Source organism: Clostridium gasigenes (assembly GCF_017348895.1).
In the GTDB taxonomy this organism is placed as follows: domain Bacteria; phylum Bacillota; class Clostridia; order Clostridiales; family Clostridiaceae; genus Clostridium; species Clostridium gasigenes.
In genome coordinates, this window is sequence record NZ_CP071376.1 from 1,090,172 (window position 1) to 1,147,842 (window position 57,671).

Consider the following 57,671-nt stretch of genomic DNA (forward strand, 5'->3'; position numbering starts at 1 on the left):
ACGGTGAATTAATATGAATAATTCCACTACTTTGAGCTAACACCTTAAATTCTTCTTTGTTTTTTTCTAAGGCTACTTTTTGTGCTTCTAGTTTTACTACTTCTAAGTCATATTGCTTTCTTTCATTTGTAAAAGCTGATATTGTTTTATAATATTGTTCATTAGCTTTGTTTTTTTGAGTTTTTATATGCTCATTAATTTGCTTTTCTTCAGCTCCTTGATCTTTTAAAGCTTGTATATTTACATCAAATTCTTTTCTTGCAACGTATGCCTCAGATAATTTATTATAAAATTCCACCTCTACAGCATCATTTTTATCAAACTTGTTAGTTCCATTAGTTGCATTTTTTTCAGCAGCTTTTAACCATTCAATTCTATTATTAAAATTATTAATTTGAGCTATTACTTGTTGCAATTGAAGTTCTGCTTCTATACCATTTGTTGTGAATAGAACATCTCCAGCTTTTACTTCTTTGCCTTCTTCTATAAAAACTTCTTTTATTTCTCCTGGTGCTTTTGCCATAACATATGATTTCTTTTCAGAGGCCACTATTCCCTGGCCCTTTATTATAAAAGTTTTCACATTTTTATTAGCCCATATTATGGCTACTCCTATTAACACTGTTACTATTAAAACTAAATAATTCATAAACTTTGGTGGTCTTTTATCATAAAGCACTTTACTATCTGTTATTTCATTTAAATTATAAACTTTCAAGTAGCTCCCCACCTTTCAAAGTTTCCATAAATACATCCGCTACAAATTCATTTTCTTCCTGCTTTACAAATACAGTATAAGAATCTCCTTTAAGCTTTATATTATTTTCAAAGGCATATACTCCTAATTTTTGATATGCAAATTGAAGGTTTTCTTCTTTTTCATTAAATCTTGCAAATAAACAATTACTAATTCTAATTTGTGATTTAATGTCATAAGGTAAATCAACTTTATTTATAAAAGTTTTAAGCTGAATCATTAATTTTATAATTATGTTAGGTTGTCCACTTTCATCTATTTCTACAGTTGAATAATTTATCATTGGTCCAAGAGTAGAAGTTCCTTTTGACTTTATATAGCTATCCATCATATAAGCTATTTTATCAATATCTATAAGTTCATTTTGACTAATTTCTCTTACTAACACATTATTTAATTTCAAAACCTTATTTTCTCTTATTACTATTTTCTCAACTGTACTCATACTCTTCCCCCTCAAATAAAACTACTTCATTCTCATCAATATTTTTTATTACTAAAACTTCTTTTGAATCATCTTCATTTTCAGATTTTGAATTATCTATTTCACCAACTTGACTTACATATAATTTATAGTAATACCCCTTCTTACTTAAAAGTGTTTCATGATTTCCTTCTTCAACAACTTTTCCTTTATCTAAAACGTAGATAATATCACAATTTCTAATGGTAGATAATCTATGAGCAATTATAAGCATAGTAATATCTTTACCTTTTACAAATAAGGTGTTGTATATTTTAGCTTCACTTATAAAATCTAAATTGCTTGTTGCTTCGTCTAAAATCAAGAACTTTGGCTTTTTAATAAAGGCTCTCGCAAGTGCAAGTCTTTGTCTTTCTCCACCAGAAAGCCCTCCCCCAGCTTCTTCTAAATAAGTATCGTATTTACCTGGTAACTTTTCTATAAACTCTTTGCAACCTGCATTTTCACAAGCTACTTTTACTTCTTCATAACTTGCATTTCCACAACCTAAAGTTATATTTTCTCTTATACTTCCTGAGAAAAGCTCTATGTTTTGTGGTACATAAGATAAGCTCCTTCTTAAGCTATATAAGTCTAATTCTTCAATATTATAGTCATTTATATTTATTTCTCCTTCTTCAGGAGTGTAGTATTTTAGAAGAAGTTTTGAGATAGTAGTTTTTCCACTACCAGATTGTCCAACTAATGCTACTTTTTTACCCTTAGGTATATTTATAGATATATCATTTAACACAGGCTTTCTGCTTCCATATCTAAATGTTACATTCTTTAAACTAACATCTCCATGAACAGAATCAATTGCTATTTTGTCTATTTCTTCATCTTGTTCCTTTTCTATTTCATAAATTTCAGATATTCTTTTTAAAGAAATACCAGCTTCTTGAATACTCAATTGTAGGCTTATTAACCTTCCTATTGGATCCATAAAATATCCTGAAAGAGTTGTAAATGCCATTAAACTACCTAATGTAATATCTCCATTCATTATCATTCTTGCACCTATATACATAAGTACTAAATTACCTATAGTTGATACTCCACCAGATATAGACCCTTGTATATTTGATAAAACTCCCTCTTTAAAGGCAATTCTTAAAGTTCTTATATAATCACCTTCAAGTTTTTCTATGGTTTTTTCTTCTGCAGCATGTATTTTTATAGTTTCTATCCCTTTTAAACTTTCTATAATTTGGCTATTTAATTTTGCCCCAGCTTCCATTTGCTCTATGTTTATCTTTTTATATGGATGCTTAAATATATAGATTAATGCTGCACTTACTAATGTTAAAATCAAAACTATTATAAATAATGTGCTGTTCATAACATATAAAATTCCTGCTGAAACTACTGCAAGTACTATATCCATAACTAAAGATAATGAAACAGAAGTTAAAATATTTTTTATAGTAAATGCATCACTAAATCTTGTTAGTATATCTCCTACCTTTCTGCTTGCAAAAAAACTCATAGGTAGTTTGTATACATGTTTGAAATATCCAAGCAATAAAGGAATATCTATTTTTTGTGAAAGATATAGTAACATATGTTGCCTTATGGCACCTAATGATATTTGCGTAAACCCCAAAAGTAAAAAACCTATAATAAATGCATTTAATTGATTTTTAAGCTGATATGGTAATATTTCATCCATTAAAATTTTATTGAAAAAGGCTGATGCTATTCCAAGCATAGTCAATAATGCTGAAGCTAAAATTGAATATATAAACAGCTTTTTCTGTGGTGTTAACAAGCTTATAAACTTAGGTAACATTCCAGTTCCCTTTATTTTCCCTGGATTAAATTCATTATTAGGTACAAGTACCACAATTACTCCATCAAAGGTTTCAAAAAATTTATCTATACTAACCTTTTCTTTATCCTTTGCTGGGTCTAATACTGTGACTACTCCGCCTTTTATTTTATGTATTATTACAAAATGACTTAAACCTTCTTTAGTAATTACATGTGCTATAGCTGGCAAGGTAAATTTTGTTTGAAAACCTTCCTTATCAATTCTTATAGCTCTTGTATCAAAACCTAATTTCTTCCCTCCATCTTCTAGCCCTAGAAGTGTTGTTCCTTTTATGTCAGTTCCCAATATATCCCTAAGCTTTGTAATAGTAATTTCTTTTTTGTAGTACATACACACTGTAGCTAAACAAGCTGCTGCACAATCTGTAATATCATGTTGTTTTACTAAATAGCTTTTATTCCACATTTTATCCCCCTAAAATTTTCAATACTTCATACTAATCTTTAATTGCATTGTAATACATTTTTCTCTTTTTATGTTTAAATTGTATCCAAACGCCTATTTTCGATATCAAATTTCCTAACATATCTCTATTCCCTTCTTTTCAACATCAAAATTTGTTGTTTTAAAATAAAAAACCACTACAAAATATCTTAAATATTTTGTAGTGGTTTCTTTTTAATAGCTACTATAATTTCTCTAAGATTTTCTAACTTCTATTATCTACCTCTTTACGCGCTAATAAACTTAGCACATTATTTTTATATGTATATCCAAGCTTTGCTTCTTCACTGTAATCATGAAAATTTATACTCCACAGCTTCTCATAATCTTTTATAATAGCATTTATATGATTTATATTTATCACATAAGATTTATGAGATTGCACTAAATCTCTAGAATCCATTTCAGTAACTAAACTACTTAATGACTTTCCCTTTATTTTGTATATATTCTTTTTAGTATGTACTTTGCACCTATTTAAACAATATTCTATAAAAATAATATCTCTATGATACAGTTTAATCATTATATCCTTATCCAAGTTTAAAAAAGTATAATTATCGTCTATATCATCATTTTTAATTTCTCTATTGTGGTTTAAAAACACATTTATTATTCTACTTATTTCATCTTCATTATAAGGCTTTACTAGATAATCATAACAATGTATATCCTTGAAAGCATTAAGTAAATGCATAATTTCTGATGTAATAAATACTACCCCTGTTAATTCATATCTATTATATTCTCTTATTTTTTTTGCAAGATCTATTCCTGATTCACCCTCTAGGTTTATGTCTAATATAAATAGATTAATATTTTTTTCTTCTAAAATCTTTATTGCAGTAGTAGCATTTTCTGCTGAATAAATATTAACATCCTCAAATCTTGCCTTTATTATTTGTACTAATGCCCTTCTTTGCACGTCAATATCTTCTACAATTAATATATTCATAGATTCACCCCATCTTACCCCTTTAATATTTAAATCACCTTCAAAAATAGATACTCACAATACTCTAGTCTATTTTATAATGTTTTTAAACTTGCTTTTATATAATTATATTAACAACTACCCACTCATCTTCTAATACTATGTTTACTTCTCCGTAATATTTTCTAACTATTTTCTTTACATTGTATAACCCATATCCTCTGTTTTTACCCTTTTTAGAAAATCCTCTTTTTAAGAAGCTACCTATCTCTGATATATCTATATTGTCTACAGTATTTTTTATTATTATATGTTTTCTTTCATTAATATCTATTTCAAGTTGAACTTTTTTTTGTATTGATTTTTCTGCTGCTTCAATTGCATTATTTAATACATTGCTTAGTATTACTGTTAAATCGGAACTTTCAATATTCAATTTTTTAATATCACCCTTTATATTAAAAATGAATTCTATGCCTTTCTCTTCACATTCTAATATTTTACTATATATTATTGCTTTTATTATCATATTATCTATTGATAATACTTTATTAAAATCGACTTCCTGGCTTATAATTTCCATATATTTGTTAACTTCTTTTTTAGCTTCTATTATATCTGTACTTAAATATATAATAGAAGTAATTGTATTAAGATGATTTTTATACTCATGCTGATTACCCTTTATATGTTCAATCAACTCATTTACCACTTTATTATATCTATAAGAGGTTTCTATTTTTTCTTTTTCTATTTTTATTTTAGAAAAGGATTTATAGTAATACATATTTGAAAATACTATTAAGAATATCAGCATAAAAATTTCTATTAATATTATTTCATAATCTATATTAATAACATTAATAAGATTTATTATTATTAAAAAAAACAAGATATTAATAATTACATTTCCACATATAGAATATTCAGTAACTAATTCATCTACATTAATTTTTTCCTTTTTCAATATGATTTTCATCACTACAATACTAACCACGCAAGCAATAGCGAACCTAATAATATCTATTCTATTATCCATATTATATTGATTATTAGCAAAAAATAATCCCTTAACTATAAAAATAATTGTTTTACATATCATTAACCTTTCTAAACTTATATTTAATTTCTTTTTAAGCACATAACTAAGTACTCCTACCTCAATCAATGTTATTAAAATAAAACTTTGCCAATGTGAACCAATAAATCTATTAATAACAAGAGCTACCACTAATATTAAAGATATAATTTTAAATATATCTTTAATATTTACTTTAAATAGTTCTTTATAAAGTATCATAATAAATATAATTGTTAATGAATTTACTATATCTCTCATATCCTTAGTTTATCCCCCATCGCCCTTTTCTCTACTTCATTAATAGTTCTTTTATTAATAATCGCCCCTTACCAATACCTTGTTTTAACAATTGCACTATTTGCACTATTTTAGCACATTATACACAATAGTGGAAATTTTTAATATATATTGCCTATTAATTCATCAAAAATCTACTACTTTTTATTCTTTTACTTTTATTTTATCATTATACTTTTCTATAACGCCCTTTGTTCTATTGTAAGATTCCACAACTCTTTTCTTTCCTTCCTCGGTAAGATATCCTGCGTCATTTATAGTTGCAGGTACAACTTCATAGAATAGCTTGTCCTTCTTCTCGTACCAGTTAACCCATGTTGGTATATAAGTTGGTGTTTCTACTACAATTTCATTACTTTCCAAATTTTTAGTTATGTTAACTGACACTATTACCCCATCTTCTGTATATGGATTTTGTATTCTTTCAGTTCTTTGACTTGATAAAAAGTTTCCCATTGAATAAATTACAGGAGTTTCACTTTTTCCATCTGAAGACTTTAATATATCTATTGGTTGAAGCGAATGAGGATGTGTCCCAAATATTATATCTACTTTTTCATCAGCTAAAAATTGTGCTATTTTCACTTGCATAGCATTTGGCTCTAACTCATATTCATCTCCCCAATGCATATAAAATACAATAACCTCTGCTCCATCAGCTTTCATATTTGCTATTTGCTCTTTCATGTTTTCTAAATCCCAATTTAAATTATCAGGATGAAAACTATTCATTAACGGTAATATTTCCTGGGGTATAACAATTCCATTTAAGCCTCTTTTATTATCTTCCCCTGTCATTGTGTATCCATAAGATGTTATTCCCATCTTAATTCCTTTTACATCTTTTATTACATACCTTTTATCTTTATCCGTTGCTCTTGTTCCTATTACATCAAAACCTTTATCTACTAGTGTTTGTCTTGTTCTTTTATATCCTTTAACATCTCTATCTAAAGCATGGTTATTCATATTAGCAACAACATCAATACCCGCGATTTTCATTGCATCAGCTAAAGAATCTGGTGAATTAAAAGAGGGATATCCTGAGTATCCATAATTTTCTTTTCCTGCTAAAGTTGTTTCTAAATTTGATATTGTTAAATCTGCATTTTCTAAGTAGCTTTTTATATATTGAAAATTATTGTTAAAATCATAGCTATCTTTTGTAGCGTCATATTGAGTATCTAAAATCTCTTTATGAATCAACACATCACCGGTGGCAACTATTTCTATAGTTTTTGTTTTTTCCAGTTCAGGTTCCTCAATGTTTTTTATAACAGCTTTATCCTCTTGTTGGTTTTTATCTTCCTTAGGCTTATTTCCAAGTACCTTATCAACATTACCTACACTAAGTCCTAATAGTACAACTAACATAAGTCCCATTATTGCTGATAGAAGTTTTTTATTTTTCATTTCAACACCCTTCTTTCAATTTATTTAATTTATCTTAATTATATCAAATATATATATTATTACCCATAATTATTTTGTAAAAATTTACAATTTAAATAAAAATAAAAAAATTCAACTAATTATTTTTATAATTAGTTGAATTTTAACTTTCTAAGGAATTCTCTTTGCAGATAATTTTTTCTTTTTTTACCCCTACGAGGTCTTTTCTTGCCTTTAAATATCTTCTTAAAAAAACTATATATTAAATCAGTTAATGTATGTAACCCTGATCCTAAAAACAAAGCTACTATTATATTAAATGATAACTGTTTATTCTCTTCCATAAATAAAGCAGTAGCCTTTATCAGTTGTGAAGTTGATAAGTTTATAACATCCAAAGCATAAAGCAATGCACATATTATTAAGTATATTCCATAAACATATAAAATTCTTATTGCAGGTCCTAATATAAACCCATGTGTGAATATACTTCTGTGACTAAATAGCCTTTGATACAAACGCCATATAACTTTTAAAGGTCCCCATCTATTAAATTCTACGCTCTCTATGTCAACATCTCCTGAAAACATATATCCACCAAATATATAAACAGCCACTCCTAAAATAGTAAAAGCAATTATATTGCCAATATCTTTAGACTTTGAAAAGTTAATTAAAAAGAATATTCCTGCTGCAAAGGGAGACATTATAACTGTTATTTTATCGTGAGTCTTCCCAGATGCCATTTTCTTTAGTGCTCCTTTGATCTCTATCTTTTGTTAATGATTTTAAATTAAATCTTTATTTATCAAGTATATCACCTTTATATATTTAGGTATATAAAAAACCTCTAGGCTAACGCCTATCGTATAAGTGGATAGGTTAGTTACACCATCATTCTCTGTTTTAAATACTAAAAATAAAGGAAAGCAAATAATCGCTTTCCTTTAACTTAGTCATAATAAAATAAATAATCTATTTATTTTGTGATTTTACATAGTTAAGTCTTCCACCAGCTCTAATTACAGCTATTTCTTTTTCTGTTAATTGAACCAAAGCATTAAACTCTGTTTCTTTAGTAACATTTTTAACTTTAACTACTCCATTGTCTAATGCACTTTGAATATTTTCCATAACTAGTTTATCTAAATTATCTAGCGCATCATAATTTGTTTCATTTTCAAATTCCAATGGTATTATCCCATTGTTTATTAAGTTAGCTTTATGGATTCGTGCAAATGATTTAGCTATAACAGCTTTTATTCCTAAATGAAGAGGTGCAAGTGCTGCATGCTCTCTACTTGATCCTTGCCCATAATTGTTTCCAGCTATTATAACTCCACCATTGTTTTCCTTAGCTCTTTTTGGAAAATCTGAATCTACTGTATTAAAACAGAAATCTGCAAGATAAGGAATGTTAGATCTAAATGGTAAAAGTTTTGAATTTGAAGGCATAATATGATCTGTTGTTATATTATCTTCAACTTTAATTAAAACTTTACCCTCTACAACTTCACCTAATTTATCGTTCACTGGGAATGGTTTAATATTAGGACCTCGCAGAACTTCTACTTTTGTTCCAACTGGAGCTGGTGCTAATATCATAGAATCATCTATTAAGAATTCCTTTGGCATTTCAACAGTTATGTCTATATTAATTTCTGTTGGATCAGTTAAAACCCCCGCTATTGCTGAAACTGCCGCCGTTTCTGGGCTAACTAAATACACATTAGCTGATAATGTTCCAGATCTTCCATAAAAATTTCTATTAAATGTTCTAAGCGATACCCCATTAGTTCCAGGCGCTTGCCCCATACCAATACATGGACCACAAGAATTTTCAAGGACTCTTGCTCCAGAACTAATAATCTCTGCAAGTGCTCCGTTTCTAGCCATCATCTCCATAACTTGTCTTGAACCTGGAGCTATAACTAAACTAACATCTGGATGAACCTTTTTACCTTTTAATATTTTTGAAACTTTCATTAAATCTTCATAAGAAGAATTTGTACAACTACCAATTGCAACTTGATCTACTTTTATCTTTCCAATAGTTGAAATTTCTTCAATATTATCTGGGCTATGAGGTTTTGCTGCTAGTGGTCTAAGCTCATCTAAGTTTACAATTACTTCTTCATCATATACTGCATCTAAATCTGGCATAAATTCTATCCAATCTTCTTCTCTACCTTGAGCCTTGAAAAATTCTAAAGTTCTTTCATCACTTGGGAACATTGAAGTAGTTGCTCCAAGTTCTGCTCCCATATTAGTAATAGTTGCTCTTTGTGGAACTGATAAAGTTTTTACCCCCATGCCTGCATATTCAAATACTCTATTTACTCCACCTTTAACAGTAAGTTTTCTAAGTACTTCTAATATAATATCCTTTGCTGCAACCATTGGTTTTAATTTGCCCACTAAGTTAATTTTACAAACTTTAGGTGTATTTATATAATAAGATCCACCACCCATAGCTAATGCAACATCCAATCCTCCTGCCCCCATAGCAAGCATTCCAACGCCACCAGCCGTTGGAGTGTGGCTATCTGACCCAGTTAAAGTTTCTCCTGGAGTAGAAAATCTCTCTAAAAATACTTGATGGCATATACCATTACCTGGTTTTGAAAAATGTACCCCATACTTTGATGCTACTGTTTGAATAAATTTATGATCATCTGCATTTTCAAACCCTTGTTGTAACATATTGTGATCTATAAATGCTACAGATCTTTTAGTTTTTACTCTGTCTATTCCCATAGCTTCTAATTGAAGATACGCCATAGTTCCTGTTGAATCTTGAGTTAATGTTTGATCTATTCTTATCCCTATTGGTTCACCTATTTTTAATTCACCCTCTACTAGATGGCTTTTAAGTATTTTAGTAACTAAATTATCTCCCATTGTTTTTTCCCCCTTATAAATTGCTTATTGCTTATTTCTTATTTCTTATTGTTATTAAAATAGCTAGCCCACCTGATCCTCTATTTTACCAACCCGACTGTTATTTTTTTAATATCTAATTAATTTTTATTTTAATAGCCTTTTATATTCTTTATATATTTCAACTAATTCCTTATCAAAAAGAGTTCTCTTAACTCTTACTGAAGATTCTCTAACCATTTCTAATATAACTTGTGAAGATTCACTATCTAATTCAACTCCATATTCTTTAAATTTATTTATAATTCCTGCTCTACCAGAGTGCTTTCCAATAACTATTTGTCTTTGAGCTCCAACAATATCTGGGTCAAAAGCTTCATAGTTTTTAGGATTTTTTATAGCTCCATCTGCATGTATTCCTGATTCATGGGCAAACATATTGTCTCCAACTATAGCCTTCCACACTGGTAAAATTCTACCCGATGCTCTTGAAACATATTCAGATACTTCCCTAAACATCTTTGTATCTATATCACCTTTATAATCATAAACAAACATTAATGCCATTAATACTTCTTCAAGTGCTGCATTTCCAGCTCTTTCTCCAAGCCCATTTACAGTAACTCCAACATGAGTTGCTCCACCCATTATCCCACCTATTGCATTAGCTGTTGCCATTCCAAAGTCATTATGAGTATGCATTTCTATATCAAAACCTGTTTTTTCAAACAAGTAATTAATATCTTCTCTAATTTTGAAAGGTTGCATTATACCAACAGTATCACAATATCTAAACCTGTCCGCCCCAGCAGCTTTAGCTATATTAATAAATTCAACTAAAAAATCCCTATCAGCTCTTGATGCATCTTCCCCATTAACCGATACATAAAGACCATTTTTCTTTGCATATTCTACAGCAGTAACCATACTTTCAAGAACCCAAGCTCTTGAAGTTTTAAGTTTATGCTTAATGTGAATATCAGATACAGAAATTGAAATAGCTACAGCATCTACACCACAATCTATTGATTGCTCAATATCTTTAATTACAGCTCTGTTCCAAGCCATTATGCTACTCTTTTTATTTCTTTTTACAATTTCCTTTATTGCTTCTTTTTCATCCCCACCCATAGCAGGAATTCCTACTTCAAGTTGATCAACCCCAACATCGCTTAACATTGAAGCAATTGTTACCTTTTCTTGGTTTGCAAAAACTACCCCAGCTGTTTGCTCCCCATCTCTTAATGTAGTATCTACAATGTATATTTTTTTACCATTTTCTAAATTTTTAACAGACATTTAAAATCCCCCTTTTACACTTATTGCTTATTGCTTTGCATTTCTATTTTAAATACTTATATCCTATTTAAATAAAATATTTCCGAATATTAATTTTCTATCTGTATGAATATTCAAATAATTCCATGTAAAAATAAGATATTTAAGGCCCCTTTTATTGTATCAACTATAATTCCCTATTTATTATTTTATCATAATTTTTTTTTATTAACAATCAAATTATCATGCATTTTATAAATAATTGCAAGTTTTATTTTATTTTATTCATTTTAATTGTTTTAAAAACAATTTTGCTTTGTTTTAATCCTAATAATGCAATGTTTTTATTTTATCTTGCATTATTATTTAGCTACTTTTTTGCTATTTAAAAGTTAAAGTCACTTTATTGTATCTAAAATTATTCTCATTAATAGAGATAAAAGCATATACATAGTTGTTACAACTCATATTGAATAGTAATAACTACAGCATCGCTCATTGCAAATAAATGTATTTACTTGTTTAAATTTTTCATTTTAAAAAGCTATTTAAAATAACAATTATATTTATATATTTATTTTATAAATAGCATTATAATTAACATATTAGAATAAAAATGTATATTTATATACATTTTTGATATTTTACATAATATGTTTCTTGAATTTACAAAAGGGAGGCTCCTAAACATATGAGTATTAAATCTAAACTAATTATTAGTTACTTAATATTAATTCTATTTTCAGTAACTTTTTTAGGATATTTAATAGGAAAAAAAACAAAAGATGCAGTCTTTAATGAAGTTAAAGAAAAAAATCAACGCATAACCGAATTGATTAATACTACTACAAGCATAAGAAATAATTTGCTTGCTGATAAAAACTACAGTGATTTAAACTCTGCAGAAACTTTATTAAATAATTTAGGTGATTTAAATGTAGATGATACTCAAACTATAAAAGTTGAGAATTATGATTTACCAATTTTATATGCTGGAAAACAAAGATTATCATTAGATCCTACAGTTATTGATAATATAAAGTCATCTACAGGTGCAATAGCTAGTATATATTTGTTAAATGATAATAAGCTAATACGAGTGTCTACAACTCTTATTAAAGATAACAAAAAGGCTATAGGAACATACCTCTCTAGTGATTCAGATATCTATAATAAAATAATTAACAATGAAGATTATAGTGGTAGAGTGACATTTGAAGGCGAAAGTTATATGTCAAAATTCAAACCATTATTGGATAAAAACAAAAAAGTTATAGGGGCACTAGGCTTAGGTAATAAGATGCTTAATGATTATTTAGAACAAACATTAAATGATATTAAAATTGGGAAAACAGGTTACGTATATATAATGGATTCAACAGGAACTGAACTTGTCCACCCTAAAAATAAAGGTCAAAATATAGGAGAGCTTGATTTTGCTAAAGAAATAATCTCAAATAAAAATGGAACAATTGAATACACATATAAAGGAATACATAAATTAGCTTATTATAATTATTTCGAACCTTGGGATTGGTATATTGTTACGACAGCTAATTATAATGATTTAAATTCTTCATCTATATCAATTTTATATACAATATTATTTAGTGGATTAATAATATTTTTATTAGGTACCCTTATAGCTTTATTTATGGCCAAGTCTTTAGTTAATCCTATTAACAAATTAAAATCATGTATGGAAATAGCCGGCAAAGGTGATTTGACTATACGTTCTGATATAAATAGCATGGATGAAATAGGAATATTATCTAATAGCTTTAATAATATGATGGATGAAAACAAGCGGTTATTAGACGACGTAGTTAACTATGATAGATTAAAAACTGAATTTATTGCTAATATGTCTCATGAATTGAAGACTCCATTAAATATCATTTTTTCTACAGCTCAATTATTTTCTTTATATCTAAACAAATATGAAAATTCAGATAATGTTGATAAATTAAACAAATACACAAATAGTATAAAACAAAATTGTTATAGGTTATTAAGACTAGTAAATAATTTAATAGACATTACTAAACTTGAGTCTGGATTTATGGAGTTAAATTTAAAAAATCAAAATATAGTAGAAGTTATTGAGGGAATAACACTGTCAACTGTTGATTATATAAAAAGTATGTCAAGAACCATTATTTTTGATACAGATATAGAAGAAAAAATTATGGCTTTTGATGAAGAAAATATTGAAAGAATTTTACTTAATTTAATTTCTAATGCTACTAAATTCACTAAGGCAGGGGCCACTATCGAGGTTTCTGTATATGATAAAAATGATTATGTTATAATTTCTGTAAAGGACAATGGTAGAGGAATTCCAGAAGATAAGTTACAACAAATTTTCCAAAGGTTTAAACAAGTGGATCCTTTATTAAGTAGAAATCATGAAGGTAGCGGTATAGGATTATCTATAGTTAAATCTTTAGTTGAAATGCATGACGGTAAAATTGATGTAAAAAGTAAGTATAACGAAGGTACTGAATTTATAATAAGCCTACCTGTTAAGATTGTTTCTAATAATGAGGATTCAAAAAAAGATTTTACAATTCAAACAAATGTTGAAAAAATACAGATTGAATTTTCCGATATATATAATTGATAGAAATATACGTCTCTAACCCATTTGTAAGCTATGAATTTTAAAAAATTCATAGCTTTTACTTTAGCGCGCTGAGAGAAAACAACTAAATTTCCACAAAAAAACAGGGTGATTCATGTTAATCAACACGAATCACCCTGCTAGGTATATATTTTATAAAACTTGATAATTGTTTTTATCAGTTCCTGTATGTGATCTTCTATCTTGTCTTTCATGATATTTACCTGGTCCAAATCTTTCATCCAAGCTTAAATATCCTGTTACTCTTGAAATACCTTGAATATCTGTACTGCTACATTTTGTACATTTATTTTCATTACTTTGAAGGTATGTTCCACAATCTTTACAATATCTTATGTGGAAGTTGATACCTAAGTAACTAATATTAGTATTCTTATATGCATAGTTAAGTATATCCATAATAGCTTCACCTGATGGGCAATCATCTACTTCTAAGTAACTAATATGACCAGCATTACACATCTTATGGTATGGAGCTTCAATATCTATTTTACGCTTAATTGATATTGAGTAATAAACAGGAACATGATAACTATTTGTATAGTAATCTTTATCTGTTACTCCTTTTATAATACCAAATGCTTTCTTATCTTGTTTAATGAACTTTCCTGATAAACCTTCTGCTGGTGTTGCATAACAACTCCAGTTCAATGAAGTTTCTTCTGTTACTCTATCAGTATATTCTCTCATGAATGTTACTATTTTTTCACCAAGGTTTCTTGTTTCTTCATCTTCACCATGATGTTTACCTGTTAAAGCTATTAAAGTTTCTGCAAGTCCTATAAATCCAATTCCCCAAGTACCTTGCTTCAAGATTGGTTCTATAGAATCGTCTGGACCTAAATCTTCTGAACCCTTCATTAAATTTTGACCTGCAACAAATGGAAGATCCTTAACTTTAAGGTTCTTTAATACGCCGTATCTATGAAGTAGTGAATCCTTTGCCATATCTAATCTTGCTTTTAATATTTCAAAGAATTTATCTATATCTTTATTAGCTTGTATTCCCACTCTTGGTAGGTTAATTGTTGTTGGAGCAATGTTTCCTCTTCCTTTACAACCTGGCTCACCATTTACATTCTTCATTAAGTATGTTCTACACCCCATAGTTGCAGGCATATATCCCATATCGTAATATTCTTTATTAAAATCAGCATCTATATTCATAAAAGTTGGGTTCATTCTTTTAGCTGCTACCTTGCAAGCTAATTTATAAAGATAATGGTACTCATCTTCTGATTCTCTATTTACCCCTTCTTTAACTCTAAAAATAATGTTAGGGAAAATTGGTTGTTCGCCTTTTCCTAAACCTTTTTCATACTCTTGCAAGAATACTTCACAAACTAATGCAGCATCTTTAGAATCTGGAATTCCAAGATTTAAAGAACTAAAAGGAACTTGTGAACCAGCTCTTGAATGCATAGTATTAAGATTATATACAACGCCTTGCATAGCTTGATGCACTCTAGTTCTTACTTTCTCTTCAACTAACTTCTCTAACTTATCTCCTTCAATTCCATAACCCTTAAGTTCTGCTCTAACTTCTTGTCTTGTAGGCTCAACAAAAATACCCATATCATTATCAAAATCTGGATGGGATTGCCCACCAAACATATCGTTTTGGGTTGATTGAAGTAATATACATGATAGTTCTGCAGCTGTTTCTATTCTTCTTGGTGCATTAATTGTTCCATACCCAGTATTAAATCCACTAAGTAGCATTTCTTTAGTTGGTATATGCAAGCAATTTGTTGTTAAGTTGTAACTATCTAAATCATGATAATATAAATCTCCATTTTCATGACCTTTTGCTAAATTCTTTGGCATTGATGCTAGAGTATGCCATTTATTAGATTCTGATGCAATTCTTAATAACTTAGAACTAAAGTTATTTCCTACATTTGCATTATCTCTATCTGTCTCTACTCCAATTTGTTCTATAGCTTTCATTAAGTCAGATTTCTTTTCTCTAACTTGAGTTCTTTGTTTTCTATATTTATCATAAGCCTTAGCTATTATTTCGTAATTTCTATCAAATAATGCTTTCTCCACTAAATTTTGAATTTCTTCTACAGTTACCTTATCCTTTCCAGATACCTCTATATAACTAATTACTTTTTGCACAGTATCTAGGACCTGACTCTCTTTAAGCTTTTGTCCTACCTCAATCCCAGCACCTCTAATAGCTATCGCTATCTTCTCTGCATTGAATTTTACTTCTCTTCCGTCTCTTTTCACTACATGTAGCATTAATTCGACCCCCGTTACACAATATATAGTATTTTACTATTATACTCTATATATTTTTTCTAATCAAAGATGATAAAAGTAACATACTATTCATTAACCTCAAACTACATCCCTCTATCTTCATTTTTTAACCTTTTTTATATAAATATAAATTTTTAATTGTAGACATATTTTTCTTATGACTTGTAATATATTGTTAATAATATATATTTTTATTAAATTCTTTTATCTATTATAAAATAAAGGAGAATAACTATGAAGTCAAAATTTTCACTACTTTCTATAATAATAATTATAAGTTTAATTGGGTGTTCCCCTAAAGAAGATTCTAGCCTTAAAACCTCTACTAATATGGATGGCATGGTTCCTTCATTTTATACAGGTGAGAACATTAAAGAATCTACTAATTCTAATACACCATTTATGGTTATGATTGAAAACTCTACTTCTTCACGACCTCAAAGTGGACTTGGATCTGCAGATGTTATTTATGAAACATCTGCAGAAGGCGGAATTCCTAGGTTTATGGCTCTTTTTCATAAAGATAGTGCTGATATAATTGGACCTGTACGAAGCATTAGACCTTATTTTTTAGAGCTAGCTTTAGAAAATAATTTATCTTTTGCTCACTGCGGAGGATCTGTGGATGCTCTAACTAGTATTTCTAAAGATAGCTCTATTATGAGTATAAATGAACTATCTAACGGATCATATTTTTGGAGAGATCCCAAAAGAAAGTCACCTCACAACTTATACACCTCTTCTAAAAATATATTAGATTCCATTATTGATAAAAAATTTTTATCAATTCCAAAACCATTTGCAGAATTTAATAAAGCTTACTACTCAAATGAAGTTTTAACTTCTATATCAAATATAAGATTGAATTTGAACAAAAGTTACGATACCTCATATTTATATGAAGATAATGTATATAAAAAATCAATGGATGGCAAAATAGCTTTAGACGCTTCTACTAATAAACAGCTTAGCTTTGCTAATGTAGTTATTCAAAAAACTACAATATCTCTTCAAGATGATAATTTGCATTTAGATATAGATCTTATAGGTGAAGGAGATGGCTATGTATTTTCAAATGGTAGATATGTAAATGTACTCTGGAAAAAGTCAGATGAAAATGATAAAACTATACTTTATGATATTAATGGAGATATAGTTCCCCTATCACCCGGCAAAACTATTTGGCATATTGTAAATAACAATACAGACATTTCTTTTAATTAAGGGATTTTTTTTTAAAATTTGGTTAAACTATATCAATAGTGATAATTATCTTATCTTATCACTATTGATATGCATATAAAATTTATGATATAATATTTGCATAGAATTAAATGTAACAAAGGAGTTAATATTATGCAAAAAATTGCTTTAATAACTGATAGTAGTTGTGATTTATCATTAGAAACATTAAAAGAGAATAATATAAATATGCTTCCTCTTAATATTATTTACTCTTATGGAGAATTTGAAGATAGAGTATCTATTACTCCAGAGGAAGTCTATGAAAAATTAGGGATCGAGATTCCTTCAACATCACTTCCTAGTACTAAAAAAATAAATTCTGTCTTAACTAAATTAGAAGAAGAAGGATATACTCATGTAATTGCCATTACTATATCAAGTGGATTATCTGGAACTTTTAATGCCGTAAGATTAGCTTTAGAAGATCATCCAAAATTGATTTCTCATGTTTATGATACAAAGATGCTAGCATATGGCGAAGGTATGATTGTATTAGAAGCTGCTAAAGCTATTAAAGAAGGTCAATCATTCGAAAATATAATATCCAATCTTCCTAAACTTAGAGGAAGAATATCAGCATACTTTACTTTAAATACTCTTGAGTATTTAAAGATAGGTGGAAGAATAGGTAAAGTTGCTGGTACTATTGGCGAATTACTTAATTTAAAGCCTGTTATAGGTGTTGATGATAATGGTGTTTACTATACAGCTTGTAAAGCTAGAGGTAGAAAACAAGCTCTTTCAAAACTTACTGATATCTTAAAAGAAGCTTTAAGCAAAGGTAAATGTAAAATTCAAGTGCTACAAGGTGGAGCCCTTGAAGAAGGAAAAGCTTACTTAGAAAGCATTAAAAACTTAGAGAATATAGTAGAAATTGGTATAGCTTCAATTAGTCCTGCATTAGGTGTCCACGTTGGTCCGGGATTAATAGGATTAGCTATTCACAAAATTTATTAAAATAAATTTGCATATTAAGCGGTAATATTTGTTAAATAATTTTTAAAAAATAACAAGTAAATGTTAAATATATATTTGCTTGTTATTTTTTTTAATATGACTAACATTATCACTATTGATATAGTTTTATTTTATGCTATAATCTAGACATATTTATTAAATTTTAAGGAGGCAACTTTTATGCAAAAGATTGCAATAGTAACTGATAGTGCATGCGATTTAACTTTAGAAACTATGAAAGAAAACGATATCCATCTTTCGCCGCTAAGAATAATCTACTCACATGGTGAATTTGAAGATAAAATAAATATAACTTCTGAAGAGGTTTATAATTCTTTAGAAACTGAAATTCCAACAACTTCACTACCAAGCCCAAAAACTTGTGAAAGGGTTCTTAGTCAAATAGAGGCAGCTGGTTACACTCATGTAATTGCTATTAGTGTATCTAAAGCACTATCAGGAACATTTAATGCTTTCAGGCTTGCATTAGAAGGACACCCTAATTTAACATCTACTATTTTTGATAGTAAAATAATAGGCTATTGTCAAGGAGTTATTGTATTAGAAGCTTCCAAAATGGTACAAGCGGGTAAATCTTATGAAGAAATATTAGAATATCTTCCTAAAGCACGTGAAAATGTAGTCGGATACTATACTTTAAATACATTAGAATACTTAATAAAAGGTGGAAGAATAGGAAAACTCGCTGGTGCTATAGGACAATTCCTACATTTAAAACCTATTATTACAATGGATAAGACAGGAGTTTATTGTTCTATTGCCAAAGTTAGAGGTAGAAAACAATCTCTTTCAAAACTTCATGAAATAATTAAAGAACATCTTACGGAAGGAAAGTGTAAACTTTGGGTACTTCAAGGTGATGCTTTAGAAGAAGGCACTAAGTTCATGGAAAACCTAAGAAACTTACATAATGTAGTATCAGTCGAATTAACATTAGTTGGCGCTATGTCTGCAGCTCATTCAGGAAGAGGAATGATAGGTATAGCTATACAAAGGGTTGACTAGCTATGCAAAACTTTAGCTTTAATAACATATCTGATATTAAAGCAGAGGAAAAAAGGCTTCATGATGAGTATATGCAAAAATTATCTGAATTAAAGGCTCTGCAAAAAAGTAAAGAGTCTTCAGGTCAAATCTTTACTAAGGGTTTATTACCCATTTACGTGCTCCACATATTAACAAAAGGTCATGCCAATGGCAATGATATTTCTCAAAAAATAGGTCACCGTACAAATGGTCTTTGGGTGCCTAGTACCGGTGGAATTTATCCATTATTAAAGAAGCTTGAAAAAGAAGGATTTGTTATGGGTATTTGGGATGATCCAAAGAAAAAATTTCAAAAGTTTTATTCACTAACGCCTAAAGGACAAAATGAATATATTATTAGGAAAGATTTAATGAAACCGAGAATAGAAGAAGCTCTCAAGGTTTTTAAGATTATATATAAAGATATATACTTATAAGTATATATCTTTTTTTTGTATTTCTTTTCTATATTTGCACAAACTAATCATAAGGCACTTGAAAAAAATAATACTTAGGTGGTGTATTTATGAAAGGTAAAATTATTGATTTAAATAATTCCGAAGCTTTTGTTTCATTAGAAGATGATACTATAATAACTATACCGTTAACTAACTTTAATGCTTCCATCTCTATAGGTTCATCTATTGATATGGCTTCACTTTCTGGAAGCTATGGTCTTTATAATAATCATAGAGCAGAAATTGCTCAAAATAAACTAATTGACTTTTTCTAGTAATAACTGTAAAATTATTTTATATTTACAATGTGCTAGGGGTGCCTTAAGGCTGAGAGATGATTTACTATCATTAACCCTTTAAACCTGATCTTGGTTAATACCAGCGTAGGGAAGCCATATACGATGCGTGATAAAGTTATACTCACGCCCATGGTATCTCCTAGCATATTTTTTAGGAGGTATTTTTTTATGGAAAACTTTATATCAACCCTAAAAGAGAGTTATACAACTCTTTTAGGCAACCCTTTATCAATTTTAACCGTGGTAGGTGGCGTCTTACTCCTTTTGGCAATTATAAAATTCAAAAAGATAAAGTTAGATGCTAAATTAATGGCCAGAATAGGTATAGCATTAGCCCTTGCTACTATTTTAAATATGATTAAGATTTACTCATTACCAAATGGTGGTGGAAGTATTTCTCTTGGTAGCATGATTCCACTATTACTTATTGCATTTATGTATGGTCCTGAAATTGGATTATTAACTGGATTCTTATTTGGTATTATAAGCTTAATAATAAACCCTTATATAATTCATCCTATTCAAGTATTATTTGATTATCCTTTACCTTTTATGGCTATAGGTTTTGCAGGATACTTCAAAAACAATATGCCTTTAGGAACTACTATAGGAATGACACTTAGATTTGTATGTCACTTTATTTCAGGCTATGCTTTCTTTGGCGAATTTGCTCCTGAAGGTTGGTCACCAGCAGTTTACTCTTTAGCTGTTAACGGCGTTGCTGTTGGAGGAGAACTTATAATATGCTTAATTATTATGTCATTATTACCTATTAATAGAATTATAAAAGGAACCGACACCGTTTTTTAATATTAATATAGTTTTAAAAAAGCTACCCGAAAATGGGTAGCTTTTTTATATGTATTATTCTATTGAAATTGCATTAACCGGACAGCTTGATTCTGCATCTTTAGCTTCTTCTTCTTTTCCTTCTGGAACATCAGCTTTAGCTATTGCCTTTCCATCATCATCCATTTCAAATACATCTGGGCAGATTGATGGACATAATCCACAACCTATACATGTATCCTTATCAACACTTGCATTCATAAATATTCTCCTTTCTTTATAAGTGATTTTTAAAGAAATATCAAAAATTTAATATTTCTTTAAATTCACTTCAATTAGTATTACATTGATATTATTGCCTTATTATACGTTTATTATGTATATCCCTAATATAAGCCTTCAAATATTAATGAGTATAGATCATTATCTCTAACATATTCTTCTGCAATCCCAGCTTCTAAAGCTTCAGTTAAATCTAAATTTATTGGTAGTTCTCCAAGTAAATTTAACCCTAAATATTCTGCATGCTCTTCTGATGACTTTTTACTAAATACTTTCATTTTTGTATTGCAACCAGGGCAGCTAATATAAGCCATATTCTCAATTACCCCTCTTACCTTAACATTCATCTTGTTTGCCATAACAACAGCTTTTTTAACTATCATAGACACCATATCTTGTGGTGTTGCAACAACAACCATCTCACTTATAGGAAAACTTTGCATTATTGTTAATGTTACATCCGATGTTCCTGGAGGCATATCAATTAATAAATAATCTAATTCTCCCCAATTTGTATCAGTAAACATTTGTGTTAATACACTTGTTACTACAGGACCTCTCCATATTACCGGTTCATCCTCTATAGGAATTAAAAGATTCATTGACATTATTTTAATTCCACTTTTAGTTGAAACTGGCATATATTCAACTCCATCTTCTCCTACTTTTCTCATTTTAGCTCTTTCTTTATTTATCCCAAAAAACCTAGGCATAGATGGACCTGTTATATCTGCATCTAAAACTCCAACCTTATACCCTTTTTTTCTTAATATACTAGCTAATATTCCTGTAACCGTAGATTTACCCACTCCGCCTTTACCACTAATTACTCCTATTATATTTTTTACATCTCCGTAGTTTGGAATTACTTTTCCACAACTTTCTACCTTATTAGTCTCCTTTGAAGAACATGAATCCTTACTAGGACAACTTGAACAATCACTCATTTTTTACTCCTCCTCATACCATTCATTTGGTTTTGATATATTAGCTTCGCTAGTTACTATATTCCATTCCCTAAATTCATTTTTAGCTTTTATATAGTAATCTTCTTGTATTTTATCTTTTTTATTATCTACTGATATTTTAGACTTATATGTAGAACTATCATATCCTTTATTCTTAACTGTTAACACAACATCAAATTCACTTGCATTGTTATTTACTAATTCTATATCTGGTATTGTTTTTCTTGCTTTTTTCAAAAATGCTTCAATATCAGTTGAAAATACATACTTTAAACAATCTACATCCCCTTGAATATCTATTCCAACTTTATGAGGGGTTTCAGTAAATTCTTTTTTCTTTAAATTTAATACATTTGATATTGAATTATAATATATATATTCAAAATCTCTAGGTTTTCTAATAAATGATAAATTTTTCATTATACCCTCATCTACTCTACTAGATACCGTAAAGATGTTAGTATCATTATAAAAATTTCCTTCATGAGCTCCAACTATATAATTAAACTTTTCAACTTTATCGCCCATATTAAATTCAAAAATATAATCCGGACTTAATTCAGTTTTATTTTCACTCTCCTTAGAACTATAAAGCAATTTATACATATCTTCTATAGCCTTTGACTCTGTAACTATAAATTTGAAAGCAGGGTCACGTACACTTTGGATACTTATTTGATCTATATTTTGAGTTTGAAATTTTTCAAAGTACTCATTTTTAAAACCTAATTTTTTCTGCAAATTATCAATAGTATTACAACCTACAAAATTCAAGGAAATTAATATAGTAGCAACTACCGCCACTGCTTTTTTTGTTTTTTTCAATTATACCAGTCTCCTTTATGTAACTTAATTTCTTATAAATAATTAGGAGAAGCAATTTAGCTTCTCCTAATTACAAGTAAATTATAATACTTTAATTCTTCAATGGCAAATTTTATTCCATATACTATCTAAAGTTGTCAACTATCTCTTCAAAAACAACTTCAATACTAGGTTTAGATTTGCTATCATCATATTTAAAGTTAATCAAGATAACTTTTCCTTCAGAGTCTTCTCTAAAATAGCATTTGTTCCTGAAATTATTACTATTTTCTTTGACTTCATAATTTATTACATTCCAGGATACTCCATTGCTTTTATATTCATAATATTTTTTATTATTTATATTCTGAAATATCCTTATATCTACTTTATTTATGCTATCAAGATTATTTAGTATAGTTATATTTCCCTCAATTTTATCACTATTAAATCTAATCTCTAACTCCGTCTCATCTACATTCTCCATTCCCTCTTCTACTATCCATTCCCCAGGCAATAACACCTTGTATTCTCCTTCATTCAACTTATATTCAGAGAACTTATTAACGCCATTATTTCTCAGTGCCACTTTTTTTATATCTTCCGAGAAAAACTGTTGCATGCATACAAGAATAAACATTAGTGATAATAGTAATGATAAAATATAGATTTGCTTCTTATTCATACTAATCTGCTCATTAGGAATTATAAGTACTTCCTATATCCTATTAAATCTCATGTTATTGCATTGGCACAACAACAGTTGAGTTTTTAAAATCATAGAACATTAGCCAACATCCCATACCATTTCTATCTTTATCATCATCACTAATCCATGTTACGAAACCAGTCTTTCCTTCATATGGTTGTTCATCTTTTTCTCTCTTTCCTGGAACTCCATAAATGATATATTTAAGATTTCCTTCCTTGTCACATTTATATCCAAGCATAAATTTCCCATATTTTTTAATATACGGATAGTAATTTAACATTGGATAATATGCAACTGTATACTTATTGTAATTTGACATATTACACATTTCATATAAATCATTTACTTTCACTTTATACCATTTACAATATTTAATCTCTTGATATTTATCCCTACAATTTTCGAAGCCTCTTGCAATACCTTCAAAATACTCACCCACACTACCTCTTACTTCGAATATATCTGGAGCCTTATATTCCTTTTTTTCCTCAGTTTGAATACTTTCTTCATCATCTTCAAACTTTCCTCTTGGATCTACCTTTTCTATTGGCTCTGCTGGTTCTAACTTTGCCCCCTCAGTTTGAATACTGCCTTCATACTCTTCAAACTTTCCCCTTGGATCTACCGTTTCTATTGTTTCTACATTTCCTACTGTCTCTACCTTTTCTATTGTCTCTACCTTTTCTATTGGATCTGTAACTATTTCATTATCTCTATCACATTCATCATCATGCTTTTTGTGATCTTTATCTTTGCATTTACATTTGTCTTTATCCTTGTCTTTGTCCTTGTCTTTTTTCTTATCATATTTTTTATCCCAGTCTTTTTTAGCCATTTCAACCTTAGGTTTATGGCTTTCCTCAACGGCTTTAACAACCTTATAATTTTTCCAATTATCTGATGGCTGATCCCCATTAATAAATCCACACATTATAAATATAGGGATTCCATCTTTCATTTTAACTATTGCAGCCCCACATATTTTATCAAAGGCTACATCTAACCCTGCTATGTTATCAGCAAAGTATTCTTTTGTACATTCCCCTTTACCCCCATCTCCTACATCAATTTTACCAAGATTTATAAGTTGTTTTGAATCTCGCTTATTACAAATAAGCATAACATTATAATCATCAATATCTTTTCTTAAGTTTTGGGCATAAAACGATACCTTACATCTTTCTCCTTTTGCTTCTATCTTTGAATATCCTGATAATGTCTTATCACTAGTACTTGAATGACCTCGTTCGTCTTCTTGTAGTATTATAAAGTTTCTATACAATTTATTTATTTGTGACAAAACTTAAATTCCTCCATTTACATTAATTCAATATATTATATGCTTACTATACTAGAATATGTTAAAAAATAAACCTCTAAGGCTATCTGCTACTAAAACAGTACTCTTAGAGGTTTTTTTTATTTATATACTAGCCTAATATTAGCTATATTCAAAAATAACAAGCCAATATGCTAAAATAATTCATTTACTTTATTTGATAATTTTCCAAACTCCTGAATGCTTAACGTTTCCCCTCTTCTCTTTGGATCTATTCCAGCATTATCAAAGGCTAATTGTAAATTTTCCTTATCAAGGCCTATGCTCTTTAACCCATTCCATAAAGTTTTTCTTCTCATATTGAAAGAACTTCTTATTATATCAAAGAATAATTTTTCATTATCAAGTTGAACCTTTGGTTCTTCTAATCTATCTAATCTTATTACTATTGAATCAACCTTAGGTCTTGGTATAAATGATTCTGGTGGTACAGCTCTTACTATTGAAGTATTGCAGTAATATTGAACTAATAATGAAAGTGCTCCATAAGTTTTTGACCCTGGATCTGCATTCATTCTTTCTGCAACTTCTTTTTGAATCATTATTGTTAATGATTTAAATTTATAACCTTCTTTTAAAAGTTTAACAACTATTGGAGTTGTTACATAGTAAGGTAAATTTGCAACTAACTTAACGCTTTTTTCTTCTCCAATAATTTCGTTAAAGTCAACTTTAAGAGCATCATTATGTATTAACATAAGTTTTTGGTTATCACCAATCTCAGTTTGTAGTATAGATATTAAAGTACTATCTAATTCGATAGCTACAACTCTTTTAGCTTTTTTTAATAATTGTGTAGTTAAAGTTCCAACACCTGGTCCAATTTCTATAACCAAATCCTCTTCTGTTACTTCTGCACCTAAAACTATGTCTTCAGTTACAGTTTCATCTATCAAAAAGTTTTGACCTAAACTTTTTGTAAATCTAAAATTATATTTCTTTACAAGTTCTGCTGTTTTCATATCTTGTGTATCCATATTATTTACTCACTTCCAATTCTTTTTCTATTTTGTTTATAGCTTCTGTAAACTCTTCTTTTGTTATTCCATAATTATTTAATCTTGATAACATTTGATTTGCATTTCCATACCCTATTCCTATAATTTTTCCAAGCATCACTCTTCTCTTTCTAGAATCCTCTTTACCTGTTAATTTAAAATAGAACATATCTTGCGCCGTATAGAATTCTATTCTATCCTCTTCAGAGCTCTTTGCCCTGTTTAAAGCCTCTATTATCACTTCTGGAGTTGCATTCTCTACTCCTATGTTATTTCCCTTCATACCATCTTCTTGAGCTATATATGCATGTTTTATCCCTTTAACTCTTTTAGATATTATGCTTCTAATTTTTTCGCCTGCAAAATCAGGATCAGTGAATACAATAACACCTTTTCTTTTTTGTGCTTCTTTTATTCTGTCTATTACTTTTGCATTTATTCCAAAACCACCTACCGCTATCAATTCAGCATCTACTGCTTGTTTAACCGCAGTTATGTCATCTCGTCCTTCTACAACTATAACCTCTTTAATCAAATTCTTACTTCCTTTCAACTTTCCCCGTATTAGTTATTTTTTCAAGTTACCTTACTCTTTTAATTCATATGTCTTGTTTCTATATATTAATTTATCCTTATCTACTTATTATGTCAAACAATTTAGGTCTTTAGGCATATTTTTTTAATATATCGTATGCCCTAAAGCTTTCAGCTCCCTAACTTTTCAAATAAAAAAGGTGCTCATTTGAGCACCTTTTATTTTACCATTCACCGGGATATGCAATTATGCTAACGGCAATGCCGTATCTTCTTCCCCAGTTCATTGCTTCATCATGTGAATCTACATAAATATCTATTATATTACCTTTAATTGCTCCACCAGTATCAGAAGCTATTGCTTCACCATAACCTTCAACATATACTAGCGATCCTAGTGGTATTACCCTTGGATCAACTGCTATAGTTCCTCTACCGCCACGAGCGCTTGTTGGTGTGGTCCCTGTAGCAGTAATCCCATCGCCATAATAGGCTGTGGATTCGCAATATAGTGTATTCCCATAAGATTGTGAACCTCTACTTACACCGCTACTTACATCTATACTTGCACTTGCAAGTTCTACTTTTGTTCCAACTACAGTAATTTCTGTAACTGGAGCTGAAATAACTTTAGTTGCTTTTGCAGTTCTTAATACCTCTTTGCCATTTTTAAAAACTACTTCATAAACTACTTCTTTTTCTCCTAAAACCCCTTCTTGTCTTACCTCTTTTACACTACTATCTAATTCTGAATCAGTTTCTTCACCAGTATCATAATGTAAAACCTCTTTTGCTGTCTCTTGTTTTATATCAACTTTAACTAGTTGTATATTCATGTCTTTTTCAATTTTAGCATCTAAAGCTGGCGTTATTTCATCTAAACCTTCTTTAAATTCTATTCCTTGATTCTTTAGTTCAGCATCTTCTGCTTTAATCATATCTGCTACAGTAGCCTCTGCTGTGTCAATAGATAATTCTTTATCATTAACTGTAAGCTTAACTTCTATTGCTTTTATAACATCTATTGTATCTTTTTCGGATACGCTATTGTTTAAAGCAGGTTTTACTTTATCCTTAGGCGTAAGTTCTACCCCCTTAGATTCTAGTACATCTTTAACAGTCCCTTTATATGTGACAAACGTCTCTTTCTTTCCGTCTATGCTAATCTCAATTGTCTTTCTCTTATTTATAAATGTCACAGCTATGATACTTGCTATTGCAAGACCAATAATTATTTTTGCCTTCGGACTGTTAGAAAAATTGTTTTTCAGGTATTTTTTACATTTTTCTATCATCTACTTTACCTCCCTTGGCAAGATTGTCTTTTAACATTATATAGTAAAATATAATGTATTGTCAAACTGACAACTTCTTGCATTACTTGAACTGCTTTTCTAATACACATTGTGTATAATTAAAATTATTAAATATTAAATAAATAATAGCGAATTTTATCGCAGTTCTTTTTGAGTTATTTTAGATCAATATTCAATTGTACGTAATTGCCTTTATAAGTATATTTTACTTATATGTACTTTAATGTAAATATCTGTACTCCTATTGTACTTTATATTTTTTTATCAATCAACCTGGTAAAATTATCATTTACTGTTATATTTACTTCTTTAGAGCTGATTTCCTTTATTTGCGCAATCTGTTCTATTATATGGCTTATATAGTCTGATTTATTACGTTTTCCTCGGTTTGGCACCGGAGTCATATATGGACAATCTGTTTCTACCAGTAATTTTTCAAGTGGTATAGCTTTTACTACCTCTGCTATTTTATTAGCATTTTTAAAAGTAACTACACCTGTTATTCCTATATAATATCCAAGTTTAATACATTCTTTAGCAAACTCTACGCTCCCTGAAAAGCAATGTACTATCCCTTTAACTGAAGGAAACTCTTTCATTATTTCAAGGGTATCTCCATGAGCATCTCTATCATGAATTACCACTGGAAGATTTAATTCTTTAGCCAAATTCATTTGTGTTCTAAATACATCTTTTTGTACTTCCTTTAAAGGATTGCCATCATAGTGGTAATCTAATCCAATTTCTCCAATGGCTAGTATCTTTTTATTTTCTTTTACATATTCAATTATTTCTGATTTAACATCATTATTAAAATCATTTGCCTCACTTGGATGGATTCCTAGTGCTCCATATATAAAATCATATTTCTTAGTTAAGTTATTAGTTTTTTCAATACTCTCATAATCCGATGAACAATTTAATACAAAAGCTACACCATTTTCTTGTATTTGCTTTAAAACCTCATCTCGATCTTCATTAAACGCATCTGAATCATAATGAGCGTGTGTATCAAAAATCACATATTTATTTTCCATGTTTTTTCCTCCTATTTTTACATTAATATATTACATATTATATATTATAGACAAAAAAGGTATTAATTAAGCCTCTTAACATACCACTGGTTATTTAGTTATGTAATATTTTCTTAATTTTTTTGACACTTAAATGACATATAATTGAGTTATATTTATACTTGTAGAGTAGTTAAAACATTATTATTTACCCCTAAACATTTTAATTGTATAATCCCTAGAGCTCAATCGTCCCCCAAAATGATATAGCTCTAGGGTATTTTTTTCTAGAATTTTTTCTCTTTTAACCTTTTAAGTTCTTCTATTGATTTCTTTTTATCTATTCTTTCAAATAAAACTTCTACTTCTCCAATTAATCCTTCTTTCTTTTCTACAAAACTCCAAATTGGTTCTTCTAGTTTTAAAAATTCTGCAATCTTTTCACAAGTGAAAGGCATAAACGGATATAGTAAGTTTGTTAAATTAACTATTATTTGAATGCATGTATATATTGTTTGACAACATTGTTTCCTATTTTTCTCTATTGAAATCCAAGGTTTTTCGTCATCAAATATTTTATTTCCCTTTTTAATAAGATAAAATATATCTTCTAATGCACTTTTAAATTTACCTTCTTCAATTTTATCACCTACATCAAAATATAGATTTAAAATTTCATCTTGTAATTTCTTATTCATAGTTCCATTTGGAATTCTTGAATTTAAGTTTTTCTTTGAAAATATTAATGTTCTATTCACAAAATTACCAAAGCTCGAAAGCAAATCTGTATTTATTGTATTAATAAAATCTCTCCATGTAAAATCGGTATCGCGAACTTCTGGGGATTTTAAAGCTAAATAGTATCTAACGCTATCCGCATTATAATTTTCTACTATATAATCTGCCCATATAGCCCAATTTTTCACTGCTGAAAAACTTTTACCTTCTAGTTTCAAATATTCACTTGATATTATTCTTAAGTTTGGATTTTTTATATCTAATCCTACCAATATTGCTGGAAAAATAACTGTATGAAATGGAATATTATCTTTTCCATGAACAAAATATACTCTTGAATCTTCCCCTTGCCAATATTCTTTAAAATCTTCTTCTTTTTCTTGAAGACATTCCATGCTAGCAGTTAAGTATCCCATAACAGCTTCAATCCAAACGAATATTTTTTTATCTTCATATCCTTCTAAAGGGACATCAACGCCCCAATTTAAATCTCTAGTTACAGCTCTGTCTCTAAGTCCTTCATCCAAATATCTATTTACTATTTTTTGAGCATTATCTCTCCAACCTTGTTGCTCTATTGCTAATCTTTTAACATCCTTTTCAAATTTAGATAAAGTGAAAAATAAATGATTTGTTTCTTTATCTTTAGGTTCTGATTTGCAAGTTTTGCATTTCTTCTCGAGTAATTCATCAGCTTCTATAATTTCAGAACAGATTTCGCATTGATCTCCAGTTGCATATCCTCCGCAACGTGGACATTTACCTTCTATATATCTATCTAATAAAAATTCATTACAAGTTTCACAATAAGTTTGCTTTACTTTCTTCTCGTAAATATATTCTTTATTATATAACTCTAAGATAAACTCACTAACTCTATCCTTATGATACTTGGAACTTGTTTTAGCAAAAATATCAAAAGAAAATCCTAAAGATTTAAAGCACTTTTCAAATTCATTGTGATACTTTATAGTTGCTTCTAAAGGTGTTATCCCATCTTCCTTTGCCTTCATTGTTACAGGAGTTCCATGACAATCTGTTCCTGATAAGAAAATTACTTCATCTCCCATAAGTCTATGATATCTTGCTATTATGTCCCCTGGTAATAAAACCGCTATTCTTCCTAAATGCAAAGGCCCATTTGCATAAGGCCAAGCATTACCAACTATAATCTTCATATATATAGCCCCCCTAATTTTCAATTGTTAATTCATACTAAATAATTGATTATGGATAAAAACTCCATCAATTTGATGGAGTTTTTATCCTTATTGTTATTATCTTACTTGGCTTCCTGTTGGTAATTTACCAGGGTTTATAACTTGTAATAAACTATCATCATCTGTAGCTGCTGCTAAGATCATTCCTTGTGATAATTCACCTCTTAGTGTAACTGGTTTTAAGTTAGCAACTAAAACTACATATTTACCAACTAAATCTTCTGGCTTGTAGTATTGCGCTATTCCTGAAACTACCTGTCTTTCTTCACCATTTATATCTACTTTAAGCTTAAATAATTTCTTAGCTTTCTTCATTGGTTCACAAGCTATTACTTTTACTACTCTTAAATCTATTTTATCAAAATCATCTATTGTAATTTCTTCTTTTATAGGTATTATTTCTACCTTTTCATTTTTTTCATTTTTCTTGTTTTCTGCAAGTTGTGCTTCTCTAATTTCTTCTAATTCCTTAAGCTTTGCATCAACATCTATTCTTGGGAATAAGCTTTCGCCCTTTTTAACAGCAGTTCCTGGAGCTGTTCCATCAAACCCTGCTAAAGAATCCCAATCAATAGCTTTTACTGCTAATTGAACATTTATCTTTTCGCTTGTTTCTGGTAAAAATGACGATAACATTACTGAAGCAAATCGTAAACTTTCAGCTAAGTTATATAACACAGTTCCAAGTCTATCTTTCTTTTCTTCATCTTTCGCTAGTATCCAAGGAGTTGTTTCATCAATATACTTGTTAGCTCTTCCTATAAGTTCAAATATACTTTCTAAAGCGTCAGGAATTCTTAATTCATCTATAGCCTTTGAAACTTTCTTTGGTGCTTCTAAAGCCAAGTTTATTAACTCATTATCAAAGTCACCTTTTTCTATTGGTGCTGGTATTACTCCATCAAAGTATTTTTCAATCATTGCGACTGTTCTTGATAAAAGGTTACCTAAATCGTTACAAAGATCTGAGTTTATTTTCTTTATAAATATCTCATTGTTGAATAATCCATCTGAACCAAATGGTATTTCTCTTAATAAGTAATATCTTACTGCATCAACACCAAATTTATTTATTAAAACAACTGGATCAACTACATTACCTTTTGATTTTGACATTTTACCACCATCAACAAGTAACCATCCATGTCCAAATACTTGCTTTGGTAATGGTAATTCTAAAGCCATTAACATTATCGGCCAATAAATAGTATGGAATCTTAAGATATCCTTACCTATTAAATGTACATCCGCGGGCCAATATTTTTCATAGAATTCTTGATTTTCACTGCCATATCCTAAAGCAGTTATATAATTTGAAAGTGCATCTATCCAAACATAAACAACATGACCTTTGTCAAATGTTACAGGAACTCCCCAGTCAAAGCTAGTTCTTGAAACGCAAAGATCTTGAAGCCCTGGTTTTAAGAAGTTATTAACCATTTCATTTTTTCTTGATTCTGGTTGAATAAATTCTGGGTTTGCTTCTATATATTCCATTAATCTATCTGCATAGTTACTCATCTTGAAAAAATAAGCTTCTTCTTTTGATTTTTCTACTGCTCTATTGCAATCAGGGCAGTTACCATTTACTAATTGAGTTTCTGTCCAAAAAGATTCACATGGAGTACAGTATAATCCTTCATATGAAGATTTGTATATATCTCCCTTGTCATGTAATTTTTTGAATATATCTTGAACAGCCTTTATATGACACTCATCTGTTGTTCTTATAAACTTATCATAGCTAATATTCATCATGCTCCAAAGATCTTTAATTCCAGCAACTACTTCGTTAGTATGTTCTATTGGCGTAATTCCTTTTTCTTCTGCTATTCTTTGGATTTTTTGACCATGCTCATCAGTTCCTGTTAAAAACATTACATCATATCCTGTCAATCTTTTAAATCTTGAAATAGCATCTGCTGCTACGGTTGTATATGTATTACCTATATGAAGTTTTGTTGATGGATAATAAATAGGTGTAGTTATATAATATGGTTTTTTACACATTATTTTTTTCCTCCCTTAGTTTAACTATATTTAATAAAAAAAGCCCCTATATAGGTTTTTATACCCATATAGAGACGTATTATACGTGTTACCACTCTACTTTATATTTATTTCACAATAAATATCTTATCAGGTGAATTATCACCATGCAATATAACGGTTGTTACCGTATCCTTCTAACTTTGATTCATAGTTCAAAGGATATGCTCGGAGACCATCTTCATGAAGCTTATCGACGCTAGCTTTCACCATTTCTAGCTCTCTTTTGACTTTCTCCTTCATTACTCTTCTCTTCAATGCTTTTATTATTTTAATATAATGATATTATATAATAAAATTACTGTCAAATTTTTTTAATATAATTTTCAATTTTTATTTATTCCTTATCATTTTAACTTTTCTTTCAGCTTCCTTAAACAATTACAATTCCTATCTTCATACTAATTCTTATCTTTGTAATTAGTATCCCCAATAATATATGTTATAATAGATGTTATAATAGATGTTATAATAGATATATATCATTGGGAGTGATTTGTTATGAGTGACTTTAAGTTACCGCGAATAGGTTTAAGAAATATAAAAACAGCCATTTCTGTATGTATATGCTTAATTCTTTTTTCAAAAGACCCTTTTTTTGCTGCAATAGCATCTATAATGTGTATGCAGGATACAGTTGAACATTCACTAAAAATAGCAACAAATAGGGTAGTAGGAACATTATTAGGTGGTCTACTTGGGCTTATATTTCTTTATTTAACTAGATGGCTACAGGCGGAAACCTTCACTCCATATATTACAAGTATAGGAGTTGTTATTGCTATTTATTTATGTAATCTACTAAAGAGACCAGCAGCTTCTGCAATGTCATCTTTAGTATTAATAGCTATTATGATAGCACCTGCAACTAGTAACCCTTTTATTTACGCATCTAAAAGAACAATAGAAACAATATTTGGAATCACGGTTTCAATTCTAGTAAATAAATATATCAAACCCCCAAAAGAACAAGATTAAATATTACAATTAGTACATTTTATTCATCAGGAGGCTTTACTATTGATAAATTCTAAAGAAATTTCAAAACTTACCTTTCCTAAAGTAGGACTTAGAACTATAAAATCTGCAATTTCAGTATTCTTATGTTTAGTTATATTCCCAGAGATCCCTTTCTTTGCTTGTTTAACTGCTGTTATATGTCTACAAGACACCGTAGCTAATTCAGTTAAAACTGGTATTCATAGAGGCGGCGGAACTATACTTGGTGGTTTTATAGGTGTTATTTTCCTGCTATTTTGCAGACTTATAAGCTCTACCGTTCCTACTACTATGCTATCCAAGCTATTAATTTATATAATAATTTCCCTTGGAATAATAGTAGTTATATATTGCTGTAATTTACTAAATCAACCAGGTGCTATAAACGTATCATGTATTGTATTTTTAGCAGTAACAACTGCTCATGCTTACGAAGAACCAGTTTACTATGCAGTAGATAGGATTGTTCAAACGCTGTTTGGAATTCTTATTTCAATATTAGTAAATAAATATATTACTCCCCCAAAAGAAAAGACTAATTAACTTATAAAAAGAAGTTATCCTATAATTTTAGGATAACTTCTTTTTTATTTATATATTTCTTGTTTCTTCTTTTAATAAATTAACTTCTTCTTTGTTTAAAAATGGACTTAATTTATTAAATACTGTTTCATGATAATTATTTAACCATTCTTTTTCTTCAACTGATAACATTTTTACTACTACTCCATTTAAATCTATAGGACAATATGATATTGTTTGGAATTTATAAAATTCTCCAAATTCTTCACTTATTATATCTTTAACTACTAGCAATGTATTTTCTATCCTTATACCATGTTTGCCTTCTTTATATACTCCTGGTTCATTTGTTATTATCATTCCAGGTTCTAACACTGTTGTGTTTCCTTCTTGTCTAAACCCCTGTGGCCCTTCATGAACATTTAGAAAATAACCTACACCATGACCTGTTCCACATTTATAATCCATTCCATATTGCCACAATGGTCTTCTTGCTAATATATCTAAATTCATCCCAGTTGTACCTTTTAAGAATTTAACTGTTGATAAAGCAATATGTCCTTTTAAAACAAGGGTGAAATCTCTTTTTTCTTCTTCTGTTAAATTTCCAAGTACAAAAGTTCTTGTTATATCAGTTGTTCCATCATAATATTGACCACCAGAATCAACTAGTAGCATCCCTTCTGGTTTTAGCTTATAATCACTTTCTTCTGTTGCAGAGTAATGCATCATGGCTGCGTGCTCTTTATAACCTGCTATTGTCCCAAAACTTGCCCCTTTAAAGTTTTGCCCCTCTGCTCTAAACCCAAGAAGCTCATCACTTGCTGACATTTCAGAAACTTCTTCTTTACCTACATTTTCTTTAAGCCATTTAATAAACTTCACCATAGCAACGCCATCTCTAACTTGGCTGTTTTCTGTATTTGCTATTTCAACCTGATTTTTTATAGCTTTTAATGTAGTTGTTATATTTAATTTTTCTATTATTTTAACTTCTTTATTTATAAGCGAATATAACTTTGCATTTACCTTTTGTGGGTCTATACATACAGATTCCTTTATATTTTCAACTGCATTTTCTATATTTTTATAATCAGAAACTTCTATACCTTCATTATTAAGTATTTTTAATGTTTCATCATCCACTTTGTCCATATCAATATATAGCGTAGCCTTTTCATCTGTAATTAAAGCATACGTAAGCGCTACAGGATTAAAACTAATATCATTTCCTCTAATATTAAATAACCATGCAATATCATCTAATGAAGTTATAATATAATTCTTTACTTCATCTTTAGTCATTTCACATCTTACTTCATTTATCTTTTCACTTGAGCTTTTACCTGCAAATTTAACTTCATGAGTAAATATCTCTTCCTTAGATAACGTTGGTCTATTATCCCAACACTCTTCTAATAAATCCTTGCTAATTTCTATTTTGAAGTTGTTTTCTTCTGATATTTTCAATAAATCTTTATATTGATTAGCTGAAATTACTCTTCCATCAAAACCTAGAACCTCACCTGATTTTATATTTTCATTCACCCACTGATCAAGTGTTAAAACTCCAGGAATTCTCATTTTCATTAAATCTATTCCACTATCTTTTAATTCATTATTAGCTTGAATAAAATATCTTCCATCTGTCCATAACCTTGCTGTTTCTTTTGAAACTAATAATGTTCCAGCTGAACCTGTAAACCCAGATATATGAGCCCTTCCCTTATAATAATCCGCGACATACTCACTTTGATGTGGATCACTACTTGGTATTATGTAATGATTTATCTTGTTTTTATCCATTGTTTCTCTTAATTTTATAATATTATTCATTATCTATTCTCCTTATTTTTAATAATTTGATGATTATATTTTACCACATTAATTGTTTATTCTAAATTTACTTTATTTTCTGAATATTGTATTGATAAATTTTATATTTTTCTATATAATCTTAATTATGGGTAATAAAGGAGGGTGTTAGTGTGATTAATTTATCAAAATTTACTAATTTTTTAGTAAAAGCAAAACAGAACACTTATTGTTCTGGAGGAAAAAAAGAAAAATCCTCAAGGCCAAATTCTAATGATTATGCTTTTAAAATGTATGATTATTATTATTTAGATAGTTATCTTGGTAATAAAGAGTTTATTGGTGAAGAAATTATTTGGCAAAATGAAAAGGTTTTTTGGGGCATGAATTATAATGGCAGGCTTCTAGTTGAAGATTCCCCTCATGGGTTCTCTAGATTTTTAAAAGAAGCACTTCAAAACGTTAATGAAGATTCACCATTTAGAGGTCCAGAGAAATTTGAAAAAGATAATTTCACATATGAATGTAAATGGAATGGTGATATAAAATTCTTTAACGGCAACGAAACTGTTAAACATAATGGTCAAGAAGTATTTAAATTGAATTTTCATGGAGGTCTTTTGAAATAAATTTTTTTAACTACCTAAAAGACACTGAAATTAAACTTCAGTGTCTTTTAGGTAAATTCTATTAAAAATATTATTTAGACTTTTACCTTAGGCCTAGAACTTCTTATAATCCTATTTATACAACATCACTCTATTTTTTCAACATAAATTTTTCTATCTCATCCACTGTCTTAATCATCTTTACTGTTAGATTTTCTCTTCCATCTTCTGTTATTAAAATATCATCTTCTATTCTTATCCCAATTCCCTCTTCTTCTATATAAATCCCAGGCTCAACTGTATAAATCATTCCTGCCACAAAATTTGTATCTCTATTTGGCATATCCGTATCATGTGTATCCATCCCTAAACTATGTCCTATACTATGATAATAATATTTAGAAACATCTTCTTTATTTGTAATTAATCCAAGGCTAATACATTCTTTTGCTATCCATTCTTTTGCTTGTTTGTTTAACTCTAAAAAGTTAATACCAGGTTTCATAGCCTTAATTACTTTTTCATTAACTCTTAAAACAGCATTATAAACATCTTTTTGTCGATCCGTAAACTTCCCGTTTATAGGGAATGTTCTTGATATATCCCCATTATAATAATTGAACTGTGCTCCTAAATCAAACAAAATTAAATCTCCATTTTTCATTTCCGAATTATTATCTACATAATGAAGAATTGTTGCATTTTTTCCTGCAGCCGCTATTGTTTTAAAAGCAAAATCCTTTACTCCACGGCTTTTACATAAAAAATCAAAATATGCTTCTAACTCACATTCTTTCATTCCTACCTCTGATTTTTTCATTAGAAGTTCTACCCCATCTATAGTAATATCGATAGCCTTTTTAATTTCTTCTACCTCTTCTTTGGTCTTAACTAATCTAAGTTCTCCAATTATTTTAAAAATATTTTTAAAGCACACTTGAGGATATTTATTTTTTATATCTTTAGCAAAATTTTCAGATAAAGTTTCTTTACCTTCATAACTATTCTTTTCTAAATCTAAATATATATTTAAATCCTCAACTGATGAAATTAGCTTATTTATAAAAGAATTAAAATTACATAAGTAATCTATGTTATCTACCCCTGATATATCTAAAGCCTCTTTCTCTCTTAATCTTTTACCTTCCCATTTTTCTCTTATTGGATCTACTTCGTTAATAAATAATCTTGTTTTAATCTCTCCATTCATTTTGCTCATTAATAGAATATGATTTTCTTCATTCACTCCAGTTAAGTAATAAAAGTTTCTATTTGGTGTAAATGGATATTTTTCATCTGCCGTTTTCTTCGGTGCATTACCTGCAAACAATATTACTATTGAGTTATCCTTAATTCTATTTAATGAATTACTCCTATTTACCACATAAAACTCTTTCTTCAACACCTTCACATCCTTAAATAATTATGACTATGTAAAAAATAACTAGTCACTATACTAGTTTATTTTTCATCATGGTTATTCCATTGCTAACAACCTAACACTTACTACATTATCTACTGCTCTCAATTTTATTAATAGACCTTTTATTTCTCCATCAATACGAGAGACATCTAATGTTATTGTCACATTAGCTGCCATGTTAATTGGAATATCTTGATTTATCGTTATTACATTTCCTTTATTATACGCTATACAATCTAACACTTTTGATAGTGTTCCCGCTTCATGTGATAGTAATACTACTAAAGTTATTTTTTTGCTATATATTGTTTCATTCATTGGAAATATATAATCTTTGTATTTATAATATGTACTTCTACTTATACCTTCTTTCTTTACAGCCTCAATAACATCCTTTGTACTTCCATTAAATAAACTTTCTTTAACACTTAAAACTTTTTTAAAAATTTCTGGCAATACCTTTTCACTAATTATATAGTATTTACCCCTGTCCATAGTTTGCCCACCTCATCTTATTTTGTTTAAAACTTCTCATTTCTTTGCAGATATCTTCTTATACATAATTATATATCTTGTTCAATAAAAAGAATACGATAAAATTTATAATTTTATCGTATTCTAATTTCACTGGTGGAGCCGAAAGAAAATAACTAGTCAAATACCCCAGAATTCGACTAGTTATTTTTTTAAAATCACCTTAGTATAAAGCTATTTATTTTTTTTATGTTTATTACTTAAAGAAACCACCCCTGCAACTACTATAGCAATTACAGATCCTAATGAAAAATATAAAGGAATATTATTTTTAAACATGCCTACAAACACACCAATTCCTGCTCCATATGCTAAATATACTGCTAACTTTTTAATTTCATCATCTGATAAATACATCATATTATTATCCCACTCCATCCAAACAATCCTCCAACTAGATTTTATGCTATTATTATAATTCATAATTTTCTCAAAACTATTACTAAATAGTTACTATTTAGATTTAATAATAATAATTTTCCCCTTATAAATTACTCTCTCAATATATTAGACGTATTAACTATAGAAATAGTTTCCTATTAAAAAAATATTTCTTAAATATTTTTTTAACAATTAAATATCTACCTAATAATTTAAAAGACTTTCTAAAAGAAAAGTAAGTTAACCATAAATATTGCAGCTATTATTGCTGTAATCTCTGCAAATAAAGCTGCCCAAAGTGTATGTCTTATTTTTTTTATTTTAACAGCTCCAAAATACACAGTTATTGTATAAAATATAGTTTCTGTAGTCCCCATAATTACAGATGCTATAAGCCCAATACTAGTGTCTGCTCCATATGTTTTAAGTATATCTGTTAAAATCCCTATTGCTCCACTTCCCGATAATGGTTTTATTAAAACTAAAGGTATTACTTCTTTTGGTAATCCTATTAATCCACCTATTGGTGATATAAAATTGTTTAACATCTCTAAAAGATTTGCTTCTCTAAAAATATTCACAGCTACTATCATAGCTAAGAGATATGGGAATATGTTTAAACAAACTTTCAACCCGTCTTTTGCACCTTCAATAAACCATTCATATACCTTTCTTCCTTTAAACATTCCGTAAGTTATTATTGCTAAAACTATTATAGGTATAATGCTTTTAGTTATATAATTAAACATAAATTCTCTACCTCCCCTTTTTTAGAAATATTTCTGAAGTATTTTACAGCTAATAACTCCAACTACTGCAGCTATTGTGCTAGCTACTATTGCAGGAAGTAGAATTATTCCAGGATTAGTTGATCCTGTCGCTGCTCTAATTGATATAATAGTTGTTGGAACTAGCTGTATGCAGGCTGCATTTAAAACTAGAAACAAAGCCATATCATTAGATGCTTTTTCCTTATCTTTATTTAACCTATCCATTTCTTGCATTGCTTTAATTCCAAAAGGTGTTGCTGCATTTCCAAGCCCAAGCATATTTGCAGTTATATTCATAACTATTGCACCTAACGCCTTTTCATCCTTAGCCGCATCCTTAAATATAAGCTTTAAAACAGGTCTTAAAAACTTCGACAGTTTCTTAGTAAGTCCACTTTTTTCTGCAACTTTCATCACGCCACACCAAAAACACATAAGCCCTACAAGTCCAATCATAAACTGAACAGTAGAATCTACTGATCCAACTATAGCCTTTGATAACCCATCACCATTACCTGTAATAAGTCCCACTAAAAGCCCTAAAAATATCATAATAAACCAAATATAATTAATCACGTAATATGCCTCCTAAAAAAAATTCTTTTACAAATATATGCCTTGCATCTAACCTTTATTAGTGATAGGATAAAGTTATATATAAAACATTATTTAAAGCTGTAAAGGAGGTCTATTTTATGAATGAATCAAACCTTAAATTAGCTCAACAAGATATAGATGACGCACTACAAACCGTTGCTGATATGGAAAAAATAATTGATGCTAATGAAGTTTCTAAAGAAATTTTAAAAGAGAAATTCATCTCCTTAACCGATAAGGTTCAAGAGTTAGAAGATATTCTTAAAACTGAAGGAATATTATAATCTCTTCCAATATAAAAACGGCCCAAGCAATCAATTAAAATTGATTGCTTGGGCCGTTTATATTTAGGGATATTTAAAAAATAACTAGTCATCTTTTATGGATTATTTACAACTTTCTCTTTCAATTAAGCTATAATCTAACACATATTGTGATTTTTCTTTTGTTTCATCTTGCTCAGATTGCTTTTTGCTTAACATCTTTATAAGCATTCTCATTGCAACTGATCCCATATCGTAACTTGGTTGGTTTATTGTTGTTAATTTTGGATAGAAAACTGAAGCAAATGCATTATTATTAAACCCTATAACACTTACATCCTCTGGAACGTTTATTCCTCTATCTCTAAATGCATTAATAACACCCATAGCAATTTCATCTGAAGCACATACTACTGCCTCACAACGCTTATTAAGGGATTCAAATTTCTCAACTGCATCATATCCAGATTTAACTTTTAGATCCTTTAAAAATACTAAATCCTCATCTATTAGTAAATTCGAATCATTCATTGCATTTTCATAGCCTATGTATCTATCACTCCATGCGTTCATATTATCTTTTGTAACTCCAACAAAAGCAATTTTCTTTAATCCCTTATTTATAAGGTGCTTTGTTGCGTCGTATGTAGCTTTTATATTATCTATAGTAACGCTTGGTAAACTTTCTTCTTTATCCTTTGTTTCTACTAGGATTGTTCTTAAACTTAATTCATTTATTAAACTTAAAATTTCTCCTTCTAATGATGAACTCATATAAATAACACCATCAACCATTTTTTCACTAAGTACTCTTAAGTATTCTTTTTCTTTTTCTGAATCAAAGTCTGAGTTACATAATATTACGTTGTAGTCGTATATATTAGAAACATCTTCAGCTCCTCTTACTATTTCAGGATAAAATCCACTTGATATATCCGGAACTAGTATTCCTATAGTTTTTGTTCTTTGTGTTTTTAAACTTCTTGCTACAATATTAGGTCTATATCCTAATTTTTTTATAGCTTCTAAAACTCTTTTCTTAGTATCTTCGTTTACAACATCGATATCGTTTAATACTCTTGATACCGTAGCTATGGAAACATTCGCTTCTCTAGCGACATCTTTAATAGAAGTAGCCATACCATCATCACTCCATTTTTAAATATTCTTATATATATTATACCTATTCTCACTATTAAATACAATAATTCTAAGTTCTTGTTTCTACATTATATCCTAAAATAGTAAATTATATAACCTTATCGTTTATTTAATTTATAAAAGGCTAGAAATTATTGTTACATATTTCTAGCCTCTCATTAATTGAAATTTTTATCATACTAGAAAATAATGATGTAAACAATTTATTTCTAAATCATTTAACCTTTACTTATTGAACTACTTCAACTGTCATATTTAGCTTTTCGCCATTTATTACCGCTTCTGTATAATCAAATTCACCATTATAAACTACTTCCTGAGTTAAGGTTTCCTTCTTAATTATATCTATAAATTTCTTTATAACATCAATTAATTTGTCGTTTTCTGACACATATAAATTAATTTTGTCAGAAACCTGGAATCCTTTTTCTTTTCTCATATTTTGTATTTTAGAAATTATTTCTCTTAAGTATCCTTCTTCTCTTAATTCTTCTGTTACTGTAGTATCTAGAACAACCCCAATTGAACCTTCTCCTGCAAATGCATATCCTTCTAATCCTTGCATTGTAAGTAGAACACTTTGGCTATCTAAAATAATTTCAGTTCCATCTACATTAATTACCTCTGTTCCACCATTTTGAATTTTTTGAGCTAATTCCATTTGGTTTCTCAAAGCAATTTCTTTCTTTATTCCTGGTATTAATTTACCATAGGCTTTTCCAAGTACAGGTAAATTAGGCTTAATTTCAAAATTAACACATTGTGAAAGGTCAGCACCAAACTCTACATTTTTAATGTTAAGCTCATTAGTTATTATTCCACCATAATATTCTGGAAGAGAACCTGTTGAAATTAACATTTTTGAAAGCGGCTGTCTATTTTTTATATTAGCAGCGTTTCTTGCACTTCTACCAAGCTTAACCATAGAGTAAGCTAAATCCATTTCTTTTTCTAATTCTTTATCTATAGCCTTTTCATTAACTTCTGGCCAAATACATAAATGAATACTTTCAGCTGCATTTGGATCTAAGTTTACTACTAAGTTTTGATAAATTTCTTCTGTTATAAATGGTACAAATGGAGCTGCAATTTTAACTACTGTAGTTAATACTCTGTATAAAGTTACATAAGCCCCAATCTTATCTTCTGTAAGTTCTTCTGACCAATATCTTGATCTATTTCTTCTTACATACCAGTTTGATAATACATCTGTAAACTCTTCAATTGCAAGCGCCGCTTGAGTTATTGCGTAATTTGCTAAGTTTTCATCAACTTCACTTATTAATGTATTAAGTTTTGACATTATCCATTTATCCATTACATTGTCTGATTCGAAATCAGTATGTTTTAATGGATTGAATTTGTCTAAATCTGCATATAACACGTAGAATGAATATACATTCCAAAAAGTTCCTAGGAACTTTCTTTGAACTTCAGCAACATCATCAACTGAGAATCTTGTTGGAAGCCATGGAGCACTTGCAGTGTAGAAGTGCCATCTTGTAGCATCTGCACCTTGTGAATTTAACACTTCAAACGGATCAACAACATTTCCCTTTGATTTTGACATCTTTAAGCCCTTTTTATCAAGAACATGACCTAATACTATACAGTTTTCAAATGGATTTCTATCAAATATAGCTGTTGAAATAGCTAACATTGTATAGAACCAACCTCTAGTTTGATCAACTGCTTCTGATATAAATTGAGCTGGGAAGTTTTGATCAAATAATTCTTTATTTTCAAAAGGATAGTGTAATTGAGCAAATGGCATTGATCCTGAATCAAACCAACAATCAATAACTTCTAATGTTCTAGTCATTTCTTTGCCACATTTCTCACAGTTTAAATGAACTTTATCTATATAAGGTTTGTGTAATTCTATACCTTCTGGTACATTAATACCTTTTTTATTTAGTTCTTCTATACTTCCGATACATTCTCTGTGGCCACATTCACATTCCCATATTGGAAGTGGTGTTCCCCAGTATCTATCTCTTGAAATACCCCAATCAATAACATTTTCTAAGAACTTACCAAATCTTCCTGTTCTTATATTGTCTGGATTCCAATTGATTTTATCATTGTTTTCTAATAATTTACCTCTTAAAGTACTCATTGCAACAAACCAACTCTCTCTTGGATAATAAAGAAGTGGTGTGTCACATCTCCAACAATGTGGATATGAATGAGTATGCTTTTCAGCTTTTACTATTTGGTTATTTTCTTTTAAGTATTTAACTATGCTCTCATCGCATTTTTTAACAAACTTTCCTGCCCATGGAGTAACTTCATCTACAAAATTACCACTTGTATCTACTAAATTAATAAATGCTAGTTTATTTTGTGCTGCAATTAAGTTATCATCTTCTCCATAAGCTGGAGCTATATGAACCACACCAGTACCATCTGCTAATCTTACATAATCACCATGAACTACAACAAAGGCTTTTCCTTCTGGCTTATGGAATTGCATTAATTGTTCATATTCTAAACCTAAAAGCTCTTCGCCTTTAAATTCTTTTATTATTTCTACATCTTCTCCTAAAACATTACCTATTAAATCTTTAGCTAAGATATAAATTTCATCTTCTTTTTTAACTTCAGCATAATCATACTTTTTGTTAATACATAATGCTACATTTGATGGTAATGTCCAAGGAGTTGTTGTCCAAGCTAATATATACTTGTTTTGTTCTCCCTTTACTTTAAATTTAACAATTGCAGTTAAATCCTTAACATCTTTGTATCCTTGAGAAACTTCATGTGATGAAAGACCTGTTCCACATCTTGGGCAATAAGGCATTACTTTATGACCTTTATATAGAAGCTCTTTATCCCACATTTGTTTTAAAGCCCACCATACTGATTCTATGTATGAATTATGATAAGTTACATAAGGATTTTCCATATCTACCCAATAGCCTATTTGATTAGTCATTTTTTCCCACATGCTTACATATGAAAAAACACTTTCTTTACATTCTGTAACGAATTTTTCTACACCATATTCTTCTATTTGTGGTTTACCTGAAATTTTAAGTTTCTTTTCTATTTCAAGTTCAACTGGAAGACCGTGAGTATCCCACCCAGCTTTTCTTATAACCTTATATCCCTTCATAACTTTATATCTTGGGATTATATCCTTCATAACTCTTGTTAAAACATGACCTACGTGAGGTTTTCCATTTGCTGTTGGAGGACCATCATAAAATGTGAAATATTCCCCATCTTGGTTCATATCAAAGTTCTTTTTAATTACGCCCTTGTCTTCCCAAAGTTGTGTAACTTGTTTTTCCATACCAACAAAACCTGTTGGCAATTCAACTTTCTTATACATAAACAAAAATCTCCCTTCTTATTTTTAATATTAGCTAATACTTACTAAATTATTCTATTAAAGCATAAAAAAACCTCATCCTATATAAGGACGAAGTTGAATTCGCTATACCACCTATGGTCTATTATTTCGAGTACCATCATACTCTATCCTATAACGTAGGATAACGGGATAAGCTTAATTAGTAAAAACTTTTCAGCCCCCAACTCCTAGGTGATTTTCATTAAGCTATTCTATGACTTTACACTAGCCAGCCACTCTCTAAAAGAAATCACTTAAATACTTTTCCTAATCATCGTCTTTATATTTTTTTAATTATATATCACTGTAAATTTATTGTCAATTGACATTATGTATATTTTACTATAAAATGCAGCAATATTAAAGATACAATGAAACTTTTTCTAAAATAAATATTTCATTTCAATAATAAAACTTAACTGATAATTTTTATTAATTAGTATTGACTTTTGTTTTTACTTTTTGTTATAATAGAGTCATAGAAAATAACTTTTAAATTTATTTTTTATCCCCTTTTATTTTCAATTAGTACATTCTATGCAATTAGGAGGATAACTAAATGGAAAATAATTTAACAGAAGAAGTCCTTGATAAGATAACAAAAACTTGTACTTGCAGGGCAATCCCAAGATCCAAAATTAAAGATGCAATTAATGCCGGAGCACACACAGTGGAAGCAGTTTCCAAAGTAACTGGAGCTTGCACTGGTGGATGCAGAGGCTCAAGATGCGCCCCTAAAATCAAAGATTTGATTGAAAAGCACCTTGAAAAAAAATAATACATGGCCCCTACCTTGTATTATCCATACAATTGTACTTCCCCTTAGCCACCTGTTATTAAAACAGGTGGTCTTTATTTTGCATATTTTTTTATTATTAATAAATTCATATATGCTTTGTGTTATAATCTTATAATAATTTATTAGGTAAGGAGTTGCTTGAAAATGACATGTAAGTTTTATTTACATATTGGAAAAAGTAAAAAAGTAGAAAATGGTCGTCCTTGGGTTTACACTGACGAAATTAATGAATATGATGGCGAATATGAAAATGGAGATATCGTTGAAGTATACGGACCTAGAAAAAATTTCCTAGGTAAAGGATACATAAACGATAAAAGTAAAATAACAATAAGAATAATGACTAGAAATATAGATGAAGAAATAAATGAAGAGTTTTTCAAAAATAGGTTTGCTGCGGCTTGGGATTATAGAACTACTGTAATAGACACATCTTCTTGCAGATTTATATTTGGAGAGGCTGATTTTCTGCCTGGTTTAACAGTTGATAAATTTGAAGATTATTTCGTAATTCAAATATCAACTCTAGGTATGGATAAATATAGAGATTTAATAGTTAAAATCCTTACTGAAGAATATAACGCCAAAGGTATCTATGAAAGAAGCGATTTAAAAACTAGAGAAATTGAAGGTTTAGAACAAACTAAAGGTTTCTTAACTGAAGAGTTTGATACTAATGTTCAAATAGTAGAAAATGGTGTTAAATATATAGTTGATTTAGCAAACGGCCAAAAAACTGGCTTTTTCTTAGACCAAAAGGAAAACAGAGCTGCTATTCATAGAATTTGCAAAGGTCGCGATGTTTTAGATTGCTTCACTCATACTGGTTCATTTGCATTAAATGCTGGTATAGCTGGTGCAAAATCTGTTTTAGGTGTAGATGTTTCTGAATATGCTATTGATTGCGCTAAAAAGAACGCAGAATTAAATGGACTTCAAGATACAGTTAAATTTGAATGTCATAATGCCTTTGATATATTACCTACATGGTCTAAAGAAGGCAAAGAATTTGATGTTGTTATCTTAGATCCTCCAGCTTTCACAAAATCAAGAAACAATATAAATGGAGCTACAAGAGGCTATAAAGAAATTAACCTTAGAGGCCTTAAAATGGTTAAAAAGGGTGGATACTTTGCAACTTGTTCATGTTCACATTACATGAATGAAGAGCTTCTTAAACGTACTATCTCAGAAGCTGCACGTGATGCACACAAAACGCTAAGACAAATAGAATGTAGAACCCAATCATGTGACCATCCTATTTTATGGACTTCTGATGAATCATACTACTTAAAATTCCTTATATTCCAAGTAGTTTAATATATAAAAATTTCATATATATTCATAACAAAAGGTGTAGATTTAAGCTAAATACTTAAATCCACACCTTTTCAATTATTAAATCATCTTGAAAAATAACAAATTAATATGCTATTCTATCTATAAAATTCTTGAGTTGCATAATATGTGTTTCCTACTTTATAAACTCCAACACCTATTGATGCAAAATTTCCTGATAATATATTTGCTCTATGACCTGGTGAGTTCATCCAATTAGTCATAAACTGATCAGCTAAACTAGCATTAGTCGAATCCCTTTGGATATATGCAATATTTTCACCCCATGAATTATAGTTAACACCATCTCTCTTCATTTGCGCTGTTATTAATTCACCTTCTGGGTTTGCATGATCGAAATAACCTCTATCTCCCATATCTTTAGATTTAAATCTTGCATAATTTTCCATTGTATTATTATAACTTAGAGGAGCTAGTCCATTTGCAGATCTTTCTTTATTAACTCTTGCAAATATAGCTTGTTCTATTTCTGCTATATAACTATCTGAACTTGTCGCTGCAACCTTTTGAGGTTCTTCTGTAACCTTCTGTGGTGCTTCTGCAACAGTATTTTCAACTGGTTTACTCTCAGGTGCCTTATCAGGTTTCACCTCTACATTTTTTGATTCTTCAGGAATAATTACTTCCTGAACCTTATCAGCAGTTCCAGTATTTTCTATATTATCAACATTTGGTTTTTCCTCATTATTTGGTTTTTCCTCATTTTTAACCACTTCTTCTTCTACCATAGACGCTTTATCCGAATTTTTTTCTACCTCTTTAGCTTCTACTATTTCCGTTTTATTGGTATCTTTAACTTTTGAAATTCCATATACACTTCCCAGACTTAAAGATATAGCTAAACATATTGACATTAATACTTTCATTCTTATCATTTTACGTTCCCCCTTCAGATTTCTTCTGGTACTCTGCTTGGTCTATAGGTTAACATAAAAATAGCCTGTCCTAAATATGAGTTACTTGTCAATTAATGAATATTATTCTTATTATAACAATATTTTTGATTTAATTGATAATCCTTCCTCCTTTACTAGTCCATATAATGAAAATAGATAATAACACTAAATAAATCTAGTGTTATTATCTATTTATATGTCATTTAACCAAGCTGCTTTAGCTTGCTAGCTTTTCGTCAATTGCAATATTTAACTTTAATACATTAACTCTTTCTCCACCATAAAGTCCTAGCCATTTCTTTTCTGTATTATCTTCAATCATTGTAGATAATTCAGTTTCTGAAAGCCCTGTAGCTTTTGATACTCTTGGAATTTGTATTTTAGAACCTTGTGGTGTTATGTGTGGATCTAACCCTGATCCTGATTGCGTTATAAGTTCTGATGATATTTCTTCTTTTGATACTTCTGGGTTTTTAGCTAAAAACGTTTCTATATCTGCCAAAGCTCTTTCTTTTAATACATCACTTGTGCTGGCTAAATTTTGTGACCCTGATGATGCATCCATTTCTTTGCCATCTTCTGAAATATTATAATTTACTGCTGATGATAACCTTCCTGAAAAGTATTTATCATCATTATATATTTGACCTATTAGCTCGGACCCTACCCCTTTCCCATCTACTTCTATTACACTGCCACTGGATTGATATGGAAAAATAATTTTTCCTATTCCTGTAATAAATAGTGGATACATTAACCCACAAATAACTGTCATGACTATTGTTATCCTTATAGCTTTTTTTAAATAACTCATATTTTTCCCCTCCCTAAAGCCCTATTAAAGTTAGTATTGGCGCAATTATTATATCAATAATCTTAATTCCTATAAAAGGTACAATCATTCCACCTAATCCATAGATAGCCAAGTTTCTTTTTAACATCTTTTCCGGATTCATCGGCACATATTTAACACCTTTTAAAGCAACTGGTATTAATAAAGGTATAATTATGGCATTAAATATTAACGCTGCTATAATAGCTGATTTTGGACTATCTAATGACATTACATTTAAAAGTTGCATTTGAGGTATTGCTAAAGTGAACATTGCAGGTATTATTGCAAAATATTTTGCAATATCATTTGCAATTGAAAATGTTGTGAGAGCTCCTCTTGTTATTAAAAGTTGTTTACCAATTCCAACAACATCTAAAATCTTAGTTGGATCTGAATCTAAATCAACCATATTAGCAGCTTCTTTTGCGGCAATTGTACCCGAGTTCATTGCAATACCAACATTTGCTTGAGCAAGTGCTGGTGCATCATTTGTTCCATCACCAGTCATTGCTACAATCTTGCCCTCTGCTTGTTCCTTTTTTATTACTTCTATTTTATCTTCTGGTGTACATTCTGCTATAAACTCATCAACTCCAGCCTCCTTTGCTATAGTTGCTGCTGTTAAGGGGTTATCTCCAGTACACATAATTGTTTTAATTCCCATTTCTCGAAGTTCTGCAAATCTTTCTACAAGACCAGGTTTAACTGTATCTTTTAAGTAAATTACCCCATAAATTTTTTCTTCTCTTGCTACGACTAATGGAGTTCCTCCAAGTTTTGATATTCTTTCTACTATTTCTTTTAAATCTTCTGGGATTTGCCCACCATTTTTGCGAGCAAACTCTATTATTGAAGAAGATGCACCCTTCTTTATTCGTGTTCCATCTTCTAAATTAACACCACTGCTCTTTGTTTGAGCTGTAAACTCTATAAATTCTGCTTTTCCATATTCATTGTCATTTAATTTAATTCCAAGTTTTGCCCCAAGTTCAATAGTTGATTTTCCTTCTGGAGTCATATCTTTCATTGAAGTTATTAATGCATTGTTTATAAGTTCCTCTTTTGAAACCCCTTTAACAGGTATAAAATCTGCTGCAAGTCTATTACCAAATGTTATTGTTCCTGTTTTATCTAATATCATTACATCTACATCTCCGCAGGCTTCAACTGCTTTACCACTCATTGCAATAACATTGAATCTTGTAACTCTATCCATACCAGCTATTCCAATTGATGATAAAAGACCTCCAATTGTAGTTGGTATTAGACATACTAATAAGGCTACCAGTGTTGAAACTTCAAGTTCTACCCCAACAAAGTTTGCTATTGGATATAGGGTTACAACAACTGTTACAAATATTATAGTAAGTGCTATTAGCAGAGTGCTTAGCGCTACTTCGTTTGGAGTCTTTTTCCTTGATGCACCTTCAACAAGTGAAATCATTTTATCTAGGAAAGATTCTCCTGGATTTGAGTTTATTCTAACTTTAACCCAATCCGAAACTACAGTTGTTCCTCCTGTTACTGACGAGAAATCGCCCCCCGATTCTTTAATTACAGGAGCTGATTCGCCTGTAATTGCTGCCTCATTTATTGATGCAAGACCTTCAATAACATCTCCATCATTTGGAATCATATCTCCAGCTTCTACTAAAACTACATCACCTTTTTTTAATTCAGATGCATTTACAATAGTGTAAGTACCATCTAGCATTAACAATTTAGCTTTAGTATCTCTCTTTGTGCTTTTTAATGCATCTGCTTGAGCTTTTCCTCTTCCCTCTGCAATACTTTCTGCAAAGTTTGCAAAAAGTATTGTTGCAAATAAAATCACTGTAACTATTCCATTATATAAACGCCCATCTTCTCCAACAATTTCAGGAGAGATAGTTAATATTGTAGTTATAATCATACCTATATATGCTACAAACATAACAGGATTTTTTGCCATTTCTTTAGGGTTTAACTTTTTAAACGAATCCCCTACTGCGGTTTTCATCATAGCTTTTGTTATAAACCCTTTTTTCTTATCATTCATTTTCATTCCTCCTATCCCCATATATTCCTACATTGTTAAGAATTCTGCACCTGGTCCAAGTACTAATACCGGTAAGAATGTTAATGCACCAATTATTAAAATAGTTGCAACTAATACCCCTACAAATAATCCTGTATCAGTTCTAAAAGCTACTGACGTTTCTGGAACTTGTGTCTTTTTCATCATAGATCCCGCTACCGCAAGTAGTAATATCATTGAAGTATATCTTCCAATCAACATTACTATTCCTGCTGCTACATTCCAAAACATTGTAGCATCTGCTAATCCTTCAAAACCTGAACCATTATTGGCTGCTGATGTAACAAATTGATAAAGCATCTGAGAAAATCCATGATATCCATCTAAGCTGCCCTTTCCCACTGCTACAGCTATTGCCGTTGGCACAAGTATTGCTATTGGATGAATAAGAATTGCTGCTGCTATAAGCTTCATTTCTTTTCCTTCTATTTTTCTTCTTAAGAATTCTGGTGTTCTACCAACCATAAGTCCACAAATAAATACTCCAAGCATTGCATAAATAATTAAATTTATAAATCCAACACCCTTCCCACCAAATACGCAGTTTAGCATCATGTTCCATATTGGAACTGCTCCCCCTATTGGAGTTAATGAATCATGCATATTATTAACTGATCCTGTAGTAAATGATGTTGTTACAACTGTGAATAGCGAAGAGTCAAAAATTCCATTTCTTACTTCTTTACCTTCCATATTTCCTATAGTATTTGTAATTCCAAGTTGATTAATAGCAGGGTTTCCAGCTAATTCTGCATTATATATAACTGGTATAACCAGTAAGAATAATATAAGTGCTGCTCCAAATATTGCCCACCCCTGTTTTTTATTTTTACAAGCTTTCCCAAATACATAACAGTAAGCGCCTGATGTAAACATCATTAATAAAATTTCTAACATATTTGTAATTGGTGTAGGATTTTCAAATGGATGAGCTGAATTTGCTCCGAAGAATCCTCCTCCATTTGTTCCTAAATGTTTAATACTTTCAAGTGATGCTACCGGTCCTAATGCTAATGTTTGTACCCCTCCCTCAAGAGTTTGTACAACTTTATGTGCCTCTAATGTTTGAGGCACCCCTTGCCCTATCATAATTACTGAAGCAATGATTGATACGGGAATCAATAATCTTGTTATTATCCTAGTTAAGTCTCTATAAAAGTTACCCATACTATGTCCTGTAATACCTTTTATAAAAGCACCACATATAGCAAACCCTGTTGCTGCCGATGTGAACATGTATACTGTAATTACTATCATTTGAGTAATATTAGTTAAATGAAGCTCTCCTGTATAATCTTGCAGATTTGTATTAGTCATAAAACTTATCGCGGTGTTAAAAGCGGTATGCCAATTCATATCTAATCTTTCTGCACTTGATCCAACTATATACTGTTGAACCATTAAAAGTGTAAATCCTGCAACTAACATAACACCATTAGTTACTAGTAAAGCAACTATATATTGCTTCCAATCCATATCCTTTCCTTTTACTCCTGAAAGCTTATATATAGCATTATCTATTTTATCCATTACTGGATCTGCAAAAGATTTTGTGTTGAATAAGATGCTATATAGATACTTTCCAACGTATATTGTGATAAATATAAATACCGCCATTAATAATAATAAAGCTAACCATTCCATGTACATATCCCCTCTCCAAAATTGAATTCTATAATGAATTATACTCTCATATTTTAGTAAGACAACGCCATTTTCAGCAATAATAACCTATTTTCCTTGTTATTTGACCCTCTGTTTAAAATCTACATAACTAGGTCATACAAATACTATCATTTACTCTATTTTTCTATGCAAATTCAAATCTTAACGTTTACATTTTAAAGTCCTACTATATTCTACATAAAAATAAGCCTCTTCAAAAATAACTAGTTAATATCCTAGTATATTTTTGAAGATGCCTTACTCGTAAATATATATATTAACCTAAATCTATTCCTGTTGATAACGCACTATACATAGCTGTTCTTCTTAGATTATTATCTGCTGGAGCATATGTTGCATCTAATGACAACGCTGCCCTATAATACTTCTGTGCTAAGTTCCCATTGTTTTTTTTCTCTTCTATAACTCCTAATAAATTTTGTGTTGCTGGGTTACTTGCATCACTTATTAGAACGTCTCTTAAGTGCTGCGTCGCCGCCTCTAAACTTCCATGCCTTATAGCATCTCTAGCTTCATTTAGGCTTCCACCTATATCCCTTTCGCCCATTATTATTATTGCATCTTTCTTAATGGATTCTCTTACTACATCTTTTACTTTAGCTATACTAAAAGGCTTGCTTAGAAAATCTACTGCTCCAAGTTTCATAGAATCTACAGCTATATCAACCGTTCCATATGCAGTCATTATAATAACCCTGGTTTCTATATTATTTTTTCTTATGTCTTCTAATACTTCTAACCCATTTTTATTTGGCATTTGATAATCCATTAATATAAGATCATATCTATCATTTTTTAATTTTTCTATAGCTTCTTCCCCATCATTAGCCATTTCAACTTTATAATTTTCCCCTTTAAAGCATTGTTTTAATGCTATCCTTATATTTTTTTCATCATCAACTATTAGTATTCTTTTCTTCATCAATAATCCCTCCTAATTTTAAAGTAAAGTAAAATGTACTTCCTTCACCTAAAACACTATCAACCCATATTTCTCCACAATGAGCTTTCACCATTTCCTTACATATGGCTAGCCCAAGTCCAGAACTTCCATTTACTTCTCCATCATCATTCTTTAACTGAACGAACTTCTCAAATATCCTAGTTTGATCATCATCTGATATTCCCTTTCCATTATCAGCTATAGAAATTAGCATATCGCTATTTACTTCATTAGCCCTTATTACTATTTTTCCAGTACCATCACTTGCAATATATCTCAAGGCATTGCTAACAAGATTTACAAGAACCCAGGAAATTTTATTTATATCTACTTTTATTTTCCTAGATATCCCCTTTGTATCTATACTTAAATCCACCTTTTTTTCTTCTAATTGTATTTTGAATGCATTATTAACAGGTTTAATAACCTCATTTATATCAACTTCTTGAATTTCCATTTCAATTTTACCCGATTCCATTTTTGAGATATCTAATAATTCGCCAACCAGATTATTCAACCTTTCACTATCATCTTTTATTATTGTAAGCAACTCATTTTCCTCTTCTTTATTATCAAAGCTATTTTCTAATAATAATCCAATTGCCATAGAAATTGATGTTAATGGAGTTCTAAATTCGTGTGAAACTGTTGATACAAACTCTGATTTTAAATTTTCTACCTCTTTAAACTTTGTAATATCTTGCATTATTGTGACTGTTCCAATATTTTCACTATGATCAAACCATATAGGATTAGCTGTTATTCTATAATATCTTTTTTCATCTCTTTGTATTATTTCTATATCCTCAAAAGCCTTGCTTTCCTTAATGGAATTTTTAGATTTTTGAATCATATCAAATATATCTCTTCTTTCTATTACTTCTAAAAAGTGTCTATTGATAACATTTTTTTCTTTTACATCTAATATTCTTTCTGAAGCCTTATTTACCATAGTTACTTTATTTTCACTATTAGTTACTATTATTGGTGAATTAATACTTTCTACTATCGCCTCTGCTTTTTGCTTTTCTCTTAGTATCTCATTTATATTTAAAGTCTCATACTTTTTCAACTCTTTTACCATATGATTAAAATCTTCCAATACAAAGTTTATTTCCTTATCTCTTTTTAGAGGTATTTCATAATCATAATTTCCTTGTGACACCATTTTTATTCCTACTGCTAAATCTTCTATTGGTCTAATTATTTTCTTTAATAAATATCCAATTATACATAACCCAACAAATAAAACTAATGCTAATATACTTAATGTATAATAACTAGCCTTATTAGCTAATTCCTTTGACTCTTCCTTCTTATTTACCATTGATTGCTGATTTATATCTAAAAGATCTGAGCAATTGTTTTTTAATTTTTCAAATAAATGAAAAACATCATTATAATAGTATACCCTTACACTATCTACGCCCTCTTTTACCTTTAAACTTTCAAGAACTTGAACAGTTTTGCTATAATCCATATAAGTTTTTTCTATTTCTGTTAATATTTCTTTTTCACCAGTTTCAGTTATATTACCTTTAGCAATATAAAGCCATTCTAAAAATTTCATATGATTCTCTTCATGTACTTTAGATAATAATGAATCTTTTTCAAATATAAATGCTAATTCTAAACTATCCTGTCTTTCTAGTGATTCTATCATATTTTGAGCTGCAACAACGCTATCATAATTAGCATGCATTATTAAATCTATAGACTGTTGTAATTTATTAAAATAATTAATAGATACCAAAGTATTACCAATGGTTAACACCAGAAATACTATTAATATTAAAAATATTTTTGACTTAATACTTTTTATCATATACCCTCACCATCTTTCTTTTGTATTTAATAAAATTATAGTATAACTTCCATTTTTTATCTACTCTCCATAAAAACTCCTTTTAAGGCAATCTTATTTATTCCACTTTATCACACTAACCCTTCTTTCTTTCACCTTGATTTGCTCTCATTATTAACCATTTACTATGAATATCATTTGTTGATAATATAAAAAATCTAAAGTAATATATTTTTAAATACATTCTAGGGGGATAATTTATGAAAACTGCTTTAGTAGTTGATGATACAAAAAATATTAGATTATTATTATCAAAGTGTTTAGAAAACGAAAACTATATTGTTCATGCAGCTTCAAACGCAACTGAAGCTCTTGAATTAGTTTCTAAACATAATTTTGATATTGCGTTTATAGATATTAAAATGCCAAATATTAGTGGTACCGCTCTTCTTGAGTTACTAAGATCAAAAGGACATACATTCCCAGTTATAATAATGACAGCATTTGGTACTATTAGAAATGCCGTTACCACTACTCAATTAGGGGCTAAAGCCTACCTACAAAAGCCCTTCACTGCTCTTACTATTAGAAAAACTTTATTAGAAGTGTTTCCAAATGACATATCTTCACTAGAAACATCATCTAAAGATATTATAGAAAATAATTTATCTTTCAATAGTTTAAAACTTTCTTTATGCGATAATCCTACTAATCCAAGTATTTATAAAGAAATAGGAGAAGTATTAATAAACCTCGGCGAAACAGAAAAAGGAGAACTATTCAGAGATTTTTCTGATAAATTAAACAAGTTAAAATAATTATAATAATGAGGTGATTATATGGATAAAAAAAGAGCGAATTTAGAACAAGCTCTTAATGCTTGTAAAAAAGAAACTACGGGATTACTAAAAGTTTTTCTAGGTTACGCTCCTGGGGTTGGTAAAACTTATACTATGTTAAACGAAGCTAATAGACGTTTTAAACGTGGTGAAGATATAGTTATAGGTTATTTTGAAAGTCATGGTAGGCAAGATACAATAGATCAGTTAAAAGATTTACCTCAAATCCCTTTAAAAGATATACTCTACAATAATATTACGTTAACCGAAATGAACCTTGAAGAAATTCTAAAAAGAAAGCCCAAACTAGTTATTATAGATGAACTTGCACATACTAATGCGCCTGGATCAAAAAATAGAAAGCGATATGAAGATGTATTAGAAATTTTAAATTGTGGTATAAATGTATATACTACTGTAAATCTACAACATTTAGAAAGTTTAAATGATGTTATAAGACAAATAACTGGAGTAAATGTTAATGAAACTGTTCCTGATATTATTTTAGAAGATTCAGAAGTAGTAGTAATTGATATAACTCCTGATTCTCTTAGAAACAGACTTCAAAGAGGTAACATTTATAAAGAACCTTTGATTGAAAGATCGTTAAGTAATTTCTTTAGAAAAGGAAATCTAACGGCACTTCGCGAACTCACCTTAAGACAAACTGCTGATGAGGTTGATGAAGCTTTAGAAGCATATAAAATTAATCATGATATTCATGAAAATTGGTCTACAGTTGAAAGGGTGATGGTTTCAATATCCTCAAGCCATCAATCTCAAAGGTTAATTCGTATGGGTTCTGTACTTTCAAAAAAATACAAGTGTGCTTTTTACGTGGTATATGTAGATTGTACTCATAGATTTTCACCAGCAGATACGCCTAATAAATTAGATACCTTAAATAAAAATATACTTTTAGCCGAAAGCCTTAATGCTACAGTAAAAAAATT

Annotated in this window: 50 protein-coding genes, 1 riboswitch and 2 other annotated features (2 of these 53 running past the window's edge); of the genes, 15 read left to right on the forward strand and 35 right to left on the reverse strand. The window is 29.6% G+C overall.

Annotated features, from left to right (window positions below; all coding sequences use genetic code 11):
* The 9 genes from J1C67_RS05405 to nifV all read right to left on the reverse strand — a co-directional run.
* Nucleotides 1–718 carry the 5' portion of an HlyD family secretion protein gene (locus J1C67_RS05405; RefSeq protein WP_167867039.1) on the reverse strand. 395 nt of this gene lie to the left of the window's left edge, so the window shows 718 of its 1,113 coding nt (coding positions 1–718); its start codon is at nt 716–718; the stop codon falls past the left edge of the window.
* The gene (locus J1C67_RS05410) at nt 705–1,202 is read right to left on the reverse strand and encodes a hypothetical protein (RefSeq protein ID WP_167867038.1); all 498 of its coding nucleotides are present in this window, start codon (nt 1,200–1,202) and stop codon (nt 705–707) included. The genes J1C67_RS05405 and J1C67_RS05410 overlap by 14 nt, the downstream gene beginning before the upstream one ends.
* Nucleotides 1,189–3,459, reverse strand: coding sequence for a peptidase domain-containing ABC transporter (locus J1C67_RS05415; protein ID WP_167867037.1), 2,271 nt, complete (start codon nt 3,457–3,459; stop codon nt 1,189–1,191). Before J1C67_RS05415 ends, J1C67_RS05410 begins: the two co-directional genes overlap by 14 nt.
* A gap of 244 nt (nt 3,460–3,703) precedes the next feature.
* Nucleotides 3,704–4,453 (reverse strand): LytR/AlgR family response regulator transcription factor, encoded by a 750-nt coding sequence (locus J1C67_RS05420; protein ID WP_167867036.1) that lies wholly within the window; start codon nt 4,451–4,453, stop codon nt 3,704–3,706.
* Nucleotides 4,454–4,550: 97 nt separating this feature from the next.
* A complete protein-coding gene (locus J1C67_RS05425) occupies nt 4,551–5,771 on the reverse strand; it encodes a sensor histidine kinase (protein ID WP_167867035.1) in 1,221 nt (406 codons plus the stop codon).
* Nucleotides 5,772–5,954: 183 nt separating this feature from the next.
* Nucleotides 5,955–7,223 carry a CapA family protein gene (locus tag J1C67_RS05430; RefSeq protein ID WP_167867034.1) on the reverse strand — a complete coding sequence of 423 codons (1,269 nt, stop codon included), beginning with the start codon at nt 7,221–7,223 and terminating at the stop codon, nt 5,955–5,957.
* A 131-nt stretch (nt 7,224–7,354) separates the two neighbouring features.
* Entirely contained in the window at nt 7,355–7,948 is a 594-nt protein-coding gene (locus J1C67_RS05435; RefSeq protein ID WP_167867033.1) for a metal-binding protein, read from the reverse strand.
* Nucleotides 7,949–8,177: 229 nt separating this feature from the next.
* On the reverse strand, nt 8,178–10,103 hold the full coding sequence (locus J1C67_RS05440) for an aconitate hydratase (RefSeq protein ID WP_167867032.1): 1,926 nt from the start codon (nt 10,101–10,103) through the stop codon (nt 8,178–8,180).
* 126 nt (nt 10,104–10,229) lie between these two features.
* Nucleotides 10,230–11,381, reverse strand: coding sequence for a homocitrate synthase (gene nifV, locus J1C67_RS05445; protein ID WP_167867031.1), 1,152 nt, complete (start codon nt 11,379–11,381; stop codon nt 10,230–10,232).
* A 670-nt stretch (nt 11,382–12,051) separates the two neighbouring features.
* Here nifV and J1C67_RS05450 point away from each other — a divergent pair.
* The gene (locus J1C67_RS05450) at nt 12,052–13,983 is read left to right on the forward strand and encodes a Cache 3/Cache 2 fusion domain-containing protein (protein ID WP_167867030.1); all 1,932 of its coding nucleotides are present in this window, start codon (nt 12,052–12,054) and stop codon (nt 13,981–13,983) included.
* Nucleotides 13,984–14,136: 153 nt separating this feature from the next.
* Here J1C67_RS05450 and nrdD read toward each other — a convergent pair whose 3' ends face one another.
* Nucleotides 14,137–16,254 (reverse strand): anaerobic ribonucleoside-triphosphate reductase, encoded by a 2,118-nt coding sequence (gene nrdD / locus J1C67_RS05455; protein WP_089969898.1) that lies wholly within the window; start codon nt 16,252–16,254, stop codon nt 14,137–14,139.
* A 255-nt stretch (nt 16,255–16,509) separates the two neighbouring features.
* On the opposite strand from nrdD, the gene J1C67_RS05460 reads away from it, so the two are divergent.
* From J1C67_RS05460 to thiT, 6 genes are all read left to right on the forward strand, one after another.
* The gene (locus J1C67_RS05460) at nt 16,510–17,499 is read left to right on the forward strand and encodes a DUF3048 domain-containing protein (protein WP_089969894.1); all 990 of its coding nucleotides are present in this window, start codon (nt 16,510–16,512) and stop codon (nt 17,497–17,499) included.
* Nucleotides 17,500–17,631: 132 nt separating this feature from the next.
* Nucleotides 17,632–18,477 carry a DegV family protein gene (locus J1C67_RS05465; protein WP_167867029.1) on the forward strand — a complete coding sequence of 282 codons (846 nt, stop codon included), beginning with the start codon at nt 17,632–17,634 and terminating at the stop codon, nt 18,475–18,477.
* Between the two features lie 180 nt (nt 18,478–18,657).
* On the forward strand, nt 18,658–19,503 hold the full coding sequence (locus tag J1C67_RS05470; protein ID WP_089969887.1) for a DegV family protein: 846 nt from the start codon (nt 18,658–18,660) through the stop codon (nt 19,501–19,503).
* A gap of 2 nt (nt 19,504–19,505) precedes the next feature.
* The gene (locus tag J1C67_RS05475) at nt 19,506–19,961 is read left to right on the forward strand and encodes a PadR family transcriptional regulator (RefSeq protein WP_089969883.1); all 456 of its coding nucleotides are present in this window, start codon (nt 19,506–19,508) and stop codon (nt 19,959–19,961) included.
* An 89-nt stretch (nt 19,962–20,050) separates the two neighbouring features.
* Nucleotides 20,051–20,257, forward strand: coding sequence for a hypothetical protein (locus J1C67_RS05480; protein ID WP_089969879.1), 207 nt, complete (start codon nt 20,051–20,053; stop codon nt 20,255–20,257).
* A 27-nt stretch (nt 20,258–20,284) separates the two neighbouring features.
* Nucleotides 20,285–20,389: riboswitch (TPP riboswitch) on the forward strand.
* A gap of 60 nt (nt 20,390–20,449) precedes the next feature.
* Nucleotides 20,450–21,091 (forward strand): energy-coupled thiamine transporter ThiT, encoded by a 642-nt coding sequence (thiT, locus tag J1C67_RS05485; protein WP_167867028.1) that lies wholly within the window; start codon nt 20,450–20,452, stop codon nt 21,089–21,091.
* A gap of 54 nt (nt 21,092–21,145) precedes the next feature.
* Here the strand turns inward: thiT and J1C67_RS05490 are convergent, their stop codons facing one another.
* From J1C67_RS05490 to metG (J1C67_RS05540), 11 genes are all read right to left on the reverse strand, one after another.
* The gene (locus J1C67_RS05490) at nt 21,146–21,331 is read right to left on the reverse strand and encodes a ferredoxin (RefSeq protein WP_089969872.1); all 186 of its coding nucleotides are present in this window, start codon (nt 21,329–21,331) and stop codon (nt 21,146–21,148) included.
* A 125-nt stretch (nt 21,332–21,456) separates the two neighbouring features.
* The gene (locus J1C67_RS05495) at nt 21,457–22,299 is read right to left on the reverse strand and encodes an Mrp/NBP35 family ATP-binding protein (RefSeq protein ID WP_089969869.1); all 843 of its coding nucleotides are present in this window, start codon (nt 22,297–22,299) and stop codon (nt 21,457–21,459) included.
* A gap of 3 nt (nt 22,300–22,302) precedes the next feature.
* Nucleotides 22,303–23,145, reverse strand: a complete 843-nt coding sequence (locus tag J1C67_RS05500) for a YhfM domain-containing protein (RefSeq protein ID WP_089969867.1) — start codon at nt 23,143–23,145, stop codon at nt 22,303–22,305.
* Nucleotides 23,146–23,269: 124 nt separating this feature from the next.
* Complete coding sequence (locus J1C67_RS05505) at nt 23,270–23,809, reverse strand: hypothetical protein (RefSeq protein ID WP_089969864.1); 540 nt, start codon at nt 23,807–23,809, stop codon at nt 23,270–23,272.
* Between the two features lie 55 nt (nt 23,810–23,864).
* Nucleotides 23,865–25,136, reverse strand: a complete 1,272-nt coding sequence (locus J1C67_RS05510) for a hypothetical protein (protein ID WP_167867027.1) — start codon at nt 25,134–25,136, stop codon at nt 23,865–23,867.
* A gap of 173 nt (nt 25,137–25,309) precedes the next feature.
* Nucleotides 25,310–26,152 carry a 16S rRNA (adenine(1518)-N(6)/adenine(1519)-N(6))-dimethyltransferase RsmA gene (rsmA, locus tag J1C67_RS05515; protein WP_089969861.1) on the reverse strand — a complete coding sequence of 281 codons (843 nt, stop codon included), beginning with the start codon at nt 26,150–26,152 and terminating at the stop codon, nt 25,310–25,312.
* A gap of 1 nt (nt 26,153) precedes the next feature.
* The gene (rnmV, locus tag J1C67_RS05520) at nt 26,154–26,708 is read right to left on the reverse strand and encodes a ribonuclease M5 (RefSeq protein ID WP_167867026.1); all 555 of its coding nucleotides are present in this window, start codon (nt 26,706–26,708) and stop codon (nt 26,154–26,156) included.
* A 223-nt stretch (nt 26,709–26,931) separates the two neighbouring features.
* Nucleotides 26,932–28,002: a resuscitation-promoting factor gene (locus J1C67_RS05525; RefSeq protein WP_089969854.1), complete on the reverse strand. Its 1,071-nt coding sequence runs from the start codon at nt 28,000–28,002 to the stop codon at nt 26,932–26,934.
* Nucleotides 28,003–28,274: 272 nt separating this feature from the next.
* Nucleotides 28,275–29,060 carry a TatD family hydrolase gene (locus J1C67_RS05530; protein ID WP_089969851.1) on the reverse strand — a complete coding sequence of 262 codons (786 nt, stop codon included), beginning with the start codon at nt 29,058–29,060 and terminating at the stop codon, nt 28,275–28,277.
* 266 nt (nt 29,061–29,326) lie between these two features.
* Complete coding sequence (gene metG / locus J1C67_RS05535) at nt 29,327–30,955, reverse strand: methionine--tRNA ligase (protein WP_089969849.1); 1,629 nt, start codon at nt 30,953–30,955, stop codon at nt 29,327–29,329.
* A gap of 99 nt (nt 30,956–31,054) precedes the next feature.
* Complete coding sequence (gene metG / locus J1C67_RS05540; RefSeq protein WP_089969846.1) at nt 31,055–33,007, reverse strand: methionine--tRNA ligase; 1,953 nt, start codon at nt 33,005–33,007, stop codon at nt 31,055–31,057.
* Between the two features lie 67 nt (nt 33,008–33,074).
* Nucleotides 33,075–33,313, reverse strand: a binding site (T-box leader).
* A 234-nt stretch (nt 33,314–33,547) separates the two neighbouring features.
* Between metG (J1C67_RS05540) and J1C67_RS05545 the strand changes: the two genes are divergently transcribed.
* Entirely contained in the window at nt 33,548–34,024 is a 477-nt protein-coding gene (locus tag J1C67_RS05545; RefSeq protein ID WP_089969842.1) for an FUSC family protein, read from the forward strand.
* A 42-nt stretch (nt 34,025–34,066) separates the two neighbouring features.
* Nucleotides 34,067–34,588: an FUSC family protein gene (locus J1C67_RS05550; protein ID WP_207713933.1), complete on the forward strand. Its 522-nt coding sequence runs from the start codon at nt 34,067–34,069 to the stop codon at nt 34,586–34,588.
* Nucleotides 34,589–34,636: 48 nt separating this feature from the next.
* Here J1C67_RS05550 and J1C67_RS05555 read toward each other — a convergent pair whose 3' ends face one another.
* A complete protein-coding gene (locus J1C67_RS05555) occupies nt 34,637–36,403 on the reverse strand; it encodes an aminopeptidase P family protein (protein ID WP_167867025.1) in 1,767 nt (588 codons plus the stop codon).
* Nucleotides 36,404–36,555: 152 nt separating this feature from the next.
* Here J1C67_RS05555 and J1C67_RS05560 point away from each other — a divergent pair, with 152 nt between their 5' ends.
* Nucleotides 36,556–37,011, forward strand: coding sequence for a DUF5680 domain-containing protein (locus tag J1C67_RS05560; RefSeq protein WP_089969835.1), 456 nt, complete (start codon nt 36,556–36,558; stop codon nt 37,009–37,011).
* A 130-nt stretch (nt 37,012–37,141) separates the two neighbouring features.
* Here J1C67_RS05560 and J1C67_RS05565 read toward each other — a convergent pair whose 3' ends face one another.
* The 5 genes from J1C67_RS05565 to J1C67_RS05585 all read right to left on the reverse strand — a co-directional run bounded on the left by J1C67_RS05565 (nt 37,142) and on the right by J1C67_RS05585 (nt 40,674).
* Entirely contained in the window at nt 37,142–38,392 is a 1,251-nt protein-coding gene (locus J1C67_RS05565; protein WP_167867024.1) for an aminopeptidase P family protein, read from the reverse strand.
* Between the two features lie 75 nt (nt 38,393–38,467).
* Entirely contained in the window at nt 38,468–38,908 is a 441-nt protein-coding gene (locus J1C67_RS05570) for an ACT domain-containing protein (RefSeq protein ID WP_089969828.1), read from the reverse strand.
* Between the two features lie 213 nt (nt 38,909–39,121).
* Entirely contained in the window at nt 39,122–39,325 is a 204-nt protein-coding gene (locus tag J1C67_RS05575) for a hypothetical protein (protein WP_089969825.1), read from the reverse strand.
* A gap of 227 nt (nt 39,326–39,552) precedes the next feature.
* The gene (locus J1C67_RS05580; protein ID WP_089969823.1) at nt 39,553–40,077 is read right to left on the reverse strand and encodes a spore maturation protein; all 525 of its coding nucleotides are present in this window, start codon (nt 40,075–40,077) and stop codon (nt 39,553–39,555) included.
* A 21-nt stretch (nt 40,078–40,098) separates the two neighbouring features.
* Nucleotides 40,099–40,674 carry a nucleoside recognition domain-containing protein gene (locus tag J1C67_RS05585; RefSeq protein ID WP_089969820.1) on the reverse strand — a complete coding sequence of 192 codons (576 nt, stop codon included), beginning with the start codon at nt 40,672–40,674 and terminating at the stop codon, nt 40,099–40,101.
* 119 nt (nt 40,675–40,793) lie between these two features.
* On the opposite strand from J1C67_RS05585, the gene J1C67_RS05590 reads away from it, so the two are divergent.
* The gene (locus tag J1C67_RS05590; protein ID WP_089969817.1) at nt 40,794–40,979 is read left to right on the forward strand and encodes a hypothetical protein; all 186 of its coding nucleotides are present in this window, start codon (nt 40,794–40,796) and stop codon (nt 40,977–40,979) included.
* 102 nt (nt 40,980–41,081) lie between these two features.
* Here the strand turns inward: J1C67_RS05590 and J1C67_RS05595 are convergent, their stop codons facing one another.
* The gene (locus J1C67_RS05595) at nt 41,082–42,098 is read right to left on the reverse strand and encodes a LacI family DNA-binding transcriptional regulator (protein ID WP_167867023.1); all 1,017 of its coding nucleotides are present in this window, start codon (nt 42,096–42,098) and stop codon (nt 41,082–41,084) included.
* A gap of 250 nt (nt 42,099–42,348) precedes the next feature.
* Nucleotides 42,349–45,459: an isoleucine--tRNA ligase gene (gene ileS / locus J1C67_RS05600; RefSeq protein ID WP_167867022.1), complete on the reverse strand. Its 3,111-nt coding sequence runs from the start codon at nt 45,457–45,459 to the stop codon at nt 42,349–42,351.
* A gap of 83 nt (nt 45,460–45,542) precedes the next feature.
* Nucleotides 45,543–45,764, reverse strand: a binding site (T-box leader).
* 275 nt (nt 45,765–46,039) lie between these two features.
* On the opposite strand from ileS, the gene J1C67_RS05605 reads away from it, so the two are divergent.
* Nucleotides 46,040–46,258 (forward strand): (2Fe-2S)-binding protein, encoded by a 219-nt coding sequence (locus J1C67_RS05605; RefSeq protein WP_089969807.1) that lies wholly within the window; start codon nt 46,040–46,042, stop codon nt 46,256–46,258.
* A gap of 165 nt (nt 46,259–46,423) precedes the next feature.
* The gene (locus tag J1C67_RS05610; RefSeq protein ID WP_167867021.1) at nt 46,424–47,599 is read left to right on the forward strand and encodes a class I SAM-dependent rRNA methyltransferase; all 1,176 of its coding nucleotides are present in this window, start codon (nt 46,424–46,426) and stop codon (nt 47,597–47,599) included.
* Nucleotides 47,600–47,715: 116 nt separating this feature from the next.
* Here J1C67_RS05610 and J1C67_RS05615 read toward each other — a convergent pair whose 3' ends face one another.
* The 6 genes from J1C67_RS05615 to J1C67_RS05640 all read right to left on the reverse strand — a co-directional run bounded on the left by J1C67_RS05615 (nt 47,716) and on the right by J1C67_RS05640 (nt 55,900).
* On the reverse strand, nt 47,716–48,513 hold the full coding sequence (locus J1C67_RS05615; protein WP_167867020.1) for a CAP domain-containing protein: 798 nt from the start codon (nt 48,511–48,513) through the stop codon (nt 47,716–47,718).
* A gap of 238 nt (nt 48,514–48,751) precedes the next feature.
* The gene (gene kdpC / locus J1C67_RS05620; protein WP_167867019.1) at nt 48,752–49,348 is read right to left on the reverse strand and encodes a potassium-transporting ATPase subunit KdpC; all 597 of its coding nucleotides are present in this window, start codon (nt 49,346–49,348) and stop codon (nt 48,752–48,754) included.
* A gap of 13 nt (nt 49,349–49,361) precedes the next feature.
* Nucleotides 49,362–51,407, reverse strand: coding sequence for a potassium-transporting ATPase subunit KdpB (gene kdpB / locus J1C67_RS05625; protein ID WP_341479234.1), 2,046 nt, complete (start codon nt 51,405–51,407; stop codon nt 49,362–49,364).
* 27 nt (nt 51,408–51,434) lie between these two features.
* On the reverse strand, nt 51,435–53,090 hold the full coding sequence (gene kdpA, locus J1C67_RS05630; RefSeq protein WP_167867072.1) for a potassium-transporting ATPase subunit KdpA: 1,656 nt from the start codon (nt 53,088–53,090) through the stop codon (nt 51,435–51,437).
* A gap of 298 nt (nt 53,091–53,388) precedes the next feature.
* Nucleotides 53,389–54,054 (reverse strand): response regulator, encoded by a 666-nt coding sequence (locus J1C67_RS05635; RefSeq protein ID WP_167867017.1) that lies wholly within the window; start codon nt 54,052–54,054, stop codon nt 53,389–53,391.
* On the reverse strand, nt 54,029–55,900 hold the full coding sequence (locus J1C67_RS05640; RefSeq protein ID WP_167867016.1) for an ATP-binding protein: 1,872 nt from the start codon (nt 55,898–55,900) through the stop codon (nt 54,029–54,031). Before J1C67_RS05640 ends, J1C67_RS05635 begins: the two co-directional genes overlap by 26 nt.
* Before the next feature lie 239 nt (nt 55,901–56,139).
* Between J1C67_RS05640 and J1C67_RS05645 the strand changes: the two genes are divergently transcribed.
* Both J1C67_RS05645 and J1C67_RS05650 read left to right on the forward strand, forming a co-directional pair.
* A complete protein-coding gene (locus tag J1C67_RS05645) occupies nt 56,140–56,697 on the forward strand; it encodes a response regulator (RefSeq protein ID WP_167867015.1) in 558 nt (185 codons plus the stop codon).
* Nucleotides 56,698–56,718: 21 nt separating this feature from the next.
* A protein-coding gene (locus J1C67_RS05650; protein ID WP_167867014.1) for a universal stress protein crosses the window boundary here: on the forward strand, nt 56,719–57,671 show its 5' portion. The gene runs 178 nt beyond the window's last position; the window shows 953 of its 1,131 coding nt (coding positions 1–953); it begins with the start codon at nt 56,719–56,721; its stop codon lies off the right edge, out of view.

What these genes read in the sequence shown, in the direction of transcription:
- J1C67_RS05610 (WP_167867021.1), top strand. Translation starts at nt 46,424, where the DNA reads ATGACATGTAAGTTTTATTTACATATTGGAAAAAGTAAAAAAGTAGAA.
- J1C67_RS05495 (WP_089969869.1), bottom strand. Translation starts at nt 22,299, where the DNA reads ATGAGTGATTGTTCAAGTTGTCCTAGTAAGGATTCATGTTCTTCAAAG.
- metG (WP_089969849.1), bottom strand. Translation starts at nt 30,955, where the DNA reads ATGAAGATTATAGTTGGTAATGCTTGGCCTTATGCAAATGGGCCTTTG.
- J1C67_RS05465 (WP_167867029.1), top strand. Translation starts at nt 17,632, where the DNA reads ATGCAAAAAATTGCTTTAATAACTGATAGTAGTTGTGATTTATCATTA.
- J1C67_RS05410 (WP_167867038.1), bottom strand. Translation starts at nt 1,202, where the DNA reads ATGAGTACAGTTGAGAAAATAGTAATAAGAGAAAATAAGGTTTTGAAA.
- J1C67_RS05475 (WP_089969883.1), top strand. Translation starts at nt 19,506, where the DNA reads ATGCAAAACTTTAGCTTTAATAACATATCTGATATTAAAGCAGAGGAA.
- J1C67_RS05470 (WP_089969887.1), top strand. Translation starts at nt 18,658, where the DNA reads ATGCAAAAGATTGCAATAGTAACTGATAGTGCATGCGATTTAACTTTA.
- J1C67_RS05595 (WP_167867023.1), bottom strand. Translation starts at nt 42,098, where the DNA reads ATGGCTACTTCTATTAAAGATGTCGCTAGAGAAGCGAATGTTTCCATA.
- J1C67_RS05430 (WP_167867034.1), bottom strand. Translation starts at nt 7,223, where the DNA reads ATGAAAAATAAAAAACTTCTATCAGCAATAATGGGACTTATGTTAGTT.
- J1C67_RS05480 (WP_089969879.1), top strand. Translation starts at nt 20,051, where the DNA reads ATGAAAGGTAAAATTATTGATTTAAATAATTCCGAAGCTTTTGTTTCA.
- kdpA (WP_167867072.1), bottom strand. Translation starts at nt 53,090, where the DNA reads ATGGAATGGTTAGCTTTATTATTATTAATGGCGGTATTTATATTTATC.
- J1C67_RS05435 (WP_167867033.1), bottom strand. Translation starts at nt 7,948, where the DNA reads ATGGCATCTGGGAAGACTCACGATAAAATAACAGTTATAATGTCTCCC.
- J1C67_RS05580 (WP_089969823.1), bottom strand. Translation starts at nt 40,077, where the DNA reads ATGTTTAATTATATAACTAAAAGCATTATACCTATAATAGTTTTAGCA.
- rsmA (WP_089969861.1), bottom strand. Translation starts at nt 26,152, where the DNA reads ATGGATACACAAGATATGAAAACAGCAGAACTTGTAAAGAAATATAAT.
- J1C67_RS05420 (WP_167867036.1), bottom strand. Translation starts at nt 4,453, where the DNA reads ATGAATATATTAATTGTAGAAGATATTGACGTGCAAAGAAGGGCATTA.
- nrdD (WP_089969898.1), bottom strand. Translation starts at nt 16,254, where the DNA reads ATGCTACATGTAGTGAAAAGAGACGGAAGAGAAGTAAAATTCAATGCA.
- J1C67_RS05505 (WP_089969864.1), bottom strand. Translation starts at nt 23,809, where the DNA reads ATGAATAAGAAGCAAATCTATATTTTATCATTACTATTATCACTAATG.
- J1C67_RS05545 (WP_089969842.1), top strand. Translation starts at nt 33,548, where the DNA reads ATGAGTGACTTTAAGTTACCGCGAATAGGTTTAAGAAATATAAAAACA.
- J1C67_RS05570 (WP_089969828.1), bottom strand. Translation starts at nt 38,908, where the DNA reads ATGGACAGGGGTAAATACTATATAATTAGTGAAAAGGTATTGCCAGAA.
- J1C67_RS05555 (WP_167867025.1), bottom strand. Translation starts at nt 36,403, where the DNA reads ATGAATAATATTATAAAATTAAGAGAAACAATGGATAAAAACAAGATA.
- ileS (WP_167867022.1), bottom strand. Translation starts at nt 45,459, where the DNA reads ATGTATAAGAAAGTTGAATTGCCAACAGGTTTTGTTGGTATGGAAAAA.
- J1C67_RS05645 (WP_167867015.1), top strand. Translation starts at nt 56,140, where the DNA reads ATGAAAACTGCTTTAGTAGTTGATGATACAAAAAATATTAGATTATTA.
- J1C67_RS05575 (WP_089969825.1), bottom strand. Translation starts at nt 39,325, where the DNA reads ATGGAGTGGGATAATAATATGATGTATTTATCAGATGATGAAATTAAA.
- J1C67_RS05415 (WP_167867037.1), bottom strand. Translation starts at nt 3,459, where the DNA reads ATGTGGAATAAAAGCTATTTAGTAAAACAACATGATATTACAGATTGT.
- nifV (WP_167867031.1), bottom strand. Translation starts at nt 11,381, where the DNA reads ATGTCTGTTAAAAATTTAGAAAATGGTAAAAAAATATACATTGTAGAT.
- J1C67_RS05460 (WP_089969894.1), top strand. Translation starts at nt 16,510, where the DNA reads ATGAAGTCAAAATTTTCACTACTTTCTATAATAATAATTATAAGTTTA.
- J1C67_RS05425 (WP_167867035.1), bottom strand. Translation starts at nt 5,771, where the DNA reads ATGAGAGATATAGTAAATTCATTAACAATTATATTTATTATGATACTT.
- J1C67_RS05615 (WP_167867020.1), bottom strand. Translation starts at nt 48,513, where the DNA reads ATGATAAGAATGAAAGTATTAATGTCAATATGTTTAGCTATATCTTTA.
- metG (WP_089969846.1), bottom strand. Translation starts at nt 33,007, where the DNA reads ATGTGTAAAAAACCATATTATATAACTACACCTATTTATTATCCATCA.
- J1C67_RS05640 (WP_167867016.1), bottom strand. Translation starts at nt 55,900, where the DNA reads ATGATAAAAAGTATTAAGTCAAAAATATTTTTAATATTAATAGTATTT.
- J1C67_RS05490 (WP_089969872.1), bottom strand. Translation starts at nt 21,331, where the DNA reads ATGAATGCAAGTGTTGATAAGGATACATGTATAGGTTGTGGATTATGT.
- thiT (WP_167867028.1), top strand. Translation starts at nt 20,450, where the DNA reads ATGGAAAACTTTATATCAACCCTAAAAGAGAGTTATACAACTCTTTTA.
- J1C67_RS05605 (WP_089969807.1), top strand. Translation starts at nt 46,040, where the DNA reads ATGGAAAATAATTTAACAGAAGAAGTCCTTGATAAGATAACAAAAACT.
- J1C67_RS05635 (WP_167867017.1), bottom strand. Translation starts at nt 54,054, where the DNA reads ATGAAGAAAAGAATACTAATAGTTGATGATGAAAAAAATATAAGGATA.
- kdpB (WP_341479234.1), bottom strand. Translation starts at nt 51,407, where the DNA reads ATGAATGATAAGAAAAAAGGGTTTATAACAAAAGCTATGATGAAAACC.
- J1C67_RS05450 (WP_167867030.1), top strand. Translation starts at nt 12,052, where the DNA reads ATGAGTATTAAATCTAAACTAATTATTAGTTACTTAATATTAATTCTA.
- J1C67_RS05530 (WP_089969851.1), bottom strand. Translation starts at nt 29,060, where the DNA reads ATGGAAAATAAATATGTGATTTTTGATACACACGCTCATTATGATTCA.
- kdpC (WP_167867019.1), bottom strand. Translation starts at nt 49,348, where the DNA reads ATGAGTTATTTAAAAAAAGCTATAAGGATAACAATAGTCATGACAGTT.
- J1C67_RS05525 (WP_089969854.1), bottom strand. Translation starts at nt 28,002, where the DNA reads ATGATAGAAAAATGTAAAAAATACCTGAAAAACAATTTTTCTAACAGT.
- J1C67_RS05590 (WP_089969817.1), top strand. Translation starts at nt 40,794, where the DNA reads ATGAATGAATCAAACCTTAAATTAGCTCAACAAGATATAGATGACGCA.
- J1C67_RS05440 (WP_167867032.1), bottom strand. Translation starts at nt 10,103, where the DNA reads ATGGGAGATAATTTAGTTACTAAAATACTTAAAAGCCATCTAGTAGAG.